This window comes from Virgibacillus sp. LDC-1 (assembly GCF_030137545.1).
Taxonomy (GTDB): Bacteria; Bacillota; Bacilli; order Bacillales; family Amphibacillaceae; genus LDC-1.
The window spans coordinates 1-57,671 of record NZ_JARUVL010000015.1 but is presented as its reverse complement, the minus strand read 5'-3'; the positions used below and the strand labels follow the sequence as shown (position 1 = coordinate 57,671).

Annotated in this window: 48 protein-coding genes and 3 riboswitches (1 of these 51 running past the window's edge); of the genes, 10 read left to right on the top strand and 38 right to left on the bottom strand. The window is 40.2% G+C overall.

The window, feature by feature from the left end:
* The 17 genes from ligA to QBK89_RS12295 all read right to left on the bottom strand — a co-directional run.
* Positions 1–455 carry the beginning of an NAD-dependent DNA ligase LigA gene (gene ligA / locus QBK89_RS12375; protein ID WP_284141369.1) on the bottom strand. 1,564 nt of this gene lie to the left of the window's left edge, so 455 of the gene's 2,019 nt are visible here — the first part of the coding sequence; the start codon lies at positions 453–455; its stop codon lies beyond the left edge, outside the window.
* A 14-nt stretch (positions 456–469) separates the two neighbouring features.
* Positions 470–2,695 (bottom strand): DNA helicase PcrA, encoded by a 2,226-nt coding sequence (gene pcrA, locus QBK89_RS12370; protein ID WP_284141368.1) that lies wholly within the window; start codon positions 2,693–2,695, stop codon positions 470–472.
* Between the two features lie 59 nt (positions 2,696–2,754).
* Positions 2,755–3,438, bottom strand: a complete 684-nt coding sequence (gene pcrB / locus QBK89_RS12365) for a heptaprenylglyceryl phosphate synthase (protein WP_443089780.1) — start codon at positions 3,436–3,438, stop codon at positions 2,755–2,757.
* 197 nt (positions 3,439–3,635) lie between these two features.
* Complete coding sequence (locus QBK89_RS12360) at positions 3,636–3,938, bottom strand: YerC/YecD family TrpR-related protein (RefSeq protein ID WP_284141367.1); 303 nt, start codon at positions 3,936–3,938, stop codon at positions 3,636–3,638.
* Positions 3,939–3,955: 17 nt separating this feature from the next.
* Positions 3,956–5,005 carry a DUF3048 domain-containing protein gene (locus tag QBK89_RS12355; protein WP_284141366.1) on the bottom strand — a complete coding sequence of 350 codons (1,050 nt, stop codon included), beginning with the start codon at positions 5,003–5,005 and terminating at the stop codon, positions 3,956–3,958.
* A 306-nt stretch (positions 5,006–5,311) separates the two neighbouring features.
* Positions 5,312–7,051, bottom strand: coding sequence for an adenine deaminase C-terminal domain-containing protein (locus QBK89_RS12350; protein WP_284141365.1), 1,740 nt, complete (start codon positions 7,049–7,051; stop codon positions 5,312–5,314).
* Positions 7,052–7,291: 240 nt separating this feature from the next.
* Positions 7,292–8,545: a phosphoribosylamine--glycine ligase gene (purD, locus tag QBK89_RS12345; protein WP_284141364.1), complete on the bottom strand. Its 1,254-nt coding sequence runs from the start codon at positions 8,543–8,545 to the stop codon at positions 7,292–7,294.
* Positions 8,546–8,775: 230 nt separating this feature from the next.
* Positions 8,776–10,308 (bottom strand): bifunctional phosphoribosylaminoimidazolecarboxamide formyltransferase/IMP cyclohydrolase, encoded by a 1,533-nt coding sequence (gene purH, locus QBK89_RS12340; protein WP_284141363.1) that lies wholly within the window; start codon positions 10,306–10,308, stop codon positions 8,776–8,778.
* A 163-nt stretch (positions 10,309–10,471) separates the two neighbouring features.
* Positions 10,472–11,047, bottom strand: coding sequence for a phosphoribosylglycinamide formyltransferase (purN, locus tag QBK89_RS12335; protein WP_284141362.1), 576 nt, complete (start codon positions 11,045–11,047; stop codon positions 10,472–10,474).
* Entirely contained in the window at positions 11,041–12,060 is a 1,020-nt protein-coding gene (gene purM, locus QBK89_RS12330) for a phosphoribosylformylglycinamidine cyclo-ligase (protein ID WP_284141361.1), read from the bottom strand. The genes purN and purM overlap by 7 nt, the downstream gene beginning before the upstream one ends.
* 24 nt (positions 12,061–12,084) lie before the next feature.
* Positions 12,085–13,452, bottom strand: coding sequence for an amidophosphoribosyltransferase (gene purF / locus QBK89_RS12325; RefSeq protein WP_284141360.1), 1,368 nt, complete (start codon positions 13,450–13,452; stop codon positions 12,085–12,087).
* A 21-nt stretch (positions 13,453–13,473) separates the two neighbouring features.
* The gene (gene purL, locus QBK89_RS12320; protein ID WP_284141359.1) at positions 13,474–15,693 is read right to left on the bottom strand and encodes a phosphoribosylformylglycinamidine synthase subunit PurL; all 2,220 of its coding nucleotides are present in this window, start codon (positions 15,691–15,693) and stop codon (positions 13,474–13,476) included.
* 63 nt (positions 15,694–15,756) lie between these two features.
* A complete protein-coding gene (purC, locus tag QBK89_RS12315) occupies positions 15,757–16,476 on the bottom strand; it encodes a phosphoribosylaminoimidazolesuccinocarboxamide synthase (protein WP_284141358.1) in 720 nt (239 codons plus the stop codon).
* A 39-nt stretch (positions 16,477–16,515) separates the two neighbouring features.
* Positions 16,516–17,808, bottom strand: coding sequence for an adenylosuccinate lyase (purB, locus tag QBK89_RS12310; RefSeq protein ID WP_284141357.1), 1,293 nt, complete (start codon positions 17,806–17,808; stop codon positions 16,516–16,518).
* On the bottom strand, positions 17,805–18,935 hold the full coding sequence (gene purK, locus QBK89_RS12305; RefSeq protein ID WP_284141356.1) for a 5-(carboxyamino)imidazole ribonucleotide synthase: 1,131 nt from the start codon (positions 18,933–18,935) through the stop codon (positions 17,805–17,807). The genes purB and purK overlap by 4 nt, the downstream gene beginning before the upstream one ends.
* Positions 18,922–19,413: a 5-(carboxyamino)imidazole ribonucleotide mutase gene (purE, locus tag QBK89_RS12300; protein WP_284141355.1), complete on the bottom strand. Its 492-nt coding sequence runs from the start codon at positions 19,411–19,413 to the stop codon at positions 18,922–18,924. Before purE ends, purK begins: the two co-directional genes overlap by 14 nt.
* Before the next feature lie 182 nt (positions 19,414–19,595).
* Positions 19,596–19,695, bottom strand: a riboswitch (purine riboswitch).
* A 130-nt stretch (positions 19,696–19,825) separates the two neighbouring features.
* Positions 19,826–20,461, bottom strand: coding sequence for a DUF2179 domain-containing protein (locus tag QBK89_RS12295; protein ID WP_284141385.1), 636 nt, complete (start codon positions 20,459–20,461; stop codon positions 19,826–19,828).
* Between the two features lie 149 nt (positions 20,462–20,610).
* Here QBK89_RS12295 and QBK89_RS12290 point away from each other — a divergent pair, with 149 nt between their 5' ends.
* Complete coding sequence (locus QBK89_RS12290) at positions 20,611–21,045, top strand: Hsp20/alpha crystallin family protein (RefSeq protein ID WP_284141354.1); 435 nt, start codon at positions 20,611–20,613, stop codon at positions 21,043–21,045.
* A 123-nt stretch (positions 21,046–21,168) separates the two neighbouring features.
* On the opposite strand, the gene QBK89_RS12285 is transcribed toward QBK89_RS12290, so the two are convergent.
* Complete coding sequence (locus QBK89_RS12285; protein WP_284141353.1) at positions 21,169–21,897, bottom strand: MOSC domain-containing protein; 729 nt, start codon at positions 21,895–21,897, stop codon at positions 21,169–21,171.
* A gap of 106 nt (positions 21,898–22,003) precedes the next feature.
* Between QBK89_RS12285 and msrA the strand changes: the two genes are divergently transcribed.
* On the top strand, positions 22,004–22,558 hold the full coding sequence (gene msrA / locus QBK89_RS12280; RefSeq protein ID WP_284141352.1) for a peptide-methionine (S)-S-oxide reductase MsrA: 555 nt from the start codon (positions 22,004–22,006) through the stop codon (positions 22,556–22,558).
* Between the two features lie 112 nt (positions 22,559–22,670).
* Positions 22,671–23,834: an MFS transporter gene (locus QBK89_RS12275; RefSeq protein ID WP_284141351.1), complete on the top strand. Its 1,164-nt coding sequence runs from the start codon at positions 22,671–22,673 to the stop codon at positions 23,832–23,834.
* A gap of 46 nt (positions 23,835–23,880) precedes the next feature.
* Here QBK89_RS12275 and QBK89_RS12270 read toward each other — a convergent pair whose 3' ends face one another.
* The 11 genes from QBK89_RS12270 to QBK89_RS12220 form a co-directional block, all read right to left on the bottom strand.
* A complete protein-coding gene (locus QBK89_RS12270; protein ID WP_284141350.1) occupies positions 23,881–25,212 on the bottom strand; it encodes an NCS2 family permease in 1,332 nt (443 codons plus the stop codon).
* Positions 25,213–25,346: 134 nt separating this feature from the next.
* A riboswitch (purine riboswitch) is annotated at positions 25,347–25,448 on the bottom strand.
* A gap of 197 nt (positions 25,449–25,645) precedes the next feature.
* Positions 25,646–26,521, bottom strand: a complete 876-nt coding sequence (locus QBK89_RS12265) for an RNA polymerase sigma-70 factor (RefSeq protein ID WP_284141349.1) — start codon at positions 26,519–26,521, stop codon at positions 25,646–25,648.
* 13 nt (positions 26,522–26,534) lie between these two features.
* Positions 26,535–27,734, bottom strand: a complete 1,200-nt coding sequence (locus tag QBK89_RS12260; protein WP_284141348.1) for an NAD(P)/FAD-dependent oxidoreductase — start codon at positions 27,732–27,734, stop codon at positions 26,535–26,537.
* A 276-nt stretch (positions 27,735–28,010) separates the two neighbouring features.
* On the bottom strand, positions 28,011–29,729 hold the full coding sequence (locus QBK89_RS12255) for an ABC transporter ATP-binding protein (protein WP_284141347.1): 1,719 nt from the start codon (positions 29,727–29,729) through the stop codon (positions 28,011–28,013).
* A complete protein-coding gene (locus QBK89_RS12250) occupies positions 29,722–30,462 on the bottom strand; it encodes a MerR family transcriptional regulator (RefSeq protein ID WP_284141346.1) in 741 nt (246 codons plus the stop codon). Before QBK89_RS12250 ends, QBK89_RS12255 begins: the two co-directional genes overlap by 8 nt.
* A 279-nt stretch (positions 30,463–30,741) precedes the next feature.
* A complete protein-coding gene (locus QBK89_RS12245; protein ID WP_284141345.1) occupies positions 30,742–31,011 on the bottom strand; it encodes an ATP-binding cassette domain-containing protein in 270 nt (89 codons plus the stop codon).
* A 627-nt stretch (positions 31,012–31,638) separates the two neighbouring features.
* Positions 31,639–33,174, bottom strand: coding sequence for a glutamine-hydrolyzing GMP synthase (gene guaA, locus QBK89_RS12240; RefSeq protein WP_284141344.1), 1,536 nt, complete (start codon positions 33,172–33,174; stop codon positions 31,639–31,641).
* Between the two features lie 730 nt (positions 33,175–33,904).
* Positions 33,905–34,006, bottom strand: a riboswitch (purine riboswitch).
* Positions 34,007–34,049: 43 nt separating this feature from the next.
* A complete protein-coding gene (locus QBK89_RS12235) occupies positions 34,050–36,251 on the bottom strand; it encodes a transglutaminase TgpA family protein (RefSeq protein ID WP_284141343.1) in 2,202 nt (733 codons plus the stop codon).
* Entirely contained in the window at positions 36,245–37,513 is a 1,269-nt protein-coding gene (locus QBK89_RS12230; RefSeq protein ID WP_284141342.1) for a DUF58 domain-containing protein, read from the bottom strand. Before QBK89_RS12230 ends, QBK89_RS12235 begins: the two co-directional genes overlap by 7 nt.
* Complete coding sequence (locus QBK89_RS12225; protein ID WP_284141341.1) at positions 37,513–38,472, bottom strand: AAA family ATPase; 960 nt, start codon at positions 38,470–38,472, stop codon at positions 37,513–37,515. The genes QBK89_RS12230 and QBK89_RS12225 overlap by 1 nt, the downstream gene beginning before the upstream one ends.
* 578 nt (positions 38,473–39,050) lie before the next feature.
* Complete coding sequence (locus tag QBK89_RS12220; protein ID WP_284141340.1) at positions 39,051–40,571, bottom strand: amidase; 1,521 nt, start codon at positions 40,569–40,571, stop codon at positions 39,051–39,053.
* 225 nt (positions 40,572–40,796) lie between these two features.
* Between QBK89_RS12220 and QBK89_RS12215 the strand changes: the two genes are divergently transcribed.
* The 5 genes from QBK89_RS12215 (at position 40,797) to opp4C (ending at position 47,130) form a co-directional block, all read left to right on the top strand.
* Positions 40,797–41,789 carry an ABC transporter ATP-binding protein gene (locus QBK89_RS12215; RefSeq protein WP_284141339.1) on the top strand — a complete coding sequence of 331 codons (993 nt, stop codon included), beginning with the start codon at positions 40,797–40,799 and terminating at the stop codon, positions 41,787–41,789.
* Positions 41,767–42,804, top strand: coding sequence for an ABC transporter ATP-binding protein (locus QBK89_RS12210; RefSeq protein ID WP_284141384.1), 1,038 nt, complete (start codon positions 41,767–41,769; stop codon positions 42,802–42,804). Before QBK89_RS12215 ends, QBK89_RS12210 begins: the two co-directional genes overlap by 23 nt.
* 119 nt (positions 42,805–42,923) lie before the next feature.
* Positions 42,924–44,726 (top strand): peptide-binding protein, encoded by a 1,803-nt coding sequence (locus QBK89_RS12205; RefSeq protein ID WP_284141338.1) that lies wholly within the window; start codon positions 42,924–42,926, stop codon positions 44,724–44,726.
* 518 nt (positions 44,727–45,244) lie between these two features.
* Positions 45,245–46,210 (top strand): ABC transporter permease, encoded by a 966-nt coding sequence (locus QBK89_RS12200; RefSeq protein WP_284141337.1) that lies wholly within the window; start codon positions 45,245–45,247, stop codon positions 46,208–46,210.
* A gap of 11 nt (positions 46,211–46,221) precedes the next feature.
* Complete coding sequence (opp4C, locus tag QBK89_RS12195) at positions 46,222–47,130, top strand: oligopeptide ABC transporter permease (protein WP_284141336.1); 909 nt, start codon at positions 46,222–46,224, stop codon at positions 47,128–47,130.
* 88 nt (positions 47,131–47,218) lie between these two features.
* Here the strand turns inward: opp4C and QBK89_RS12190 are convergent, their stop codons facing one another.
* From QBK89_RS12190 to QBK89_RS12155, 8 genes are all read right to left on the bottom strand, one after another.
* On the bottom strand, positions 47,219–48,358 hold the full coding sequence (locus QBK89_RS12190) for a Ger(x)C family spore germination protein (protein ID WP_284141335.1): 1,140 nt from the start codon (positions 48,356–48,358) through the stop codon (positions 47,219–47,221).
* A 1-nt stretch (position 48,359) separates the two neighbouring features.
* The gene (locus QBK89_RS12185) at positions 48,360–49,826 is read right to left on the bottom strand and encodes a spore germination protein (protein ID WP_284141334.1); all 1,467 of its coding nucleotides are present in this window, start codon (positions 49,824–49,826) and stop codon (positions 48,360–48,362) included.
* On the bottom strand, positions 49,816–50,904 hold the full coding sequence (locus QBK89_RS12180) for a GerAB/ArcD/ProY family transporter (protein WP_284141333.1): 1,089 nt from the start codon (positions 50,902–50,904) through the stop codon (positions 49,816–49,818). Before QBK89_RS12180 ends, QBK89_RS12185 begins: the two co-directional genes overlap by 11 nt.
* Before the next feature lie 176 nt (positions 50,905–51,080).
* Positions 51,081–52,406: a type I glutamate--ammonia ligase gene (glnA, locus tag QBK89_RS12175; RefSeq protein ID WP_284141332.1), complete on the bottom strand. Its 1,326-nt coding sequence runs from the start codon at positions 52,404–52,406 to the stop codon at positions 51,081–51,083.
* Positions 52,407–52,437: 31 nt separating this feature from the next.
* Positions 52,438–53,676: an LL-diaminopimelate aminotransferase gene (locus QBK89_RS12170; protein WP_284141331.1), complete on the bottom strand. Its 1,239-nt coding sequence runs from the start codon at positions 53,674–53,676 to the stop codon at positions 52,438–52,440.
* 189 nt (positions 53,677–53,865) lie between these two features.
* On the bottom strand, positions 53,866–54,666 hold the full coding sequence (locus tag QBK89_RS12165) for an AraC family transcriptional regulator (protein ID WP_284141330.1): 801 nt from the start codon (positions 54,664–54,666) through the stop codon (positions 53,866–53,868).
* Positions 54,667–54,759: 93 nt separating this feature from the next.
* Positions 54,760–54,966: a hypothetical protein gene (locus QBK89_RS12160; RefSeq protein WP_284141329.1), complete on the bottom strand. Its 207-nt coding sequence runs from the start codon at positions 54,964–54,966 to the stop codon at positions 54,760–54,762.
* Between the two features lie 141 nt (positions 54,967–55,107).
* Positions 55,108–55,536: a pyridoxamine 5'-phosphate oxidase family protein gene (locus QBK89_RS12155; protein ID WP_284141328.1), complete on the bottom strand. Its 429-nt coding sequence runs from the start codon at positions 55,534–55,536 to the stop codon at positions 55,108–55,110.
* A gap of 178 nt (positions 55,537–55,714) precedes the next feature.
* Between QBK89_RS12155 and QBK89_RS12150 the strand changes: the two genes are divergently transcribed.
* Positions 55,715–56,083 carry a carboxymuconolactone decarboxylase family protein gene (locus tag QBK89_RS12150; RefSeq protein ID WP_443089785.1) on the top strand — a complete coding sequence of 123 codons (369 nt, stop codon included), beginning with the start codon at positions 55,715–55,717 and terminating at the stop codon, positions 56,081–56,083.
* A gap of 42 nt (positions 56,084–56,125) precedes the next feature.
* Here QBK89_RS12150 and QBK89_RS12145 read toward each other — a convergent pair whose 3' ends face one another.
* Positions 56,126–56,668, bottom strand: coding sequence for a CotY/CotZ family spore coat protein (locus QBK89_RS12145; protein ID WP_284141326.1), 543 nt, complete (start codon positions 56,666–56,668; stop codon positions 56,126–56,128).
* A gap of 182 nt (positions 56,669–56,850) precedes the next feature.
* Here QBK89_RS12145 and QBK89_RS12140 point away from each other — a divergent pair, with 182 nt between their 5' ends.
* Positions 56,851–57,498 carry a collagen-like triple helix repeat-containing protein gene (locus QBK89_RS12140; RefSeq protein WP_284141325.1) on the top strand — a complete coding sequence of 216 codons (648 nt, stop codon included), beginning with the start codon at positions 56,851–56,853 and terminating at the stop codon, positions 57,496–57,498.
* Positions 57,499–57,671: the final 173 nt, after the last annotated feature.

Genomic DNA, 57,671 nt, shown 5'->3' with positions numbered 1-57,671 from the left:
ATTGTACGTAAATTGCTCGTAATATCTTCACCGACTGTCCCGTCCCCACGGGTAGAACCTTGAACAAATTGCCCATTTTCATAACGTAAGGATACCGCTAAGCCATCAATTTTCAATTCACAAACATACGTAGGAGGCGTATCGGTTCCTTGACTAGCTCGACGCGCAAAATCGTGCAAATCCTGTTCGTTAAATGCATTACCAAGACTAAGCATTGGGATCGAATGCTCTACTTTTGTAAATCCTTCTAACGGCTTATCCCCTACTCGCTGTGTAGGTGAATCAGCTGTTATTAGTTCTGGAAAAGCTTCCTCCAGCTGCCGCAGCTCCTGTAGCTTTTCATCATATTCTGCATCAGGAACAGTTGGCTTATCGAGCACATGGTACTCGTAGCTATATTGATTTAATACCTCTCGTAATGCTTGGATTTTTTCCTGTGCTTGTTGTTTGTCCACCAGCAAGCACCTCCCTACTGTTTCGTTATTGGAGCAAATTTAGCAAGCAAACGCTTGATTCCTGTTGGGGCAGGAAAAGCTACATCAAGCTCCATTCCTTCGCCTTCTCCCTGTACCTTCACAACCGTTCCGACACCCCACTTTTTATGTGCTGCTTTATCACCGGGCTGCCATGTTTCGCTTTCTGCACCTGTTGTTGTTTGGAGTTTTTGCGCTTTTCGCTTTAATGAAGCAGGCTGTCCCTGCGTTCTTCGATTTGCAAAAGCATTTCCAAACATTGTTGTTCGTGCTTGTTCGATTCCATCCATGAGCTCTTCAGGGATTTCATTAATGAATCGACTAATTGGATTCATATTTGTTCTTCCATATAAGGTACGCATTTTTGCGTGTGTAAGAAATAACTTTTGTTCTGCTCTTGTTATTCCAACATAAGCAAGTCGGCGTTCTTCCTCCATCTCGTCGTCATCAAATAACGAACGACTATGTGGGAATACATTTTCCTCCATCCCAATTAAGAATACGACTGGGAATTCCAATCCTTTCGCTGCGTGTAATGTCATCAATGTTATTTTTTCGTTATTATCAGGATCTGCTTCGTCGACCCGATCAATATCCGCAATTAAAGCAAGGTCTGTTAAAAAGGCAATTAATGTTTTGTCGGCCGCGTTTTTTTCGAAATCCTGAGTAACCGTCATAAATTCCTCAAGGTTTTCTAAACGACTTTGTGCTTCAATTGTCCGTTCGTTTTTCAGCATTTCTTCATAGCCAGAGCGGGTTAATACAGCTTCTACCATGTCGGTTGCTGTTAAAAATTCTTGTTGCTCATGGAGTGTTCGAATAAGGTCACCAAACGCTGCGAGCGCATTTGCCGCCTTTTTCGATACACCGGTAAAATCAACTTCCTTTACTGCATCATAAAACGAAATCCCGTGTTCCATTGCATAAACCCGCAAACGATCGATAGAGGTTTTTCCAACCCCGCGCTTTGGCTCGTTCACTACTCGTTCAAAGCTAATGTCATCATCTGGATTCGTAATTAATCGTAAATACGCAATCATGTCTTTAATCTCTTTACGATCGTAGAATTTCGTGCCACCAACCATTTGATAGCTTACACCTGATTTAACAAACGTATCCTCAATTGCACGTGATTGCGCGTTTGTTCGATATAATATCGCGATATCGCTCGGCTTATAGCCTTCTTCTCGAACTAATGCTTGGATTTTATCTGTTACGTAAAGCGCTTCTTCCTGTTCCGTTGCGCCTTGGAAATACGTAATTTTTTGTCCATCCGGGTTTTCTGTCCACAGATTTTTCGGCTTGCGACTAGAATTATTGCTGATTACTTTATTTGCCGCCTGTAATATAGACTTCGTCGAGCGATAATTTTGCTCGAGAAAAATCGATTGTGCAGCTGGATAGTCTTTTTCAAAGGTAAGAATGTTCGTAATATCGGCTCCTCGCCAACGATAAATAGACTGGTCAGAGTCCCCAACCACACAAATGTTTTGAAAACGACTGGCAAGCTGTTTTACTAAATAATATTGTGCATGGTTCGTATCTTGATACTCATCCACATGAATGTATTGAAAGCGTCGCTGATAATATTCCAAAACCTCTGGCACACGTTGAAACAAGTGAATCGTCTGCATGATTAAATCATCAAAATCCAGTGACTGGTTTTTTCGTAATATTTTTTGATAAGCAGTGTACACGTTGGAAACCTGCCGATTATAAAAATCGCCAACCTGTTCTGCAAATTTTTCTGGTGTTACTAGCTCATTTTTAGCCGCACTAATTTGTCCGAGCATTGCACGCGGATCAAATTTTTTCGGATCAATATTCAAATTCTTTAATACTTGCTTTACAACAGAAAGCTGATCACCACTATCCAAAATTGTAAAGTTACGATTATAACCGATGCGATCGATATCTCTTCGCAGTATCCGTACACACATCGAGTGAAAGGTTGATACCCACATATATTCACTTTCAGGGCCTACTAATCTCCCGACCCTGTCTTTCATTTCACGCGCTGCTTTGTTCGTAAAGGTAATCGCCAAAATATTCCGAGGCGCGACACCCTTCTCTTCCATCAAATAAGCAATGCGGTGTGTTAGAACTCGCGTTTTTCCACTTCCTGCACCTGCCATAATTAAGAGCGGTCCATCTGTATGCTTTACCGCTTCAAGTTGTTGTTTATTTAGTCCTTTTAATAAATCATTTGTTGCTGGACTCATTATTGCTCACCACCCAAAAAATTGTTCAATCTCTATCTAACTGTATGCAACTATTTAATCTATTTCACTGCATCTACTGTTCGGATTGCTTCCTCAAAGTTCGTGTACAGGCTATTTCCTACAATAATCACATCCGCATGCTGCTTCATTTCTTTCGCCTGTTCCACACTTTCGATCCCACCACCATAAAATAGCAATGTCTCCTCAAGCTGACCTTTTACTTTTTCAACGAGCTGCGGATCACCATATGTACCGCTATATTCCATATAAAATATCGGTAAATGAAATACATTCTCTACCATATAAGCATACGCTTCTACATCCATTTCATTAGGGAGCGTACAATTTGTTGTCGTAAAGGCTTTCGCCGATTCATTTAGAATACAATAGCCTTCGACAAATATTTCATTCCAATCCATGATATCCTTATATTGCTTAATGGCTTCATGCTGGATATCCATCATCCATTTTTTCTCTGTGCTATTCAATACCATCGGGATAAAATAATGATCAAACCCCGGGGTAATCATTTCCATATTCGAAACCTCTAATATACACGGAACCGTATAGCGTCGGATGCTTGATAATAAATCGAGCACATTGTCCAATGTAACATCATCTGTTCCACCGACAATAATCGCATCTGTACCTGACTCACATACCCGCTCCAGCTGTTCATCAGAAATTTCCTTTGCTGGATCTAGCTTAAACATATGCTTCCATTCATTTTTAATTGTATACAAAGGACTAAACCTCCATTATCATAATCCATTAGTTTATTATAGCAAAAATCGGTAGGGGAAAATAAGGAGAACCAAAAGTTTTTTCGAATACCTCTTCTAGATTACGATTTAGCGAGGTCTATCTATTGGCTTTTATTCAGAACCAAACGATAAGGGGCAGCTCATAAGCCTTGCATGACTTATGGGTTGCCCCTCCATTATTTTTCTTTCTTTTTTTTCATACGATCGAGAACCATTTTATACCCGTCACTACCATAATTAATACATCTGCGCACCCGGGATATCGTAGCAGTGGATGCTTTTGTTTCTTTTTCGATGACACTATATGTTTGTCCTTCGGTTAGCATTTTGGCAACCTGAAGCCGCTGAGAAATCGAATGGATTTCACTCATCGTCGCAATATCATCAAAAAAGCGATAGCATTCTTCTCGATCCTTTAATGAGAGAATCGCATCAAAAAGCTGATCTAGCTGTTCCCCTCGTAACTTATCAATTTGCATATAAGACGCCTCCTGCACTACTCATTTGAAACATGTACAGACTGTTCCAATCCAGGGCTTGACGGAATAACATTAATCCATGTTTTTCCTGGTACGAATCCGACAGGCTGTCCATCCTTTATTGGTAGAATTCGGCCATTTCGATTTTCCCATTGCAGCTTCTGAAGCTTTCCTTTTTGTAGTAAGTATGCTTCTCCACCTGATTCGATGTCAACTGCTCGTCTACCATCATCATCAATGATTTCATGATGCGTTTGGATAATAAATACGTTGTCTGCTTGAATGGCTTCCTTTGTTTCTAATTCTACGGTTTGTTCACGATCATTCGAGCGATTATATTTCCCACTTGCTTCATCATAATCATATTCTACAATTTCCATTGGATTTGTTGAATAGACAATTTCAACATGTGCTGCTTGCTCACCCTCAAGCGCACTTATTCCATCCTTCGTTAAAAACGGCAATGACTCATAATTCCGTTTCATATCGTAACCCTTTTCTTCTGCAACATCGACTACTGCATCAAACTGTAAATAGGAATTATGCGGTGCTTTTCGGAAGCTTTCGCGCTTAAAAAGATGTCCGTCATTATCATAATACGCACCATTTAAATGCTCAATTCCGCGTGTCTTAATCATGTCATCCACAAATCGAGCAGCACCATGATAAATATAAAGTGCATCATAGCCATTTGCCAACTCAAAATAGTATTCTCTTGCGCTTCGAACTGGCCCCACAACCTCTGGCTGCTCACTTTGGAATAATGCTAAAAAACGTGTGATTTTTCCTTCTGCTAATATTTCAAAAACGATATCCGCTTTTGATAATCCCGTTTGTGGTCTTGCATTGGAATGATTGTTTACCATCACACCAACAATTCGTTGATCCACTTTTTCATTTGTTCCAATCCCAGTTAACGGATACACATCCTTAGGTGCTTGAGACTTTTCCGAAACCTTATTCTCTCTGTCTTCATTGTCTTCTGCTTTTTGATCGTCCTTGGAGCATGCTGTCAATGCAAATACCGTAATAGCAACTACGAATAAAATTGATACCCATTTTTTCATTTCCCCAACACCTTCTACTAAAGTTGATTTTTTAATTCTATGTTATTTTTTTATCAAATAAGCCTCGCTTGATTGTCGTTTAATTTTCAGGGATAAATGCACACACGCTTCCTAAAAAAATCTATCGTATCTACAAGAGCTTATTTAAATCAGTAGGGAGTTTTAACGGACGCTATTTCAAGGATTCTCACCCTTTTTCAACCGCTTGATCATAAAAAAACTGTTTCCCCAGCTTCGCTTCTGCAAATGAAGTAAAAGCAAATAACAGAAGCTAGACTAATTGAATAGCTCAGCTTCTATTATATGCTATCGCATCGTAGCTGGGAAGAGGACAGCTTTTTTCTTTATATCCATAATCCCTTGCTGGGTAATACGAATATAAGGCAAATGCGTAGAGGATAAAAATAAGATACTATATATCGGATCAGCAAATGGATAACCAAATGCTTCTAAATGCTGCTTCAACTCTTTTTCCTTGGCAATTAATGCTTCCATTCCCCCATCAAACATAACCCCACCTAGTGTAAGTGGAATTTCGATAAGCACCTCTCCTTGATGCACAACAACAATTCCTCCACCAATCGCTTTCATTCTTTTCCAAGCGAGAAGGAGATCTGGCTTACTCTTGCCAATAAAGACAATATCACCTGTTGTAGAATACGAGCTAGCAATTGCTCCTAGACGGTTTGTAAATCCTTTTATTGTCGTATTAACGCGCCACTTTCCTTCCCTGTCCAAAAGAAGTAAAAAAGCATCTTGTCGGTTATCTGGCAGAATATCTGGCGTGAGATCTGTTTGAATCACATATGGCTTCATAATAACGTCATTCACCATCTCTAATCCAAGTGGTAATGAGAATTGTAAATCATGTATTGTAAGATCCCAATCCACGGCAAATGAATCGATCCCATAATCTTGCCAATCTATCGTTAGTGCACGCTCCACTTCTTCGCCATTTCGAACAAGCCATTTTCCTTTTGCGATGACATCTACCGGGTGTGGATTATCCTTCGCCGCTAACATATTTATATGTGCGACGCGTCCAGGAGCGATGCTGCCGAGCTGTTCTTCCATTCGTAAATGCTTTGCCGCGTTAAAGGAAGCCATTCGATACGCTTCTTCAACTGGCAGCCCATTTTCAATTGCAATTTCAATACAAACATTTAATAATCCACGTTCATAAAAAGCAGGTGTTGCCCCATCTGTTGTCATTGTCAGATGGTCAAAGGTCGTCAGCTGCTCTTGTAGCATTTCAGAAATAAGCTTTGGCAGGTCAGGTCGAATAGAAGAATAGCGTAAGCCAACCTCATAACCGAGCTGCAGTCTTTTGACAATATCCTTTCCAGAGATAGACTCATGATCCCCACTCGCCCCTAAAAGCTTTAGCTTTGTTAATGTTTCTTCTGATGCCCCTGGAAAATGGCCTTCAACTGGTTTGCCAAGTCGCTTTGTTTCTTGAATCCAATACAGTAACCGATCATCACCATTTAAGAGATTTGGCCATGAAGTAAGCTCTCCTCCTTGCAGTACAGCAGGATGTGCTAACCAATCAAGGACAGTTCTCGTATTAAACAGCTTTTCCTCATCCTGTAAAGCAGTTTGCGAATCATATCGCGCCCACCAATACATCGATATTGGTAGCTTTTGAAACGCATCCAATAAAGAAAACGCTTTCTTGTCATCCATTAAAAAATGCCACATTAAGCTATCACTAACAAGGGTTGTGGTACCAAATTTAGCGGCATGATATGCAAGTTCTTCTGGATTATATAATTGGAAGGGATGTGCATGTGGTTCAATATACCCTGGAACAAGATACTTACCTGTACAATCCACGATTTCTGTTCCTTGTTGCTGAGATGGCATTGCATCACCTACGTATACAATCCGTTCATCATAAATCCAAATATTAGCCTCTAGCCATGCTTTCGTATACATATTTAAATAAACAGCATTTGTGAGAACTAATGTCGGAGATGTGATCCCATCTAAAACGCTAACATGCTTTCGTAATTCTCGATTTCTCCAATTCCAATTCTCCATCATAAAACAACTCTCCAGTGATTTTTGTGATTTTTTCTAGTTTAACACACTTTATGCTTTTACACTGTAAAGTTTTGAAGAATGAAAGTAAACTTTTTGTGACAAATTGCGGAATCTCTTTTCTTTCCTAAAAAAGGTAGGATTCTCCTTTGATAGCGTCAAGCTTGTTCGTACGAGAATAAAAGAAAGTGCCGCATATATATAACGACACATCAAGGTAATCTTATGTAGCTTTTCTGTTTCTTATAGCTCCTGCCCAATATCTTGACGGTAAAAAAACGAGTTTTGGTCTGAGCAAAGCGCTAATGTGCGATATACATTTTTTCTTGCTTCTTGTATATTCGCATGCTTTGCTCCAACAAGGAGGACCCGACCACCATCAGAAGTCAAACGGGCATCAGCTTTTGTCTGCTTCACTCCTGCATAAACAATAAAGGACCCATCCTCGAGAAGTTCTGGAACAGGCGCATCCTTTTTATATTGCTCTGGATAGCCTTCTGCTGCTAATACGACTCCTATACACGTTTCTTGTGCCCACGATAAATGCGGATTATTGCCTGCGAGAACATCTGTCAGCACTTGCAGCAAATCATTTTCTAGTAAAGGTAAAACAACCTGCGTTTCTGGATCACCAAAGCGCGTATTAAATTCAATCACCTTTGTACCTTCCGCTGTTTGAATTAACCCCGCATACAGAATCCCTGTAAATGGGCGGTTTTCTGCCCTCAGACCATCGACCGTTTTCTGTAAAACGGCTGTAGTTGCGTACGCTAGCATTTGTTGATCAACATCCTGAACAGGCGCATAAGCACCCATTCCACCTGTATTTGGTCCTTTGTCACCATCAAACGCACGCTTATGGTCACGAGCAGGCACCATTGGATACACCTTGTCATGATGAACAAATGCCATTAAAGAGAATTCTTTTCCCTCTAAAAACTCCTCGATTACAATCTTATTTCCTGCTTCCGCATATGCTTTAGCAACGAGCATATCATCAATGGCTTCATCGGCTGCCTCGATTGTTTCTGCGACAACAACGCCTTTCCCTGCTGCAAGACCATCCGCTTTAATGACGATTGGGACTCCTTTTTCTTTTACAAATTGCTTCGCTTTCGCTGCATCTGTAAATGCTTCATACTGTGCAGTAGGAATGGCATGTCTCATCATAAATGCTTTAGCAAAGCTTTTACTTCCTTCTACTATCGCCGCTTCTTTTGTAGGTGCAAAAATTGGTAGCCGTTCTTGCTGAAAGCGATTGGCGATTCCTGCCATGAGTGGGTTTTCTGGTCCGACAATCGTTAGGTCAATCTGATTTTCTTTGGCAAACGTGAGCAGTCCCTCGATATTCGTTTCTTTAATTGGTATACATTCTGCTATTTTTTCCATTCCGGCATTGCCTGGTGCAACATAGAGTTTATCAAGCTGGACACTCTTTGACAGCTTCATTGCAATACTATGCTCTCTTCCCCCACGTCCTACAACTAACACCTTCATGCATATGCCTCCTTGTATATGATGTTTAAACACTATTTTCCGCTTAGTACGTCTTACTCTATAAATTATTACACGTTACTTGCACTACAAGCGGACGTTTTCCACAGGTCTCTTTGATGCAGATATATAGCTTGCTTTTTTCTACCTTCAAAGCTTTTTCTATTCTCTGAGAATGAATAGGTTTGCCCCTGTTTTTTATCGCTTGCTTCGAACATTATCATCGACCACGATTAATGTTTAAAATGACGAATCTTTGTAAACACCATCGCGATACCATTTTCGTTGCAAACATCAATCGAATCCTGGTCACGCTTTGATCCACCTGGTTGAATAATGGCAGTAATTCCAGCCTTTGCAGCTGCTTCTACTGTATCAGGCATTGGAAAGAATGCATCTGATGCAAGCACTGCACCAATTGCCTGCTCTTCAGCTTGGTTAATCGCGATAGTTGCAGCTCCGACACGGTTCATCTGTCCTGCCCCTATGCCAACCGTTTGTTGTTTTTTTGCCAGTACAATTGCATTGGACTTCACATGCTTTACTGCTTTCCAAGCAAACAGTAAATCACAGAGCTCTGCTTCTGTTGGCTTTCGTCTCGTTACAAACTCTAGGTCAGCTTCCTTCACACGTGCATGATCCATACTTTGGACGAGCAAGCCTCCATTTACACTTGTAAGCTTATGGCTCATTGAAGGAAGTTCGTCCATCGATAGGGTCAATAAACGGATGTTTTTCTTTGTTGTTAACAAAGCAAGTGCTTCCTCTGTAAAGCTTGGTGCGATGATAATCTCAAGGAAAATATTGCTTAATTGCTCAGCAATTGATTGGTCGATTTCCTTGTTTGCCGCAACAATCCCTCCAAAAATAGAGATTGGATCTGCTGCATATGCTTTTTGAAAAGCAGCGTACAAGGAATCAGCTACTCCAATGCCACACGGGTTCATATGCTTTACCGCAACAACTGCAGGTTCCTTATATTCGCTAATAATTTCCAAGCAAGCATTTGCATCCTGAATGTTATTATAGGAAAGTGCTTTTCCATGAAGCTGCTTGGCTGCCGCGATACTTAATACTTCTTGCCGTGGATCACGATAAAATGCTGCACGCTGATGTGGATTTTCTCCATAGCGCAACGTTTGTACCTTTTCATAGGTAGCCGTGTATGTTTCCGGGAATTCATCATTGGTTATTTCGTTAAAAAAGCCAGAAATCATGGCATCATAATTTGCGGTATGACGAAACACTTTAGCTGCAAGCTGTTTCCGGAGCTCGTCATGTACTTTATTATTCTTCAGTGCTTCTAAGACGCGGGAATAATCTGCTGGATCGACAACAACAGTAATATTCTCATAGTTTTTGGCAGCTGCACGGAGCATTGTAGGCCCACCAATATCAATATTTTCTATTTTATCTGCTCGAGTAGCTTCCTTGTTTAGGAGTGTCTGTTTAAATGGGTATAAATTAACGATGACGATATCAATTCGTTCAATAGAATGTGCTTTTAACTGGCTTACATGCTCAGGATTTGCTTGCTTCGCTAAGATACCACCATGAATAAATGGGTGTAGCGTCTTCACTCTTCCATCTAGTATTTCTGGAAAACCAGTAATATCTTCTACAGAAATCGCCGGTATACCAGCTTTTTGGAGCGCTGTTAACGTTCCACCTGTTGAAATTATCTCATAGCCGAATTCTACTAACTGCTTAGCAAAATCAGTGATGCCTTGTTTGTCTGAGACACTAATTAGTGCACGTTTTTTCATTGTCTTTGCTCCTCATATAATAGTTATAATTCCGTTACATTTCACGAAAGCAGGACGCATACACAGCAGGCATACGCCTGTATCTGTCCTAGCTTCTCCTGGCTTGCTTCTTCAAGTAATAGTAGCCATACAGTTGAATAAATCCGGCCAATTAATTGCATTGCTATTTATTCGTACACGAATGGAGTAACAGATTAATTGTTTTCGGATACAAGCGATGCTCGACTTGATGTATTTTTTGTGCGAGTAAATCGAGCGTATCCTCTGGTGAAATAGCGACCGATTCCTGTGCAATAATCGCTCCCGTATCGATTCCTTCGTCAACGAAGTGAATGGTCACACCTGTTGTTCTCACTTTTCTATCCCATGCCTGACGAATTGCATCCTTACCCGGAAACGCCGGAAGCAGGGATGGATGAATATTAATAATCTTACCTTCATATGCTTCAAGTAGAATATGACCTATTATTCGCATATAGCCCGCCAGAAAGATCCATTCTATTTTTTCTTCGTGTAGCTTCTCTACGAGCATCTGCTCATAGTCTTGCTTTGATAAAAAACGTGTTGGATCAAATTGGATTGTTCTTAGCTGGAAATGACGTGCTTTCTGAACAACCTCGGCCTCCGCACGATCGCAAACGAGCATACAAATGTCACAGGCAAGCGTTGATTCCATCAAGGCTTGAAAATTACTGCCTGTTCCAGAAGCAAACACAGCAGCTTTCGGTTGCTTTACCACTGTATTTGAACCCCCTCTTTTTCGATCACTTCGCCGATAATAGCTGCAATTTCACCTTCTGTCTGTAAGCATTCTACTACGTTTTGCGCTACCGACTTATCGACAACAACTGCCATACCGATTCCCATATTAAAGACCCCAGCCATTTCCTCTAAAGAAAGATTTCCTCTTTGTTGAATATATGTAAATATGTCTGGCAGCTGCCAAGAGGAAGCATCTAGCTTTACTCCTAAGCCTTGTGGCAGCATACGAGGGATATTTTCATAAAATCCGCCACCAGTAATGTGTGAAATCCCTTTTATCGTAGTTATTTTTGCAATAGCTGCAATTTGCTTTGCATAAATTTTTGTTGGGGTAAGCAAAATCTCGCCTAACGTTTTTTCAAAGCCTTGTGGAATTGCTTGAAGATTACTTTCTGCCAATACTTTGCGTACAAGAGAAAATCCATTCGAATGAAGCCCGCTCGATGGTAAGCCAATTACTAGATCACCGATAGTGATGGCATCTCCTGTAATCAGCTTTGATTTTTCAGCAATACCTACCGTAAACCCTGCAAGATCATATTCATCCGCTTCATACATTCCCGGCATTTCTGCTGTTTCACCACCAATAAGGGCAGCACCTGCTTGTATACAACCATCCGCAATTCCAGCAACAAGCTGCTCTATTTTTTCGGGATTATTTTTCCCACACGCTATGTAATCAAGAAAGAATAAAGGCTGTGCTCCTTGTGCGATAATATCGTTTACACACATTGCTACAAGGTCAATGCCAACGGTGTGATGAATATTCATTTCCATTGCAAGCTTTAATTTTGTTCCTACGCCATCTGTTCCAGTTACAAGTACTGGCTCACGGTAGGAAAAACCACTTAAATCAAACAACCCAGCAAAGGCACCAATTCCCCCGAGAACCTCTGGTCTTGTTGTTTTTGCAATATGCTTTTTCATTCGCTCAACCGCTTCATAGCCCTTTTCTACATCAACGCCCGCATCTTTATATATATTCGACATTCTCTTCACACCTCAGCCCTTTTATTATTGTTGCTTCCACGTTGTTTGCAGCTGTTTTTCCACCACTGGATAATTCCCAGTAAAGCACGCTGTACAAACGCCTTGATGAATTGTCCGATCCTTTACAATTGCGCGTTCTAAGCATTCTGGACTTAAATAAGCTAGGCTGTCAGCACCTATTTTTTTGCAAACTCCCTCTAGTGAATAGTTAGCGGCAATTAATTCCTGCTTCGTGGACATATCAATCCCATAGTAACAAGGGTTTTTTACTGCTGGAGAAGCAATTCGTACATGCACCTCTAGCGCACCTGCTTCCTTAAGCATGCGGACAATTCTCATACTCGTCGTTCCTCTAACAATGGAATCATCGATCATAACGATGCGTTTTCCTTCCACAATGCTGTGCAGTGGTGATAGCTTCATTTTGACCCCTTGCTCCCGCAGTGTCTGCGAGGGTTTGATAAATGTTCGCCCTACATACCGATTCTTAATAAGACCCATTTCATATGGAAGACCACTTTGCTCCGCATAACCAATTGCAGCAGAAATACTTGAATCAGGTACACCTGTTACGACATCAGCATTTACTGGCGCTTCCTTTGCCAGTTCCATTCCCATGCGCTTCCTAGAAGCGTGAACATTCACATAATTCAAGTTGCTATCTGGTCGTGAAAAATAAACATATTCCATCCCACATAGCTTGCGTTGCTCACGAATCGCAAAGCGGTTCGATTCGATACCCTCATCACTTATCGTTAAAATTTCTCCTGGTAATACTTCACGTTCAAAAGTTGCACCAATAATATCAAACGCACATGTCTCAGATGCAACAACATAGCCTTCACCAAGCCTACCTATCGACAATGGCCGAATACCATGTGGATCAAGGGCAACGTAGAGCCTTTCTTCAGATAAGACGATAAAAGCATAAGCTCCAATCATTTTCTCTAACGCATCAGCAAGAGATGCAACAGTAATTGCATTGCCATTCCGTTTAATCAGATGTGCAAGAAGCTCTGTATCTGCCTTTGTTTGAAAAATACTGCCTTCGTTTTCTAGTTCGCCACGAAGCTGATGTGCATTCATGACATTACCGATATGCGCGAACGCCATACTCCCAGACTGAGAATGAAAGAGATGGGGCTGAACATTATCTAGCCCGCCATCTCCGTTTACAATATAATGAACATGACCAACTGCTGCGCGTCCGCTAAGCCGCTCAAATTGGGCACGACTAAATACATCATTTACTAATCCAACTTCTTTATGCAGCTTTAGCTGTTGCCCATCACTCGTTACGATGCCAGCCCCATCTTGCCCACGATGCTGCAGGGCATGAAGCCCGTAATACGTAATTTCTGCCGCATTTTCATGTCCCCAAATCGCAAACATTATCCATGCCCCACTTTTGTTTTATTTCAGCTTTGCTGGAATAGCTTCTCGCCATAGCTTGCTGAGCGTTTTAACCTCTTCTTCAATGACTGTCTTACCATTCACCTTTACAATCATTCTTGAATCATCCGTTACATACCCAATATGCTGTCCATTCTCAAGCAATGTCTCAAACTGTTCCTTATGCTCGCGTTTTACTGTTACAACAAAGCGTGACTGGCTTTCACTAAATAATTGTGTTGTACTATCACCTACTAGCTCTACCTCGAGTCCGAGCTCTTTTTTAGAAAACACGCTTTCTGCTAGAGCAACAGCTAGCCCTCCTTCTGACAGATCATGTGCAGAAGAGACAATTCCTGCTGCAATGGCTTGTAAAAGCTGTTCTTGACGTTTTCGCTCTACTTCCAAATCTAGTATTGGAGCTCTCCCAGCATATTTTCCTTCCAACACAAATTGAAGCTCACTACCACCAAACTCAGGTTTCGTTTCACCAATTACGTAAATAAGATCGCCTGCCGTCTGAAAATGACTCGGAGTAATATGATCTAATGAGGTATATAGACCAACCATGCCAATAATCGGTGTTGGAAAAATTGCTTTTCCTTTTGATTGATTATATAAAGAAACATTTCCACTAATAACTGGCGTACCAAGCATGTCACATGCCTTACTAATACCAGCTACACTTTTTTCCATTTGCCAAAATACTTCTGGATTCGTTGGGTTTCCGTAGTTCAGCCCATCGGTTAGTGCGAGTGGCTTCGCTCCTGAAGCTACAAGATTCCTTGCTGCCTCTGCTACCGCAATACTTCCCCCTACCTCTGGATCAAGGTAAATATACCGTGAATTACAATCGGTTGTTATTGCAATTGCTTTTTCACTATCAGCTATTTTCACTACTGCTGCATCTGATCCCGGCCCAACCATTGTTTGCTGCTGTGCTTCTGAATCAAATTGTGAATACGCCCATTCCTTCGATGCGATCGTCGGTTGCTGCAAAAGCGTACGCAGCATTTCTGCAGGGTTATCAACCTTAGGAAGAAAAGCAGGCATTGCTTGAAACTCCTGATAATAAGTCGCTTCCTTTGCAGGTAATTCATAAACAGGTGCATCCTCCGCTAAGGCGTCAACTGGGATATCCGCCATCATTTCTCCGTGTTGGATAATGCGAAATGCTTTTTCCGCGATTACTTTACCAACTACGACTGCAGACACATCATGCTTAGAGAAAATATCGATAATCTCTTGCTCTCTCCCTTTTTTCACTACAAGCAGCATACGCTCCTGCGATTCAGAGAGCATGAGCTCATATGCGGTCATATTCTTTTCACGCTGCGGAACGAGGTCCAAATTCATTTCAATTCCGGTACCTGCCTTACTTGCCATTTCACTTGCTGACGAAGTAAGTCCTGCTGCCCCCATATCTTGCATTCCAATTAATGCGTCCGAATGAATCGATTCCAAACAGGCAGAAATTAACCGCTTCTCTAGTTCTGGATTACCAATAGCAACGGCAGCCTGATTGGTCTCTGCTTCTTCTCCTAAATCATCGGAAGCAAATGTAGCCCCATGGATACCATCTCGGCCCGTGTCTCCTCCGGCATATATGACAAGGTTGCCAACTCCTGCTGCAATTCCTTTTTGCACTTCATCATGCTGAAGTAAGCCGACCACCATCGCATTCACTAATGGATTTTCCTCATAGCACGTATCAAATTGAATTTCACCACCAACAGTTGGAACCTCAATTGTATTTCCATAATGGGCAATCCCACGTACTACTTCTTGAAAAAGCTCTCTGGTTCGCGTGGAATCTAAACTGCCAAAGCGTAAGGAATTCAAGGCTGCAATTGGCTTTGCTCCCATTGAAAATACATCACGAACAATGCCGCCTACTCCAGTCGCAGCGGCTTCAAATGGCTCCACAGCGGATGGATGATTATGACTCTCCACTTTAAATACAACTGCTTGGTTATCTCCAATATCAACGACTCCAGCTCCTTCACCTGGACCTTGTAAAACGTGTGGCGCTTTTGTCGGGAACTTGCGCAGCAAAGGCTTTGATGTTTTATAGCTACAATGCTCTGACCACATGACTGAAAAAATTCCTACTTCCGTATAATTGGGTTGTCGCTTTAGAATCTCTTTTATCCGATGGAACTCTTCATCACTTAAGCCCATCTCACGATACAAGCCTTCTTTTTCAACTTCCTCTGCACTCGGTACATGCATTGTTTTCATCGTCGTCCCCTCCAATATTCGTTGTAATTTCCTAGAAAAAAACCTACAAGCTGTTGCCCACCTTTACACACTGACATAATTGGTTAGTCGTTCAAGCACTTGCTCATATACCTGGATTAGATCTCCTGTTCCTTGTCTAAATACGTCCTTATCTAGCTTTGCCTCTGTATCTTTATCCCAAAGGCGACACGTGTCTGGCGAAATTTCATCCGAAAGAATAATACGTCCATTTGCCAACCGCCCAAACTCTAGCTTAAAATCTACTAACGTTAGATTAATAGATTGAAATAACAAACGAAGTGAAGTATTAATCTCAAATGCTTTCACTTTGATTTCATGAAGCTCAACAGAAGTAAGATCTGTTAAAAACTTTGCATGTTCATCATTGATTAGCGGATCGTTCAAGTCATCATTTTTGTAATATAGTTCTACTAATGGCGGAGAAAATACTTCTTTTTCTCTTAACCCAAGTCGTTTTACAATACTCCCTGCCGCTATATTGCGCACAACAACCTCAAGTGGAACAATCTCCGTTTTATGAACAAGCTGCTCTGTCTCATTTAATTTTTTAATAAAGTGACTTTCTATTTCTTGCTCCGCTAAGTAGGAAAAAATCGTTGCAGCAATTTCGTTATTTAAACGTCCCTTCCCTGGAAATACGTCTTTTTTCTTCCCATTAAAAGCGGTCGCATCATTTTTATATGATAATACGAGCTGTGCTTCATTACCTGAAGCTTGGTAAACCTTTTTTGCTTTTCCTTCATAAAGAAGCGCTGCTTTCACTTCACATCACCTCATTCACTTTATCGATAACTAAGCTCATTACAGTCCAATCTCTTCAAAAATCGCATCCACATTTTTCAAATGGTATGTGTAGTCAAAGCATGCATCAATTTCTGCTTGAGAAAGCAATTCGGTTATTTCCTTATCCTGTTCTACTAGCTCTTTAAAATGTGTTTCGGACTCCCAAGCTTGCATTGCTTTCGGCTGGACAATATCATATGCCGTTTCTCGTACCATTCCTTTGTCAATAAGCGCTAAGAGCACACGCTGCGAAAAAATAACCCCGTGCGTTTTATCAATATTACGCTTCATATTTTCTGGAAACACGGTTAAATTTTCTAAAATATTACCAAATCGATTTAACATATAATTTAAAGCAATCGTTGCATCTGGTAAAATTACGCGCTCTGCAGAGGAATGTGAAATATCCCGCTCATGCCATAGAGCGACATTTTCATAGGCAGTAACCATATAGCCACGAAGCACACGAGCCATTCCAGTCATGTTTTCAGACCCGATTGGATTTCGTTTGTGCGGCATTGCCGAGGATCCTTTTTGACCTTTTCGGAATTGCTCCTCAACCTCACGTGTTTCTGTTTTTTGCAGGCCGCGTATTTCAGTCGCAAATTTCTCGATGGAGGTCGCAATTAATGCAAGCGTTGATACATATGCTGCATGACGGTCACGCTGCAACGTTTGTGTTGAAACAGGTGCAGGCGATAATCCTAGCTTTGAACAAACATACTTTTCCACAAATGGATCGATGTTTGCATAGGTTCCAACTGCTCCAGAAAGCTTTCCAAATTCAATATTTTTTGCGGCTAATTCAAAGCGTTCCAGGTTACGCTGCATTTCCTCATACCATAGCGCCAGCTTTAGCCCAAATGTGGTTGGCTCTGCGTGTACGCCATGGGTTCTTCCCATCATGACAGTATGCTTATGCTCCATTGCTCGCTGCTTTAATATGTCAATGAAACGATGTAAGTCTTTACGAATAATGGCATTTGCCTGCTTTAAGATAAAGGATAGTGCGGTATCCACTACATCCGTTGATGTTAAACCGTAATGCACCCATTTTCTTTCTTCACCTAACGTTTCAGAAACGGCGCGCGTGAATGCCACAACATCATGTCTTGTTTCCTGTTCAATTTCATAAATTCGTTCCATCTGAAAGGAGGCATTCGCTCGTAGCTTTTTAACATCATCACTTGGAATGACCCCGAGCTCACTCCATGCTTCACAGGCAAGGACTTCTACCTCAAGCCATGCCTTAAATTTATTCTCCTCCGTCCAAATTGCTCCCATTTCTTCTCTTGTATAACGTTCAATCATTGTATTTCCTCCTCCAACATGCTTAGCTGCTCATTTAATTGTTCCACTGTATCTGCAATAAAGGTAATATGCCCCATTTTTCGTTTTCTTTTCGCCTGTGCCTTTCCATAAAGGTGGATAAAGCCATCCGAGAGCTGTGGCATTACAGAAACAACTTTATCCATTGCTTCTCCAAGAATATTCACCATAACCGCACACTGCAAAGGCTGAACAGGAATGAGTGGCAAGCCACAAATAGCACGAACATGCTGGCTGAATTGTGAAATATTACAGCCTTCGATGGTATAATGCCCAGAATTATGTGGACGTGGTGCCATTTCGTTCAGAAAAATCGTCTCACCTTCCACAAACATTTCAATCGCAAATGTGCCAACAATATCCATTGCTTCCGCAAGCTTTCGTGTTGCTGCATATGCCTGTTCTTTTACTTTATCGCTCACATTCGCAGGAGCAATCGTCTTATGTAAAATATGTGTTCTATGCTCATTTTCAGCAAGTGGGAAAAACGTAATTTGTCCCGTAGTTCCACGAGTGAAAATAACCGAAATTTCTTTATCAAAGCGAATCCACTGTTCAACGATGCAATGCTGATGCTTTTCAGCAAATGCCGCCGCTTTTTCTTTATCAGCAAGTTCTTCCACAAGGAGCTGCCCCTTGCCATCATACCCTCCATGACAAGTTTTAATAACAGCAGGGAGTGGAACATGCTCAAAAGCGTTTTGGCATTCTTCCGCATTCGTAACAATCGCAAAGCGCGGTACAGGTAGTCCTAGCTGTTTCATAAATTGCTTTTCCTTTTCCCTGTTTTGCGTGATTTCTAAAGGGTACGCGCCTTGTGGGAGCTTTCCTTTCTTCACCATATAAGTAGCTGCATGAAGATCAACATTTTCAAATTCATACGTGATAACATCACTCTGTCTTGTTAGCGCGCTGATTGCATCCATATCATCATAAGCTGCCTCTATTTGTTGATCAGCAATTTGTGCTGCAGGACAATTTGGCGTCGGATCTAATACAACAATGCGATAGCCCATTTGTTTTGCTGCAATAGCCATCATTCTGCCAAGCTGTCCCCCACCTACGATTCCGATTGTTTGTGGTGGTAGAATATGCTTAATTTGTTGCAAGCTGCTCCCTCATTTCCGTTACCTTTTCTTCCATGCGCTTTCGTTGCGATAACAGACGCGCTGCAATTGCTTCATCATAGGTCCCAAGAATCTGTGCTGCGAGAATTGCCGCATTTATTGCCCCTGGTTTCCCAATCGCTACCGTAGCAGTTGGCACACCACCAGGCATTTGCACAATGGAAAGCAAGGAATCAAGTCCTTGAAGTGATGTACTTTGCACAGGCACACCGATTACAGGAAGTGTCGTTTGTGCCGCCACCATTCCAGGAAGATGTGCAGCACCTCCTGCGCCAGCGATAATTACCTTTAACCCCTGTTCTCGAGCAGAGGTAGCATAAGAAAACATATCATTCGGCGTCCGATGTGCGGAAATGATTTCTTTCTCATATGAAATGTCGAGCTCATCCAAGACCTGGCACGTATGCTTCATCGTTTCCCAATCTGAAATACTCCCCATGATCACACCAACTAAAGCCATAAGATCCCCTCTTTCATGTATTAACGCATATCAACATGTTAATGTTATGAAATTCTGATTCACTCCATTAAAAAAGCCTATTCGTCTCCCCAACTTACATGAGAGAAGACGAATAGGCGTAACGCCATAACGAAAAACATGCCGTCAGCAAAACAGGCTACATAACATTGTATAAGAGCCAGATTTCCTTCATCTTCCCTCATAGTCCAGCATTTACGGTGCTAGGTAGAGACTATCGGGCCATATCCCCGAAATTATATGAGGTACCGTATTCTTTTATCGGGTTAAGCATAACAAAGAGCAACATCGAGTGTCAACAGAAAACGAACATTTTTACAATAAAATTTTATAACGTTCGGATTTTGAGCTCTACGATAAAAAAATCTTCTTTTTACACATTTTTAAATTCCGATCATTTGGGATTGCTTTCACTTTGATTAGCATGAATCGTCTGTGCTTCAGTTGCTGCGCCAGAAGCGTTTCCTTTCTCTGCTTCCCGCCGTTTCACTTGAAAAAGTTTTCCTTTGCGAACCTGCTTCACCCAAAATCCACCATGTATTTGCTTTGGCTCATAAGCAATAATAAATGCCTTTGCATCGATTTGCTTTATCGTTTCATATAGCTTTAGCTCATATTTTCTTGGAGTTAAAATTTGCATGGCGAGTCGATCCCCATCCATACCATAGGCAAACCAGCTCGTGACACCATAGCCCTTATCCCGTAATTTCCGAGTAAAGTCAATGTCTGGGTTGGATGAAATAACGTTCACCGTAATATATCCAAGGGCAAGCTTTTCTTCAATTTTGGAACCAGCAATAACACCGAGACCATAACCAAGCGCGTATGCGACTAAATTTTGAATTTGATTTAAATTGTCTAATACGAGCCCTAATCCTAGCACATAAATGACGACTTCAAACATACTTATAAAGGCAGCAATATACCGCCGGCCCTTCATTGTTAAAATCATACGAATGGTAAAAAATGAAACGTAGACGATGTTAATGATCAAAATTATCGCGACCATCACATATGCATTACTTAGCAACATGTGCACCTCCTTATGCTCGTATTCTATTAGAATAACGTATTTTTTCATTTGGCGAAACGAAAATTTATCCGTTTTAGGCAATCACCTATTCCCGAAAGAAAGCATACACTATAGTAAACCTAATATGGAATCAGCGAGGTGATGGAATGGATCCTTTTCAACAAATGAATGATTGGAAAAAGAGCATGGATCATTTTTTTAGTGATTCATTTTGGAATCAGTTTGAAGGAATTGTTAAGCCTACTATACCCCAATTTAATATGTATCAATCTGATCACGAGCTATATTGCATTGTAAGTATTCCTGGTTTAGAATCAATCGATCATATTGATATTTATGTAGACTATGCAACATTAGAACTGAGAGGAGCGATTGAGATTAGCCCTCACGGTGAAAAAGCAGTAAAAGAAGAAATTATGCAAGGTGTGTTTGAACGAAGTATACAGCTTCCATTTCCTGTGCGCGCTGACAAGATTTCAGCAACCTATCGAGACGGATTAGTTCATATTAAGCTACACCGCTTGATATCTGATTCAAGTAGGCGAAACAAAGTCAATGTTCGCTTGTTAGACGATGAATAATATAGTTATTCCTATAAAGTAAAACTCTATCTGCGGAAGGTACTGCAAGTTACAAGTTACATGTAGAATAAAAATACAACCACACCGAAATGGAATGGTTGTATTTTTTTATTTCCTTATTCTTTAATCAGGGCGATTGGCATCTTGTCCATTTGGACCGTACACACGTTTTTTTGTCGATGATTCCTTCCCATTCAAACGTTTGTTTAAGGACGTTCGCCAATTTTCTGCGAGCAGCTCACAATGCGATAATTCATATGCTAAGTGAAGCTCCTCTTTCCTTACATACATAATTTCATTGCAGGCGGCGATCGTCCACTCTGGATAAGGCCTATCAATCAATTCTAGATCAATTCCTGAGATTACATGGCCTTCTTCTAGCACACGAAAATACCAGCCGGTTCGACCACTATTTTGAATGCGCAAGGCCAGGTCAATCAGCTTAAACCTTCTTGCCGGCTTCCAGCAGGGGCGACGGGGTTGTGATACTTGAATAATCGCATCCCCAAAACGGTACGTATCGCCAATACAAACCGTAAATTCATCCATCTCTAACACTGCAAGATTTTCACCCATTGCCCCCAAATCGATATCGGTCCTGTTTAGCTCTTGCTGCCAAGCTGCATAGTGCTTAATCGGATAAGCAAAAACAGCTTTTTCCGGGCCTCCATGATTCTTCTTATCTGCTACTTCATCGCCAGCTAATCCAGTTTTGCCTAACCAGAGCTGGTTTTCTTCTGCTTCTTTAAACATGCCCGTTTCCCAAGGACGCTCCATTCGATCCGTTGCCGCTTCGCTTCCGAGTGAGCGCACCTTTCCAGTAAAAATCTTATGTACAAACGGTTCGTTCATTCTATCACTTCCATTTTAATTTATGATAAAATTAGTTCACTATCTATCATTCTACTGTAATTAAGCCTTACTTTCATTACTTATTGGAGGAAAAGAGGAAAATACATTGAATACATTAAAAAAAGCGACATTTGCAGGCGGATGCTTTTGGTGCATGGTTAAGCCCTTTGATCAATGGGACGGTGTTCATCAAATCATTTCGGGATATACAGGTGGACATATTGAAAACCCAACCTATGAAGATGTAAAGCAAGGAAACACTGGCCATTATGAAGCAGTTGAAATTCTGTATGATGAAGCCATCATTTCCTATGAAGAAATTCTAGAAATATATTGGCGACAAATCGACCCGACAGATGACGGCGGGCAGTTTCATGATCGCGGTGATTCCTATCGGACAGCGATTTTTTATCATGATGAAACACAGAAAAAACAAGCTGCGGATTCCAGACTAGCACTAGAAAATAGCAAGCTATTTTCCAAGCCTATTGTCACGAAAATTCTTCCAGCACAGCCGTTTTATGTGGCGGAAGATTACCACCAAGATTTTTATAAAAAGAATCCAACCGAATATGAGGCCGATCGTGCAAAATCAGGACGAGATTCATTTATTGATGATACGTGGAGAACCTCTAATAAAAAGGATACGCATTCAAGTTAGCACTTGAATGCTTTTTGTTTTCAAAAATTATCGTACTTTGTTATCATCGAATTTTCCACAAACTAATAGTATAATAAGCTCTAATGACTCTAAACAGATTAGGAGCGACAACATGCCTCAAAAAGAATCATTACTTCCATTAAAAATGCTATTATTCAGCTTTCATGCTACAAATACTATCATTTTGAGCTTTCTACCATTATATTTACGCTATAAAGGACTAAATGGCACGGAAATTGGCTGGGTGCTTGCCGTAGGTCCACTCGCGTCTATTTTTTCTCAGCCGTTCTGGGGCTACATGAGTGATAAATATAAAACGGTGAAACGCATGCTGTTAATATGCGTATTCGGTCTATTAATCAGTTCGGTGCTTTTCTTTCAAATGAACAGCTTAGTAGCAATTCTAGTCATGGGAGCTATCTTCTACTTTTTCACCACACCAATTGGTGCACTCGGAGATAGCCTTGCCCAGCGTCGTGCCGATGACCTTAACGTATCCTTTGGCACGATTCGTATGTGGGGATCAATCGGATTTGCAACCTCTTCCCTTCTCATTGGCGAGCTTTTAGCAAGAGTCGGTGTCCAATATATGATTTGGCCGTATTTAGCATTTGGCCTTATGGCACTTTTCGTTGTGTTCCGTCTCCAGGATGTTAAAGTAGACGCAGACCCTGTGCAGCTAAAGGATGTCGGATTACTAGTTAAAAATAAACCCTTCGTTTTCTTTATGCTATTATTAATGCTTCTCGCGATTTCCCACCGTGCGAACGATAGCTTTATCGGGCTTTATATCGCCCAGCTCGGTGGCAGCGAAGGGCTCGTTGGCCTTGCCTGGTTTGTCGGCGTATCAAGTGAAGCAGTTGTATTCGCATTTGCTGGCTTTTGGTTTCGTAAATATCGCCCGCTCTTTTTTATCATCGTTGCTGGCGTCTTATATAGTATTAGGTGGTTTTTATATGCAGCAGCAGACGATGCAGCTTACATTATCGCGCTTCAATTCTTGCATGGATTAACCTTTGGTGTGTTTTATACAGCATCCTTGGATTATGTAACACGACTCATCCCGAAACTCTTACAGTCTACAGGGCATCTTATATTTTATGCCGTATTTTTCGGAATATCAGGTATTATCGGTTCGCTCGTAGGTGGTGCACTCATTGATTCGTTCGGTGGGACAACCCTATACATGGTCATGGGCTGGCTCACAACTGTAGGTACGATTTGTTTCTTTATCTATCATAGTGTAACCTATGGCAAAAAAGCCGCATCACATTAAGCACAAAAAAACTTCCACTACATTCGTGGAAGTTTTTTTTCATTGTCTATGATAAGAAGATAAAGTACAAAATAAAGATTACAAATAGAAAGTACATGACAGGATGAACTTCTTTCACACGTCCTTTTAGGATCATTGTGATTGGATAGAAAATAAAGCCAATCGCAATACCTGTTGCAATACTATATGTTAAAGGCATTGCAATAATTGTTAGGAAAGCTGGTACCGCAATTTCGAATTGATCCCAATCAATGTTCTTCAAGGACGAAGACATTAAGACACCTACAATGATTAATGCCGGAGCCGTTACTTGTGGTGTTACAACACTAAGCAATGGCGAGAAGAATAGCGCCAACAGGAAGAAGCCTGCTGTTACGATTGCAGTGAACCCAGTTCGTCCACCAGCACCAACACCTGCAGTTGATTCCACATAAGATGTCGTTGTAGATGTTCCAACAATCGCACCTGTTACCGTTGCTGCTGAATCAGCAAATAGTGCTTTACCAGCACGTGGAAGCTTATTATCCTTCATTAATCCAGCTTGTGTTGCAACTGCAACAAGCGTACCTGCCGTATCAAAAAAGTCAACGAATAAAAACGTTAAAATAACAACAAGCATTTGTAAAGTAAACACTTCACCAAAATGAGAGAAAGCTTGCCCAAATGTAGGCGCTAAACTCGGAACTTCACCAACAATTCCAGATATACCATTTGGTGGATCGATTAACCCAGCAAACATACCGACAATAGCGGTTAAGATCATTCCGTAGAAAATACCGCCTTTAATTCCTAGTGCTAATAAAATAACCGATACTACAATTCCAAAGATAGCAAGCAATGTTGTCGACTGAGATAAATCACCAATCGCTACTAATGTAGCTTCATTTCCAACAATGATACCCGCATTCTGAAAGCCGATAAAAGCAATGAACAAACCAATTCCAGCCCCAACTGCCATTTTCAAATTAGATGGGATGGCATTAATAATTTTTTCTCGCAAGCCGGTTAACGTTAAAACAATAAAAATAAGACCTGAAACAAGCACACCAGCTAAAGCAGTTTCCCACGGAATTCCGTAGCCTAGCACAACCGTATATGCGAAAAAGGCATTCAAACCCATCCCAGGTGCAAGTGCAACTGGATACTTCGCAATAATCCCCATGAACAATGTACCAACAGCAGCTGCAATCGCAGTAGCGGTAAACACTGCTCCCTGATCCATCCGCGTCATTCCCTCAGGAAGATCGATCCCAGCAAGCGACAACGTGGATGGATTGACGAACAAAATATATGCCATAGCAAGGAAGGTTGTCATTCCCGCCATAAACTCTGTTCGATAATTGGTGCCAAACTTTTCAAACTCAAAATACTTTTTCATGATGATATCCTCCTCGTTTTTTAGGAAAAAGTAAAAAAGCACACCAGACCTTTTGTGGCCAAGTGCGCTACCGATAAACAAAGCAGGAAAAAGAATCAAAAGCAAATCGCAGCATAGGCAATATGTGCGATGCTTTATCCTTATTTACACTGCGTAGTCGGACCATTTACGGTGGTTCGGTAGAGACTTATGGGCCATATTCCCCAAATTATACGCAAACATATTCAATTGAACTAACGTATGCTGTTATTCTACTATCGATTTCACTTTCCGTCAACAAAAACCGAACTATTTTTACATTATTTTATTTAATGTTCGATTATTAGTGATATTAGGTAGCAATTTCATCTATTAAACTCTTTTTTTTTAAGCGTTTATATTTTCCTATCTCTAACGAAATATCTGTATCGTGGTTGTAAAAAGTAATCATTATTTACTGGGTATTCATTTTTTTAATGCCATTTAACTTATCCGGATTCCGTACTAAATAGATATTGGAGATAGCATTATTCTTGATGTGAAACAACACGACACTATCAATATATTTATTTATTCGTATTATAAGCCCATACTGCCCATTTATATTTGTTCTTTCAATGTGCAAAGCTTCATCACTTTTAGATACTTTACGATATAGGCCAATAAGAAAGCTGGCAACGTTTTTGCTGGATTTGATAGGCTGAACAGCGGCAGTAACCTTTCCGCCTCCATCGGCGATCAGCACAACATCTTCTGCTAGCATAGATATAATTTCATCTACATTATCCTGTTCTATTACCCTAAGGAATCTATTAATCCATTGTCTACTAGCTGTTTCCGATTGAATGTTTAACTCAGTGGGTACTCCTAATTTTTCTCGCGCACGACTGTTTATTTTTCGGCAATTCACTTCACTTTTATTAACAATACTGGCAATTTCATTATACTTAAACCCGATTGCCTCATGTAGTACGAACACGGCTCTTTCTTCAGGAGATAATCTTTCTAACATTACGAGTACAGCGTAAGCTAACTGCTGATCACGAATAACCGCTTCAGAGGTTTGATCTTCCAAGGTAACAATCGGTTCAGGAAGCCATTCACCAACGTACTGCTCTTTCCGATGTCGCGCACTTTTCAGTAAATCCTTACAGCGATTTGTTACCATTTTACATAGATATGCCCTGGGTTCATCCAGTCGGTCTCGATCCAAATCATTTAATTTCAGAAAAGTATCTTGCACAACATCTTCTGCATCTATTGCTGAACCTGTCATTTGATAAGCAAGTGAAAAGAGCAATCCTTTATATTCCTTATATAGTTCTTTCACCTCACCACCCCATTCAATTCTCATTACTTTCTTTAATTAGACTAGCGGAATTCCATGTCCACTTTCTTATTTGCCACCCAAGCTTCCCTGTTAATATAATGTCTAATCCCCATTTACGTACCCATGCCATCCCATCCCGTGGTCCTAACCCAAAACAGAAAAATTCAACAAAGCTTTTATGACTAGGTGCCCGCCCTCCTTCAAGATCAGCCAATAAAATTTTTGCGAGTCTTTCAGCTTGGGCAATCGCTTCCTTACATGTCTTCCCATCTTCCAAGCCAGTTAAAGGGTCCACAATCCTGGCACAATCACCAATACTATACACATATTGAGTACCTTGAACACGATAGCATTCATCTACCATAACGTGACCTTCTGAATTAGTTGGTAGACCTAAGTTGTTCACATGGGAATTAGGTATCTGTCCCAGAGTCCATATACAAAGTCCTGCTGATAGCTGCTCTCCGTTTGATAATGTCAGTATACCATTTTTCTCCTTCATTACTTTTGTTCCGTGTATGACCGTAATTCCAAGATTCAAAAGTTTATTTTCTAGCTTCTCGCTCACTTTTTCTGGTCCGTTTGGAAATAATCTATCTTTCGAATTGAATAGATATATGCTTACTAGGCTAGGATCAAACCCTGACTGTTTAACTAATTCTTGAACGGAATACGCCAGTTCAGCTGAAGTTTCTATTCCGCTTAAACCAGCTCCAGCCACAGCAATTGTACATAGCCTTTGACGTTCTATTGCATTCGTTTCTGTTAATGCTTTTTTGACATTCGTTTGCCATATGTGCCGGATTTTCACGGCATCGTCAACACAAGATAAAGCTATTCCACCTTTTGAAGAATCTGGTTTTTTTACAACACTCCCGACTGCCGACACAAGAAGATCGTATTTCATTTCATCTTCATTTCCATTGGAATCTATATATAGGATACTTTTTACATTTGAATTTATTTTAGTTACAGTTGCCTGAACAATCTCAATTCCATTAGGAAACAATCTGGTCAGTGGGACAGTAATTTCATTTTTGTTTACTGCGGGTTTAAAAAGTAATACCTTTCGCAAGTGGTAAGAATTCTTGTCAATTAATACAAGCCTTAATCGCCGTCCACCGATTACTTCCTTACATAATTTTTGAATGCTTTTAATTGCATTAATACCAGCGTAGCCTCCACCAATTACGATACATGTCAATTCCTTCATACTCATCTCTCCCTATTTTCTTTACAGATATAACGAAATAGGAAGTGATATTGTGACACCAATCATATAGAAAAGTAATCTAACTTATGTGCTACTGGAGATTCATCCCTTAAATGTGAACTAATTACCTTCTAAAATAAAAAACCCCTAACACTCTTTCAAGCGTTCAAGGGGATATACTTTATTATCTATTTATTACTCTGTAATACGGTGCCCGCGATATGAGTAAATACGATTTTATATAGTAACTTTTAATTCAAATTACATGATCATGCATTATATAGCATCTGTCGTCATTAGTTTAATTAACTGTTTATAGTAAAGGTGATTTTCCTGAAGCTCCTCATGTTTTCCACAACCGCTTATGCGCCCATCCTCAAACACTAGAATTTGATCAGCATGGGTAATTGTTGATAATCGGTGTGCAATAATAATTGTTGTACGACCTTTCATTACTTGATCAATTGCCTTTTGCACTTCTCTCTCTGAATCATTATCAAGGTTAGATGTTGCTTCATCTAATAGTAATATCGCGGGATCTCGAAATAGTGCACGTGCTATCGCAATCCGCTGCCTTTGCCCGCCTGATAACTTCATTCCTCCTTCGCCCACCTCTGTATCTATCCCTTTTTCAAATTGTTGGACAAAATCCCATGCATAAGCATTTTTTAATGCTCGTATTATATCCGATTCTAATATTTCACTTTCTCCATAAGCTACATTGTCTCGAATTGTTCCATTCATAAGAGGCGCTTCTTGGGATACGTAGCCAAATAAGCTGCGCCACTGTTTTAAATCAATACTTTCAATAGGCTGTTTTCCAAATCGAATCGTACCATTTGCTACATCATAAAATCGTTCTATTAATGAAAATATTGTAGTCTTCCCTCCTCCACTGGAGCTAACCAATGCAGTCGTTTTTCCTGCTGGAATTGTAAAGGAAATATCTTTTAAAAGAGGTGTCTCATTGTATTGAAATGCAACATTTTCAAAAACAATCGATTCATCAGATGAGGAAATGGCAGTCTTTCCTTGTCCTTCAATTGGTTCGTTCAAAATATCCTGTAATCGTTCTGTTGCCCCCATCGCTTTTTGAAGTGCAGTAAAAAATGTTGCCATTTGCGTAAATGGAACTATAATTTGCACGAGGTAAATCATAATCGCGACCAATTCACCTGCTGAAATTGCACCTGTCGCTACCTTTGCACCGCCATATCCAAACAATAAAATGAGTACAACCATCATGATGAACGTCATAATTGGTGATAGAACAGCTAAAATTTTTGCTTCCTTCAATCCAAATTGATACAAATGATGAATTTTTTCTTCTCCATTTTTCTTCTCAAAACATTCTGTTTGCGAGGTTTTCACTAATCGAATATTCGTTAACACACGCCCCAACTGACCAGAAAAGCTAGCAAGCTCATCTTGATTTGCTGACGCAATCTTATGCATACGTTGTCCAAGAGGTAGTATCAATAAAATCGCTACCGGAACTGCAATTAGCATGAGCAGTGTCATTTTCCAATCAATGATGATTAATATGATTACTGCTCCCACAATAGCAAACATGCCAGAAATAAAACTAATCAGATGGTCTGTAATAAGCTCCTTAATTACATTGGTGTCTTGGGTAATTCTACTCATTGTTTCTCCAGACTCATGTGCATCAAAGTATGGAACACGTAATTGTAAAACATGTGCCCATACCTTTCCTCGCAAGTTAGCCACTATTCTTTCCCCAAGCTTACGCATCATATAAAACGTTACTCCACTCATTAAAGCTTGGGAAATTAAAAATACACCTACTAATAAAATGGACTGCAATGAAAAGCCAATCGTTGAGAAATTATTAATCATTCTCATCGTCACTAAAGGAACAGCCAATCCAATAAGTGTTTCAAAAATGCTTAGTAAAAAAGTGCCTATCGTAAGCTTTTTCGATAATCGATGGCTATTAACAAGCTTCCATATTCCTCTTACAGAATTATTCATCCTCTGTACCTCCCAGTCCGAACCTTTCAGCCTGCGAAATTAACCACTCTTCCTCTTCTTTTGTAAAGGGCGACGGAAACAACCATTCATCCATTTTAATATCCTCATATTCTTTTAATGCATCTACCAATTCAACTAAAATATCCTGTGGAATTAGTGAAAAAAACTGCTCGATTAACGACTTCAAATACTCATCTTTTACCGGTTGAATGTAAGCTTTCTTCAGTTGATTTGCTAAGTGTATGTATTGTTGATTTGATTCAATAATATTCATTTCAAAAAAATCATATATGCGCTGGACTAACTCTTCAGGTAAGATACTTTTTAAATATTCCCTCTGCTCATCCTCTTTTAGCAAATTAAAAATTACCGATAAATAAAGTGACGTATCAATTACTTCACTGCGTTTCCCTATTTCAATCGCCTGGTCCAGGCTCGCAATGACACGTTCAATTTGGTTTCGCTTTTTCTCTAGTTGGAGCTTTTGAAACATAAATGATTCTATTAACTGCTGATGCTCCTCATTACTTAATATCTCCTCAATGTCCTCAAGTGAGTAATCTAGATATTTTAGTGTCACTATTTTTTGAATGGTTTCAATGCTATCGTCATTATAATAACGATGACCTGCATCTGAAATAAAACAGGGTTTTACTAATCCCTTTTCACTATAAAATCGCAATGCTCGTACAGTTAGCCCTGTCTTTTTTGCAAAGTCTCCAATTGTATACATATTTTCACCCTCCTTTTCTTAAGTATAATATCTACCGTTACGTCAGATGCAACTACTTTCATAAGGTTTTTAAAATTAAAAGCCTTCTTTACTTATGATAAGGTTCACCTCACTTCACTCCAACACTTGACATAGATCCAATATTTTAGGGCCTAAAAAAATGGTGCCCAATACCTGGCACCATTTTTTAATTGGTTATGCATAATAAACTTTAAAGGTTATCACTCTTCCGACGCCTTTTCAGCACTATCACGCTCAAACCACACTAGTGACCCATTTTCAAAATTGGAAGCGAAAATCTGCTAATTTACTTTTACTTTTACTCTTCTTTAAAATTTCTTCATCGTCGTATGTGATTACACCCTCACTTGGCTTGTCTAAAGTACCGATAAGACTTAACAAGGTAGATTTTCCCGAACCCGATGGACCAATAACAGCGGTGAATTCCCCTTTTTCAAATCCCAAATCAACATGTTGTAATGCTATCGTTTTTGTTCCGTCCCCTTCATAGTGTCTCTTAAGACTAGTACATTTTATATGTTTAATCACTACTATTCCCCCTTATACTAGAATTGATTTTCTCACGTTTTTCTCGTTTAGCAGCGTATTATTCAAAACATTAATATGCTTTATATAATTGCTGAATATAATATTGCCATTCTCATCAATAAGTACACCGCGAGGTACATTTCTTATAATATATAAAGAAGTAATCTGATTGGACCTAATATAAATAGTATTATTATCATCAATCAATAAATTTAAGTATATTAATTAAACCCTAAAACCCTATTTAAAATTAGCTAAGTATTTCGAATTTTTATTATACCATTTTTGAAGCGTCTATATCAGGCTGTATAAAAACTCCTAGTGTGTCTTTCATGGTTGGTGAATTATATTGTATCTTGCATAAGTTTAGTCAATTCACCGTGGACAAAGTTAATATTCAGCTGCTCATTTTGACTTACTTTAGTTCCAATAGGAATAAATAACGCATCAAATAAAGTACCTAAAGATCCCATTTCCTGTCAATGCTTCTTTTCCCGTATCATAAATGTCCACACTGCGAATTATTTCAATCGCATTCAACTACTATTCGTCAACGATCAAATCTATTTAGTAGCGCAAAAAAGAGCTTGAAAACCCATTAAATAAAGGTTTTCAGCTCTTCTTCTATTATTCCCACTCAATCGTCGCAGGCGGCTTCGACGTTACGTCATACACCACCCGATTAATATGAGCTACATCGTTGACGAGACGGGTTGAAATTCTTTCTAGTACATCCCATGGGATTCGAGCCCAGTCAGATGTCATGCCGTCAATCGATGTTACCGCACGAATGCCAATTGTGTAATCATACGTTCTTGCATCACCCATCACACCAACGCTTCGAATATTCGGAAGCACCGTAAAGTACTGCCAAATATCGCGGTCAAGACCTGCAGCGGCAATTTCCTCACGAAGAATTGCATCTGATTCACGAACAATCTCCAGTTTTTCTTCTGTTACCTCACCAAGCACTCGAATCGCAAGACCTGGACCTGGGAACGGCTGACGCCATACAATATGATCTGGAATTCCAAGCTGACTTCCAAGCTCTCTTACTTCATCCTTGAATAAAGTGTTTAGTGGCTCGATTAATTGGAATTGCATATCCTCTGGTAATCCACCAACATTATGATGGGACTTGATTGTTTGCGCAGTTTCCGTTCCACTTTCAATAATATCCGTATAAAGTGTTCCTTGTGCTAGGAAGTCAATATCCTTTAACTTCGCTGCCTCATCATCAAACACATAAATAAATTCGTTGCCGATTATTTTACGTTTTTTCTCTGGATCGTCTACGCCTTTTAGCTTTGAAAGGAAGCGATCTTTTGCATCTACCTTAATAACACGCATATGGAAATCATCACCGAATACTTTCATCACTTCGTCCGCTTCATTTTTGCGTAGTAAACCATGATCAACAAAAATACATGTAAGCTGATCGCCAATTGCTTTATGGATAAGTACCGCAACAACAGATGAATCAACACCACCACTTAATGCACATAATACTTTGCGGTCGCCGACTTGTTCTTGAATTTTCTTGATTTCCATGTCGATGAAGTTTTCCATTGTCCAGTCGCCAGCGCATTGGCATACATCAAATACAAATTGGCGGAGCAAGTGATTGCCGTATTCTGAATGACGAACCTCTGGATGGAATTGTACTCCATACAATTGTTTTTCCGTATTGCTCATTGCCGCAATTGGTGTAGAAGGACTCGTTGCATCGACACGGAAAGTCGCAGGCGCTTCTACAACTTTATCACCATGGCTCATCCATACCGTTTGCTGCTTTGGAGTGTTATCAAATAAAATTACATCTTCTTTTACATCAATTAGTGCTTTTCCATATTCGCGGTTTTTCGCTTTTTCTACTTTTCCACCATGATGCAGCGCCATTAGTTGCATCCCGTAGCAAATTCCTAACACTGGAATGCCTAGGTCAAAAATAGCTTCATCTGGACGAAAGCTATTTTCATCGTAAACACTGTACGGGCCACCAGATAGAATGATTCCTGTTGGATTGATTTTCTTTATTTCTTCCGCTGTTAGCTTGTGGGAATGAAGCTCACTATACACACCAAACTCACGAATCCTTCTTGTAATTAATTGATTATATTGGCTGCCAAAATCGAGAACTAAAATCATTTCGTTGTTGTCCATTGTATTGCTCCTAACTGAATGTATTTATAAAATAAATGAAACTATGTTAGCCATTTGTACCTCTTTCATAATGTGTAAATCACGCTGTTTCCGATAATTTCCGAAGCGCTTCAGCGTCATCTTGATTGAGACTAAAGCGAATTTGCCGATCAACTTTGGGGATTTCTTGATCGAGTTTAGGCTGTTCTCGATCGTTTGAGCGCTATTCTTGATCGAGTTCGGCCATTTCTTGATCGTTTCAGCCCATTTCTTGATCGAATTCGGCCATTTCTCGATCGTTTGAGCCCGATTCTTGATCGAATTCGGCCATTTCTTGATCGTTTCAACCCAATTCCTGATCGAATTCAGCCATTTCTTGATCGTTTCAGCCCATTTCTTGATCGAATTCGGCCATTTCTCGATCGTTTGAGCCCGATTCTTGATCGAATTCGGCCATTTCTTGATCGTTTCAACCCAATTCTTGATCGTTTCCGCGTTTCACGCCTATATTCGAAGCGTTATCCTTCGCTGGGTCTCGCCGCTTCCGTATCTTGAACATGGACTCCCGCTATCATCCAACCTGCTTCTCCACAGTTTTACACAAAACGCTGTGGAACATACTACTCACTAATTCGCGGGTCGCTCACATCGCATGCTTACATGAAAAAACCTGCATTTCTCTCTCTTTGCAGCTCTACCATACGGAAAAGTACAAAAAGGCAGAAATCCAGGTTTACTAAATCTAGTTATACCTAAATAAATCTGCCTTCATAGTCAGGGCATTTACGGCGCCCCGGTAGAGACTCTTGAACCTTATTATCAAGGATATACGAACGGCAACATATATTTTTTATAGCTTTTAATGCTACTTATTTTACTAACCAATGCAGGCTTGGTCAACCCATAATTCGTTTAATTAAATTTTTCCATAATTGTGTGATTTCTGTTGTGCTTTTATTTTTTTCATTATTATAAAGCATTCGTTCATATACATTCGTTAATTGCCCCATTGAATCTGTGTCATAGCGTATGTCAATTCGTTTTGCATATTCTCTTAGCGTCTGATCACTATCGCGTGGGATACCATTTCGTTTTAACAGCTTTAACAAATGATGATATGCTTCTTGGTAGGTTTGTGCGTCTGGATTTTGCATAAGCTTTCGTTCGATAAAAGCGGTCTGCAGCTGGAAACGGTGACGATATAACATAAATGTTACTCCGAGCAGCATAACAATCCCGGCATAAACAAACAGATTCATCGAGAATGGATTCTTTTCCTTCGTTGCACTGCTTGATGCTTCTACTGCTTTTTCTTCTTCTTTTTTCTTGATATTTTCTTGTTGTTCCTGAGGATTTGTTTCTGTTTCTGGTGCATCTAACGTATCATCTGTTGAACTTGTACCTGTACTAACATCAAATTCTGCTAAGTTAGAAAAGCCTTGTGTCGGTTCAAATGGTACCCAGCCAACCTTTGGAAAATAAACCTCTACCCAAGAATGGGCATTTTTGTTGGTGACCTCATACACGTCAAATTCCTTCCCGGTAGAGGCTCCCCTCTCGATGCGCTCCCCGCTTGTAAATCCTTTTACCCATCTTGCAGGAATTCCGAGTGTACGCAGCATTACTACCATGGAGGTGGAATAGTTATCACAATACCCGAGTTGCGAATCGAATAAAAACTGATCAACATAATCTTGATCCTTACTAGGAACTGGTACATCGCTAATTTGATAGACAAATCCATTCCTACTAAAATACTTTTCCACTGATCGTACTTTATCATAGCGATTATAGTCGTCACTTGTAATGTCCGCTGCTAGCTCATACACGCGATCTGGAAGCGTTTCTGGCAATTGCAGATAACGTTTTCGCATCTCTGCATCGCCCGAATCATTCGGAAAAGACTCCTTCATTAATTCTATTGGAAAAGAAGGGTGATTGTATTGCAGCTTGTAGCCTTTTAAGCTTATATCTTTACCATTTATTTGCGTTCGTGCTTCACCGAGCTCTTCATCTACTAGCAAACGTACATTAGTATCTACTTCCACCTTTTCCGTTCCATAAGGATAGAGCAGCTTTTTGATTTTTAATGGTTCTGCAAATTCAACTTCCCCTTCTAATGCTTCTGTTTCTACCTGCTGTGAAAAGGAGTTGTAAGAAAGGCTATTCGTTTGTTCCATGTAAGCAAGCTCCTCTGACCTTTCCCAGCCTTTTCCGGTATAAATATCCTTTGATTCGATTCGCCAATAATGCTTTTCATTCACTTTCGCTTGGAAGACAACGGTATCATCCTGTACAAATGATCCACCTAAGCGTGAATCGTCCTCACCATAACCAACCTTTTGTACCGTTCCTCCACTTCCATTCCCATATCCTGTTACCGCTTGGATATACGGGACCGGGTCAGACCATTGTGGGCCAAATTTTGGTGCGGAAACACCGATAATGGAAGCAGCTAAAACCGTTACAATTATCGGTATGATCCAGCGCGGATTTTTTCGCGCCCATGCATAGCGAATGCCTTCATCATAAAGTACACGAAAAAAGTTGGATAAGCCTAATGCAATAAATGCAAGGACAAATGGTCGAATAATCGATAATCCTACTTTATACGCTGTAAACGTATCTAGCACTGCCAAATAGATAAATGTCAATATTACAAAAAGTAGAATCCGTTTTACGACAACAAACCAATAATGAATTAAATAACTCATTAACCAAATAAGCACTAGAAATAGCGCGCTTCGAAACAGTGGCGTCAATTCATACCAGCGTTGCGAAAACAATGCTTCCACATTCCATTGAAAATCATCTACCATATAAAGCATCCAGTCCATGCTAAAAAAAGAAGACTCAAAAAACAGCGCCTGAATGATAAATAGCATTCCAAATCCTTTTAATAAAAAAGAGAGCCACCATCTCGTTTGCAGCAAGGATATAACAAAGCAAAACAACGCATAAACTAGGAACAAATTCATATTACTCGTGTCTGTAATTTGTCCAATCGGGTATAACCACTCTAAGAAAAGGAGCAGCCCTAAAACATACATTATGAAGGCATATAAAAATGGGATCTCGTTTTGATCTTGCTTCACCATGTATTCACCTCAATCGGACTTTGCAAAAGCTCTTTTTCCGTCAATATGTGGATATGGATATCCTGCAATTGGAGCTGTTGCACTGCGTTATATTGTTCATCTCGAATATTCACTTCCGCATCAATAAAGAAAACATGGACCTTTCGTTTTCGTTGCTTTATTTTTTGAAGAAAGCTTGATAATGCATGATCGAGATTGGTAGTAACAATTACAAGCGAATTGGTTCCCGGGATACGGACAAGCTCTTGTTTTAATTGCTCCGCAAAATGACGCTCTCCATTTGCTTCAATCCGAGTTAAATGCTGCTGAATGCCTTCGCGCTTTGTTGGATCGTGCTGCACGGGAAAGAAAACTGTTTCACTCGTAATGGATAGAAGCCCTACTTGAGAGGATTTTTGTTGAATCGCTCCGATTAAAGAAATCGTTAATTCGATTGCCGCTTCAAAAGCTAATGCATTGAATCGTTCATGATAACAGCCATCCAGCACAATTAACGTGTCTTCACTTTTTTCTTGCTCAAACTCCTTCGTCATTACCACATTTTTCTTCGCCGTTTGCTTCCAATCGATCCAAGAAAAACGATCCCCTGGAATATATTCACGAATTCCCGAGGCAACATTTGTATTCTTTAAATTAAATGCGAGTGAGGATGCTGTGCCTTGCTGAAAGCTTGTTAGTTTTTCTGCTAATTGCAGTGGTCGTTCATTTGGAAAAGCGATCAGCTCATCCTCCAATAAAAAAACATGCTCTTTTTTAACAAAGCCAAACACATCGCCAATCGATATCCGAATTGCTTGGAGCTGATGCACCCCTCGCGGAATATGCTGCAGTTCATACGAGAGACGAATCTGTCGACGGAACCACGGAAATATCATTTTTTTGATTCTGCGTCTTACTTGTAGTTTTTGTGGTTGATGCAAATACACATATTTTTCTTTGCGGGTATCCAGTTTATTTAACGTTGGAGGTAACAGTTCTTCACAAACACAATAAAATAGTGGAAAAGGAAGCTTTCGGGAGATCTGCACATGTATAGGTACATGACCTCCAGCTCTTACCATATGCTGCAATTGCTTTCTTTCCACCCGCCACCTTTTAATTGGATAAAAAAGTAATGCAAGATGATAGATGGATATAGGGAGAAAGCTATAAAATAAAAACCAGCTTGTAAATCCTCCTTGAAACATTGCAAACGAAAACAAAGCGATGATTAAAACGATATGAAGCACTAAACTCCCAACAAAGCGAAAATGGTCTTTCATTAACTAAATTCCTTTCGCACTGGGATATAAGTGTTTTTTACAATGCTTTGAATAACATCCTCGTTTGTTTTTCCTTCATACCGTGCATCTGATTGGACAATAATTCGATGTGATAGCACGAATGGAGCAAGATATTTTACATCATCCGGAATAACGAAATCGCGTCCGTTAATGTAAGCATATGCCTTTGCTGCTTTCATTAAGGCTATGGATCCACGGGGGCTAACACCTAGAAAGATAGATTCATGTGATCGTGTGCCTCGTACAAGCTGAACAATATACTGCTGTACATTTTGTTCCACATAAACACGCTGTACTTCCTCCTGCATCGCGACGAGCTCTTCCTTCGTAATCACAGCTTCAATTGTATGAATAGGGTGTTCTCTTGACATTCGCTCTAACATTTCAAGCTCTTCAGTCATGGATGGATAGCCCATATTCATTTTCAGCAAAAAACGATCTAACTGCGCTTCTGGTAGCGGATATGTACCTTCATATTCAATCGGATTTTGCGTCGCCATAACAAAAAACGGCTTATTCAGCTGCATCGTGTTCCCGTCCACCGTAATACTCCGTTCCTCCATTCCCTCTAATAAAGAGGATTGTGTTTTTGGAGAGGTACGATTAATTTCATCAGCTAACACGATGTTTCCTAATAATGGACCACCGCGAAATTCAAATTCCATTTCCTTTGGATTATAAATAGAGATGCCAGTAACGTCTGATGGGAGTAGGTCTGGGGTGAATTGAATACGTTTAAAATCACAATCAAGCGATTTCGCCAATGTACGGACAAGCATCGTTTTTCCAACACCTGGAACATCCTCCAGTAAAACATGCCCTTCTGCGAGGAGTGCAGTTAAGCTTAAGATGGCAATGTCTTCCTTGCCAATCATCACTTTATTTATATTTTTAATCACTTTATCTACTTTTTCATTATAAATCATGGTATCCTGCATCTTTATATCGGCCCCTTTAGTTTTCTATGAATCCCCGTTTCAAACATTCAAACAATTCTACTTTAACTATACTAAAAACCGTAAATGAATGAAAGAACTATCAAAAACTAGTATGCACCGTTCCGTAGATTTATATACTTCTACCGCAAGCAAGATTGATAGGTATTTAGAAAAGTGTGGGAAACTAGAATGAGGACTACCTGCACTTTGTTGGGTGGAGCTGGTTGAATCCGAGCGAGGGTGATCTCTTTTCGAGCGAGAACTACCCGAATTCGAGCGAGAATCCACTCCAAACGATCGAGAAACTACCCTAAACGATCAAGAATCCAACCCAAACGATCGAGAGCCAACCTAAACGATCAAGAGCCAACCTAAACGATCAAGAAACTACCTCAAATGATCAAGAATCCACTCTAAACGATCAAGAATCCACTCTAAACGATCGAGACTCCAACCCAAACGACCAAAAACTCCCCAAATTCGAGCGAGAACTATCCCCCAACAAAAAAAGGATTGATTCTCCTTTTCCAATCTCGAAAAGAAGAATCGATCCATTCGATAAAAACTCAGACTATCCCCTATCCCTGATGATAGGTTTGTTGTTTTTCAAAGTACGGATTTCCTTTCATCCCTACCCATATATCACTTTGCTCCATTTGGTAAGCAAGCTGCAGCAGTTGGTGCTCCATTCCTTTTGGTGCCATGAATTGCACACCAAGTGGGAGTCCTTCCTCTGATGTATACACTGGAACGGACATTGCTGGTTGCCCGGTTAAATTGGCAAGCTGTGTATACGGGGTATACGTCAAGCTTGGTAAAAACATATCCCAAATCACTTCCTGCTTTTTCACCGTATCTGATGTGGCGATTTCTTTCTGCAGTAGTGCTTCTGATTCTGGACTGTGCGTTAATTCACCAATCTTCGGTGCGGTATAAGCGGTTGCAGGTGTTACATAAAAGTCATACGTTTCATGAAAAGCAGCCATGTTTGCGGCCGCTACGTCCCATGAAGCTAGACTCGCTGAAAAGGCTGCCGCAGAAACGGATTTTCCTGCTTCGTTAAGCACCCATGTTTCGATTTCCACATCTTCTGCGGTAATACTTCGACCAAGTGATCGCTCTAAGCCTTCCACTAACGTAGCTATTTCTCCACTATTCATTAAATAATAGTCTTTCATAAGCTGGATGCCATCCACTCCGTTGTCCACTTCTTCCACAAGATGACCTTGTCCTTCTAACCAATGCAGCACTTTTTTAACCGCTCGTTTGGCATCCTCGGAAACAGGCGTCCCGACTGGCGAAGCTGTCGTATAACCAATGCGCAATTTTTTTGGCAATGGCTGCTCCAATGTTTGCTTATAGCCTGCGCGATATAAAGGCGTTTGAAAAGCTGCTGCAGGCTGAATAACTTGAAGCACATCAAGCAAGGCTGCGCTATCGCGAACTGTTCGACTAAGAACGAAATCGATTGATGCCCCGTGCCACTGTCTTCCTGTGCCAGGTCCTACTGGTGTTCTACCTCGTGTTGGCTTTAGTCCAAACAATCCAGAAAAAGATGCAGGGATACGAATCGAGCCTCCGCCATCACTTGCTCCGGCTAATGGTACAACACCAGCGGCAATCGCTGCGGCTGCTCCACCGCTTGACCCTCCTGGTGAATACGCTAAATTCCACGGATTCCTTGTTGGTCCATAGAGCTTTGGTTCGGTAATATTTTTCAAGCCAAATTCCGGGGTATTTGTATGTCCAAGCATAGAAAAACCCGCCTCTCTTATTTTCCGTACAAAATGAGAATCCTGCTCTGCGATTGAATGTTGAAAAAGCTTAGAGCCTGATGTAAGCAATTCCCCTTCGATCGCCTGCGAAATATTTTTCAGTAAAATTGGCACACCTGAAAATGGCGCATATGTAGGATCGATATTCGCTATCGCCTTCATCACCTGTTCCATCCGTTGATGTGTTACAGCATGAATGGAATCATTCACCTTGTCCAATTGCGCATATGCAAGTAATGCTAATTCCTTCGGCGTCGTTTCCTTTTGCTTAATAAGCTGTGCCATTGCTGTCGCATCTAATGATAAATATGTATTCTCATTCATTCTTGCTTCCTCCTCATCACACTGGCTTTAAATTAAGGGTTCTAGTCCAACACGTTCTCTCTATATTCCTAGTAGTCATCGTTATTTACGAATAAATTAACGTTACCCATCATAGGATATACGAATAATTCGATTTATGATACAAGTCTATTCTCCTACACGTAAATTTCTCTTAACAGACTTATCATAGCATTCAATTTTGACTAAGCAAAATGGGGTGGATACATGAATACGGAACCAGTGTTATCAGTGAAAGCATTAAAGACATATTTTTACTTAGAAAAAAAGCAAGTCGCTAAGGCGGTTGATGACGTTTCTTTAACGATACACCCTGGGGAAACTGTTGCCCTTGTTGGCGAATCCGGCAGTGGAAAAAGCATTACAGCATTATCTATTATGCAGCTGATTCAAAAGCCAGGAAAAATCGTGGACGGCTCCATTTACATGAACGGAAAAGCAATTCATAAATTAAGTCAAAAAAAGATGACTGCGATACGAGGGAATGAAGTAGGAATGATATTTCAGGAGCCAATGACGGCATTAAACCCTGTCTTTACAATAGGAAATCAAATAGCAGAAGTGCTACGGAAGCATCAAAAAATGGAAAAGCAAGAAGCACAAGCAAAAGCTATCAATCTATTAGAAACCGTAGGGATCCCACGAGCGGATAAGCTTATTAAATCCTATCCCCATCAGCTATCTGGTGGGATGCGTCAACGCGTTATGATTGCGATGGCGATCGCTTGTAATCCGAAGCTATTAATAGCAGATGAGCCAACAACTGCACTCGATGTCACGATTCAAGCGCAAATTCTAGATCTAATGGTTCGTATGAAAGAGAAGTTTAATATGGCATTGCTCCTCATTACGCATGACCTTGGTGTCGTATCTGAATATGCTGATCGCGTGCTTGTGATGTATGGCGGGCAGATTGTCGAGCAGGCACCTACATCGGAAATATTAAAGCATCATCGTCACCCATATACGAAAGGACTATTAAATAGTTTACCAAAGATCGAAGAAGAGGTTGACCGCCTCCACACCATTAAAGGAACCGTTCCGCCAGCATATGATTTCCCACAGGGGTGTCGTTTCTCGACCCGCTGCCCGTTTGTAATGGAGCGATGTAAGCAAGCAAATCCAGAACTCATAGACCTTGATAGAGACTATAGTGTCAGGTGCTTTTTATATGAGAATGGAGGAAATGATGATGCATGAGCTACAGAAAAATAAAACCGAAGCACGTTCCGATATTCTCTTAGATGTGCAAGCACTGAAAAAGTATTTCCCTATCAAAGAAGGGATTTTCAAGCGTACAACAGGATATGTAAAAGCCGTTGATGATGTGTCTTTTTTTATCCGCAATGGGGAAACCCTTGGGATTGTTGGTGAATCAGGATCAGGAAAATCAACGCTTGGCCGGGTTATCCTCCGCCTACTTGATCCAACAGCAGGAAAAATTTACTTTAATGGAAATGAGCTTGCCGCTTTAAAGCAACGAGCGGTTCGCAGTTATCGACGCGACATGCAAATTGTGTTTCAAGATCCGTTCGCCTCCTTGAATTCAAAAATGAGTATTGCTGAGCTAGTTGAAGAACCATTACTCATTCAAACCTCCTTTTCGAAAAAAGAAAGAAAAGAAAAAGCAATTGAGATGATCGAAAAAGTCGGACTACGTGCCGACGATCGCCTAAAATACCCCCATGAATTTTCCGGGGGTCAACGGCAGCGTATCAGTATTGCCCGTGCCCTAATTATGGAACCGCAATTTGTTATCTGTGATGAACCAGTTTCTGCATTAGATGTTTCTATCCAAGCACAAGTATTGAATTTAATGAAGGATTTACAGGATGATTTGGGACTTACGTATCTTTTCATTGCCCACGATCTAAGCGTTGTAAAGCATATTAGTGATCGTGTTGCAGTCATGTACTTAGGAAGAATCGTTGAAATAGCTACAAAGCATGACCTTTATAAGCAGCCCCTTCATCCATATACAAAAGCGTTGCTCGCTTCTATTCCAAAAGTCGAGCATCAACAGCCCATCCAACAAAAACGGGAAAAAATTATTTTGTCAGGGGATATGCCTAGTCCTGCAAACCCACCTTCTGGGTGTGCATTTCGCACAAGATGCCCAAGTGCCTTTGAACGCTGTGCTAAGGAGCGCCCTGTTTTACAGGATGTAGGAAATGGCCAGTTTGTTGCATGTCATTTATATACAAGCACAACTTAACTATTTGGTAATCAGCGATGGGAATATAAAGGCTCCAGTTACACTGCTTAAAGGAGGTGATCGTTGGATTCCATTCCTGGAGGCTTGATGTTCACCAATAAGATAAAGGGGGAATTTTATTGTTTCGTATAAGCAAGCAGCGATTATTACTCGTGTTTTTGTTTTTAGCACTCTTTATTACACTTATTGCCTGTAATGAGGAGACGAAAGAACCCGAAAATGAAAAGGATAAACAATCTGAAGCAACAGGCGAAAAGGATGCGAAGGAAAAGGATGAACCGCAAAAGGGTGGCACCATTGTTGGAGCGATGTACTCGGCACCAGCAGGTATGTTTAATCCTATTTTCTATGAAGAAGCATATGAAGCCAATGTCATTGATTTCGTGTATGAAGGATTAGTTACACAAAATGAAAGCTTGGAATTCACGTCAAATCTAGCAAAAGAATGGAAAACAAATGATGACCAAACTGAAATCACCTTTACATTAGAAGAAGGTGTCAAGTGGCATGATGGAGAGGAATTTACCGCAGAGGATGTTGTTTTCACATATAAGGCAATGGCTGATCCAGATTATGTGGCCTCTGGCGGAATTCGTACTGCCTATGTCATGCCACTACTTGGATATGAGGATTATGTAGAAGGAAAATCAAAGGAATTTAATGCCGTTGTCGCAGAGGATGATTATACGGTTACGTTTAAATTCGAAGAGCCGAATGTCAATCCGTTATATACGGCAAGCTTCTCCATTATTCCGGAACATATCTTCAAAGATATTCCTGTTGCTGACATGCCAAAGGCACCAGAATCCTTAGAAGCAGGTAAGATAATCGGAACAGGACCTTTTAAATTCACCGAAATGGTTGAACGTGAGCAATATATTCTAGAACGCCACGATGATTATTGGCAAGGCGCTCCTTATCTTGACAAAATCGTTTGGAAGGTTGTCGCACAATCTGTCATGACTGGTTTACTGCAATCTGGCGAATTAGACTTTATTGCTGATCCAAACGGAATTGCACCAGCTGATTATGATACCGTAAATGATTTTGGAAACATAAAAATTATTGAACAGGCTGACTTTGGATATCAGCTACTCGGCTTTAAACATAATCACCGTTCTGCTGAAGATGTAGAGAACGGCTTACTTGAGCCGGATAATTGGGTTCCTAATGAAAAGTTAAAGGATCCTAAAGTTCGTCAAGCGATTGCGTATGCTGTCAATCGTGAAGGATTGATTGAAGGTTTATTACATGGTCGCGGGCAAGTTATTAATTCCCCAATTGCCAAGCAATTTTGGGCATATGATGAGAACGCAGCCGTTAACTATACGTATGATCCAGACAAAGCAAAACAAATCCTCGATGAGCTAGGGTATGTTGATAAAAATGATGACGGCTTCCGTGAAGATCCAGATGGCAATGAGTGGGTATTAAATATGGATTATCCAACAGGAAATGAGCTTCGCGAAAAATCCGCGCCACTTATTGAACAAATGCTAGAAGAAGTCGGCATTAATATTAATCTTCGCCAGCCAAAGGAAATGACTGCCTATGTAGAAAGCCTGACAAATGATAATACAGACTGGGATCTATATTTACTCGGCTGGAGTCTAGGAAGTGCTGATCCAGATCCTACTGGTCTATGGTCACGGAGAGCACCGTATAATTTCTCACGCTGGAACAATGAAAAATCAGATGAACTGATTAAGAAAGCATTAAAAGCACCAGAAGCATTTGAGCAAGATTTTCGTACAGAAGTGTATGCGGAATGGCAAAAAACATTTTCGGAAGACCTTCCTGCAATGCTGCTTTATGCACAAAATAGCTTATGGGCATATAATGAGCGCTTAAACGGCATTGATCCACTACCATATTCGATGTACAATAATGCGCATTTATGGTGGGTCAAGGATGCAAAATAGCTTTTTCTAATTCACTAAGCTATCTTCCCGTTCTAACTTGAACGAAAATTACAGTGGGAGGCTGGGACAAAACAATTTTACATCTAAAAAATCCAAACGAAATATTGACTACAGTATTTAATTCAATTTAATGAATTTATCGGCAGTTGAAAGGGGTGAGACTCCTTGAAAAAGAAAAGCACTTTTTCTGCGTGCGAAGCGTCGCTGCCGAAGCATTCCTTGTCCTGTGGGAACAGCAACAGGGGAGCGCAGACTAAAACCGCTACATCCAATAGCAACGTCTGCGCTAGTACGTCCTGTACGTCGAAAAATCCACACGGAAAAGCGTATTTTCTTTTCCGTGTTAGTTGAGGCCGTGCCGCGGCAAAGAAGACACTGCGAAGTCTTTTTGAGCAGATGTCGCGCTTGTGCCTGTGGTGAAAGCGAACCCATTTTCAAACTAAAACGGATTTGTTCGGATTTTGATACCAATGCTTTTGTTTTGTCTCATCCTCTCCTCCTTACTAGGAGGCACTATTATGTACAAGTACATTATAAGAAGAATATTAATCTTTATTCCCATGCTTATCTTATTGACAATCATTGTTTTTGGATTAGCAAAGGCTGCCCCTGGTGATCCGTTTACTGGAAAAATCTTAGACCCTACTGTCGATCCGGCTGTTTTCGAAAAGCAACGCGAGGAATTAGGCCTGAATGATCCTATCCCAGTGCAATATGCAGCATGGGTGAGCGAAGTAGCAAAGGGAAATTTCGGTGAATCGATGTATTACAATGGACGGTCAGTACAAAGCCTGATTTCCGAGCGTGTCGTAAAAACTTTAAACCTCGGGCTTTTCGCCCTCGCGATCACATTAATTGTTGCGATTCCAATTGGAATGTATTCAGCACGTAATCCGTATTCCCTGCTTGATTACGGTGCAACGACTTTTGGGTTTCTTGGATTAGCGATCCCGAACTTCTTTTTTGGTCTTATTGCCATCTATGTTCTTTCCATCAATTTAGGCTGGTTTCCAGCTCAAGGAAGTATTACAAGTACAGAAGTAACTGGAATAAGTGCATTTTTTAATCGCATTCATCACATGGTATTACCCGGAATCACACTTGGACTAGCCGGAACTGCTAGCTACATGCGCTATATGCGCTCTGAGGTGCTTGATGTACTCGGAAGTGATTATATTCGAACTGCTAAAGCAAAAGGAATGACAGAGCGTAACGTGCTTTATAAGCATACATTACGAAATGCCATTATCCCCATTATTACGTTAATGGGCTTTGAATTTGGAGCGCTGTTAAGTGGAGCAATCATTACGGAACAAGTGTTTAGCTACCCAGGGCTAGGGACATTGTTTATTAATTCGATTACAAATCGGGACTATCCAGTCATTATGGCCATTAACCTCTTATTAGGGGTGACGATTTTAATTGGTAACCTGCTCGCAGATATATTTTACAGTATTGTCGATCCGAGAATTCGCTATGATTGAGGTGAATAAAGATGCAAGCTAATCATGGTCGACCAACTCCTTCTGTATCTTCACAAATTAAAAAGCCAAAAAGTCCATTCCAGCTCGCCTTACAACGTTTTTTAAAGAATAAGCTCGCTATTCTTGGGGTCATTGCAATGGTGCTCATTGTTCTCGCTGCTGTTTTTGCACCACAGCTTACTAGCCACGATCCTACGAAAGGAGACTTACTTATGGTGGAAAAGCCACCATCCTCTGAGCACATTCTTGGAACTGACAGCTCTGGCAGAGATAACTTTGCGCGCATCCTTTATGGTGCTAGAATCTCCTTAACGGTCGGCTTTAGTGCGATGCTTTTCACACTCGTTATTGGCGTTATATTAGGAGCAATTAGTGGTTACTATGGTGGAACGGTTGATAACATCATCATGCGTTTAGCTGATTTAGTATTGGCGCTTCCCTTTCTCGTCCTTGCCCTTACAATTATAGCCCTGTTAGAAAAAATAACGATCTCGATATTTGTCTTTGTTATTGCGATTACAACCTGGCCTACCTTAACGCGCATTGTTCGTGGCACATTTTTATCGCTTCGCGAGCAGGAATTTGTACTTGGCGCAAGAGCTATAGGTGCAAGTGATTTTCGCATTATCTTTAAGCACTTTATTCCGAATGCGATTGGCCCTATTATTGTTAATGCAACTTTAATGATGGCAACCATGATCATTATCGAATCTGGCTTAAGCTTTATCGGAATGGGGATTCCACAACCAACTCCCACGTGGGGCAATATGATATCAGAGGCGCAGAACATTCGTATTTTACGCGATCATCCAGAAGCTTGGATTCCCCCAGGTGTTGGTATACTCGTCACAGTACTTGCTATTAATTTCATCGGGGACGGACTACGTGATGCATTTGATCCAAAAAGCAATCGCCGATAATGGGGTTATGACTGGCATTGTTTAAAAAAATTGAAACTTCAACAACAACCCTTGACTGCCTATTGTAGTCAAAGGTTGTTGTTGCTTTTCACTCATATATCCCCATACTTTCTAGTGTAAAATAAACCTTTACCTTCCCTAAGCTTTCCTTTGTTAAGTGAACATCCTTTAGCTTTCTTGGCGACATTCCATTACGGAATAGTTCATTTTTAAAATTATAAATATCCACCTGCTTTTCAACCGCTGTTTCATAAGTTTTTCTTATTTCTTTTTCAATCTCCTCTTTGGCTTGTTTCACAATTTCTCGCTCTGACAAACTTGTGATTAAATCTTCCACTGAACCTTCTGCTTTAATTTCTATCTCAAAGATTGGAGCTGTTCCACCCCTTATTTGTTTTATCTTTGACTTTGGGCGTTCTACTTCTACACTACCAATTTTTTTGCCATCTTTTTCAAGCTTTAACGGACTCTTTTGAATATCTGCACCTACCCACTTTAATCCTGGTATTTCGTCTTTATCCAACCAATCCGTGTATTTACCGTCATATTCAATGGGAAATACTCCATTGATTTTTAGCGTCTTCTTCGTTTCATTTTGAACGACTGCTTCCGTCCAATCATCTCGATCGATAGATAAAGATGGAAGCAATGACGTACCACCTGGATCCTTGTAGATGGAGACAAAATTATACATCCGATTCGGTTTAATATAAGAGTATTCTTTATAAAAATCCTTTGGCTTATAAAGAATCGTATACAATGGCGGTGTATTAAAAAAACCTGGTATACTTAATAGCTCTTCAATCGGCTCCTTCGTTCCATACATCCATGCAGAATTACGAAATTCCCCACTTCTTCGCATCGATTGTTCGATCTTCTCAAGCCCGTTTTTTAACGCTGCTTCCGAATAGACGACTGCACCAACATGCCCCCAATTTAAAACCTGTTGCGACGTTTCAACTAGTTGATTAATTGCCTCATTCAACGTCGAACCACTACTTTTTCCAATATATATTGGTGCTGGCTGTGTTTGCTTTACGCCTTCCTGCTTGGCGACATTCGCAAAATCGAGAAGCTGAACATAAAGCTTATATTGATCATCCTTATAATCAATACCCATTACTGTTGCATAATCTACTTCCCCAATTTCCTTTTCATCCCAACAGCCTGCTAGCAGAAAAAATACACAAGCAACGATAAGGAGCTTTATCCATTGTATGATGCGCATTCTATTTCCTCCGCTTCGGTTTTCTAGTTGCGTCCTTAACCTTCAACATTTCTGCACGAGTCGTATCAGTTTCCACTGGCACTTTTACGAATCCTTTGAGTAGCCCTTTGATACTTAATGGAGCCAATGGACTTAAATAGGATATTCCAAAGGACTCCAGCTTGGCCAAGTATGCAATAATTAAAAACAAGCTTAAGAAAAATCCATACATGCCAAGTACTGCCGAAAATAGGATAACACCAAAGCGAAGCACCGTTGCTGTTCCAAAGAGCGACTGATTACCAAGTGTAAATGTTGCAACAGCAGTAATCGAGGAAATAACGAGCATCGTTGGCGACGTTAGTCCAGCTCGAATTGCCGCATCCCCAACAATTAATCCGCCTACAACAGCTACAGTTTGCCCAACCGCTTTTGGTAAACGGACACCTGCTTCTCTAAATATTTCAAACAAACTAAGCATGAGAATAAGTTCCACCGTTGTATTAAACGGGATACCAATTCTTGATGCAGCAATCGTTGCCAACAAAGGTAAAGGAATTTGATCAACATTATAAGCAGAAAGGGCCACCCAGAATGCAGGAAGAAAAATAGCAACAAACAATCCGGCTAAGCGCAGCAGCATTTCAAAGGTAGCATAGTAATATGGTGTATGTGCATCCTCTGATGTGCTTAAAAGCAACCCTAAATTTGCCGGTCCAATCAGAACACTCGGCAAATTATCCATAAAAATAGCAAATCTTCCTCTTGCCAGGCAGCTAATAACGCCGTCTGGTCGAGAGATGCTCTCCATTAATGGAAACAAGGAAATTTTCTTGTCCCCTAATAATTCGATAAGCTGGTTATCAGTAATTAAAAAATCAATATCAATTGCTTCAAGTCTGCGAGCTGCTTCATCGACAATTGCTTGATTTTGTATATCAGTCATATAAACGAGACTCACCTTTGTTTGGCTTCTACGACCAATAATAAAGGACTTCGTAACTAACGTATCTGTTTTGGCGCGTTTCCGAATCAAAGCGATATTCGAATCTAAGTCTTCAATAAACGCATCTCTCGGTCCGCGAACAGATACTTCAGTAATGGACTCTTCAGGTGAACGCTTTGGTGCGTCAGCTATATCATAAAAATAAATCGTATCATTAATTAAAATGGCAACATTTCCATCGAATACTTTTTGCTGCACTTTTTGCTCAATTTGTGGATTTTTATGCTTTTTACACTCTAATCGATTGGAACTATTTTGTTTTTTTAATCCTGCTTCACCATCATCACTATATAGCTTTTGTATATTCGGTAAAATACTTTTCAGTAAGGTGCTTGTGCTAATAAGCCCTTGTCCAAAAACAATAATCATCTGGACTGACTCTTGTTTACGATAAAGTGTCTGCTCTTCCACGCGGATATCTGTTGAGTGATTAAAAAATGATTGAAAATCCTCCACTCCGAGCGCCGTCCGTCTACCCTTCATAGGCTTTCCCCCTTTTATACTTCTTTACAAGGATTGCTAAAAACGCAGTAATTACAAATGCAATAATGGTACCTCCAGAATAAAAATATTTTTTTAGAAAAGATAAAAACATATCATCTGAGATAGGAACGAAAACCAGGAGAATAAAAGCGAAACAAACCAAGGCTTGCACAACGATTCGTTTCTTTTGTTTTTGGATTAGAAAAATATCGGTCATTAAATAAAGAAACAAGCTTAAGCGAATAAAACTACCAGCCAACCATTGGTATATCGAAAGAAAATCCAAATGATTAAAATACACACCAATGTGCAAGATTCGCCATTGCATAAAAGCTGGATATCTAATCTTCCCTGCCTCTAATGGTCCAAAAATTACTAAGCTACCAATCAACGGACCAACCGTTAATATGCATAACAGCGTACCTAATATAAATGCATGCTTAAAGCGAATCTTTTTTTCAATCCGATGTTGAAAGAAAATAATTAAAAAAAGCTCCGCTAATGATCCAAAAATATAAATCGTACCTATCCATACATCCTTCCATGTATTTTCCACAAGTACTGGGCGGAGGAGGAAATAGTATTTATCAGGCGTCGTTCCAAATGCTACAAAAATACCTAATAATATAACAACTGGAAGTAATACACCAGCACAAATGGCAATTACTTTCAGCTTTCCAGTCGATATATAAAGGGAAACGCCAAGCAGAAGTAGGGCGAGAACAAAGACTGGTGTTCGTGGTAAATAGGTTTGATGCGTCCACTTCACTGTGTCCATTAATGTACTCCAAGCGGAGATAAATAAATAAAAAAACACAACAAAAGCGATTACTTTGCTTAACCCTTTTGAATAGGATTTCTCTAGCCATTGAAACACCGACTCATTAGGTAAGTTTTTCGTAACATAGACGAGCATACCTAATAGAGGGATGCTTAGCAGGTACCCAATAATGACGCTAATCCATGCATCTCTTCCTGCCGCATCAATGAGCAACGGGATGACGAGCACATGATTACTTAAGCCAGCACTTAAAATGATAATGGAAAAAAACTGTGGAATTCGAATTTTGTTGGACATGTGACGCTATCCCCCAATAGATTACTTCTGCCTTAGCATGTGTGGAAAAACGTGGAGCTATGCATTCGTTTCGATTGTATAGATAGTTTTATGATGGAAGGTGAATCGAAACAAACGAATTCAGCCTAGCGCTATGAAAAAAGCTTGTAGAGAATGTACTCTCTACAAGCTTCGATTTAATACTGCTTCATATATTGTTCTCTTTCCCAAGGGTGGACGGTCGTGCGATATCCTTCCCACTCTATCTGCTTCGCCTCACAAAAGCGATTAAAAATTGTTTCTCCTAATGCATTGATGATAACCTGATTGTTTTCCAGTTTGGTTAACGCATCTGCTAGCGAGTGAGGTAATTGTCCAATCCCACGTTCCTTACGCTCTTCCTTCGACATCGCATAGATATTTTCCATGATTGGAAGAGGTGGCGTAAGCTTATTCCGGATGCCATCAAGACCAGCACCAAGCTGTACAGCCATTGCCAAATAAGGATTTGCTGCTGGATCGACACTTCTTACCTCCACACGTGTACTGTTCCCGCGGGAAGCTGGTATTCGAATCAATGGGCTTCTATTTTTCGCAGACCAGGCAACATAGCAAGGTGCTTCATATCCTGGCACAAGACGCTTATATGAATTGACCGTTGGATTCACAATTGCCGTAAAGCTTTCCACATGCTTCATCAGCCCAGCAATAAAGTATTTCGCCACATGGCTTAGACCCATCTCCTCTTCTGGAGCATAAAAAGCGTTCTTCTCATTTGCAAATAAGCTGAGGTTACAATGCATGCCTGAGCCGTTCACTCCAAACAACGGCTTCGGCATAAAGGTCGCGTGGAGTCCATGCTTCCGTGCAATTGTTTTCACGACGAGCTTAAAGGTCTGAATAGCATCACATGCCTTTAATGCATTCTGATATTTAAAATCAATTTCATGCTGTCCAGGTGCTACTTCATGATGTGAGGCCTCAATCTCAAAGCCCATTTCCTCTAGCTCTAATACAATATCCCTGCGGCAATTCTCCCCTAAATCTACTGGTGCTAAATCAAAATAACCGCCATGATCGTTTAAATCAAGGGTAGGCTCTCCGGTTGAATTTAATTTAAACAGGAAAAATTCTGGTTCAGGTCCAACGTTAAAATCGGTATATCCCATTGCTTCCATTTCCTTTAAGACCCGTTTTAAATTATTTCTAGGATCACCAGCAAACGGTTCACCACTCGGATGATAAATATCACAGATTAACCGGGCAACCTTTCCTTTTTCTGCTGTCCACGGAAAGATTACGAACGTATCTAAATCGGGATACAAATACATGTCTGATTCCTCGATTCGTACAAATCCTTCAATCGAAGAACCATCAAACATCATTTTGTTATCTAGCGCTTTATCTAGCTGGCTACTTGGAATTTCTACATTTTTTATCGTTCCAAATAGATCAGTAAATTGCAGGCGCAGAAATCGTACATTTTGTTCAGAAATTCGGCGTCTAATTTCTTCCTTCGTCATAAAATTCCTCCTCATATACTATGTTTAGACCTTAAAACAAAAATGCCTCCTTCTTCAATCGCTCTGCAATTGTCTGCATCATTCGTTGTTCTTCCTCCACACTATTCGCTTCGTAGGTTACCGAAAAACGCAAATAGCTTCCTGCATCATCCCAAGGTACTGTTGAAATGAGATGCTCTCGGATTAAGTATTCACTAACAGCTTCAGCAGTCGGGAAGCTTCTTCCATTCGCAAGCTGTTTAGGTGCATTTGTATAAAGAAAAAAGGAACCCTTTGGCTTTTGAACAGAAAAGCCAATATTATTTAATGTATCAGCAAGATATTTTTGGCGTCTTTCATATTTATCACGTATTCGTTCCGTTATTTCTGGATGAGATAACGCATATGTAGCCGCTTTTTGGATCGGAATAAATTGCCCTGAGTCACTATTATCCTTTATCGTTTGAAATGCCTTTACGATGCTTTCATTACCAGCAATAAATCCAATTCGCCAGCCCGTCATATTAAAGGACTTTGATAGCGAGTGTAACTCAACCCCCACATCCTTTGCGCCAGGAATAGATAAGAAGCTTAAAGGAGCAAGCCCATCAAAGACTAATGCACCATATGCAGCATCATGAACAACGAGAAATTGGTATTTTTTCGCATAGTAAATCACCTCTTCAAAAAATGATGCAGTTGCAACGGCTCCTGTTGGATTGTTTGGATAATTTATATACAAAAGCTTTGCTTTCTGTAGGATAGCAGGGTCGACTGTATCTAGTTTGGGTAAATAAAGATTTTCTTCTAAGAGCGGAAGATTTACTACTTCCCCACCACAATATTTTGTATGTGTAGCGATAACTGGATATCCCGGTGTTGGCATTAGGAGCACATCACCTGGATTTATAAAAGCCGTTGGTAGCATGGCAAGTGCTGACTTTGACCCAATAACATGATTTATTTCTAGAAATGGGTTTAGTTCTTTTACTCGAAATACCTCTGCCATATACTGTGCAGCCGCCTCCTGAAAAGCCTGAATTCCATTGTCAGCATAAAATCGATTTTCTGGCTTTTCCGCTTCCATTGCTAGCATACGAACAACAGCTTGATCAGCCATTTCATCTGGTTCACCTACACCTAGATCAATTAGATTCAGCTGCGGCTTTGCTTGGATTGCTTCCCGCTTCGCTCGCTTTATTTTTTCAAATTTATAAATATCCTCAGAAAGTCCAAATTGCTTGCCACCTATGCGGTCTGCAAAAAGAGTTTGAATGAACGGAGCTTGCATAATAAAACCTCCCAAACAGTCTGTCTCGTTGAAAATTATGTCACTCATCATACCATGTAGCTCAAGGGTTTTATTTGGATAAAACGGCATTCTTTTTGCATTAATCGAATAAATCCAAGCCTTGTAGTGAAATAAAAAACAGTCTTCTTTTACATCTATATGCAAAAGAAAACTGTATAAATGAAAAAATCATCGAAACTCAGAAGGATTTTTCCCAGTAACTTGTTTAAATTGTCTACTAAAAAAATGAATATCTTTATACCCTAAGGCAAAGGCTGTTTCTGTTACGGTCATTCCAGTATGATAAAGCAAATGCTCGGCACGCTTCACACGCGAACGAATAATGTGTTCTTTTACGGTACAGCCAATGAACTCCTTAAACTTTCGCGAAAAATAACGAGGCGATAATTGTGCTCGACTTGCAAGGCTATCTAAGGAATGGCTTTTACCAGGATGAAGTTGTACATAATTAGCTACCTCATAGATTGCCTGTTGAAGGCCTTTCCCTTCTTCCATCGGCAGCACTTCGTCTCCTTTTGTTTGCTCCTCACGCAACAATTGAATCATTAATTGCTTTAATATGAGCTTTGCTTCTATCTCCCAGCCATACTGCCTCAACAAAAACAAACGTACATATTTTGTGAGCATCGCCTCAAAAGCGATTCGATCATTAATCACATGATGTGCGTTAGGAATTTGACCCAGCTCTGTACGACGCAGCGTATCAAAATGAATATACGTTAAAACGAGCGGGGACTGTGGATGATGAGTGGCTGTAGGCATATCACCAGGACGAAACAAAAAACAATGCCCTGCTTGGACATTATATTCCTCGCCATGTAATTGGACAGTACCAGTTCCACTCCACACATAGAACAAATCATAATTCGCTAACGGATTAGGACGCTTCTTCCATTGCCATGTCGGCTCACAATGAATCGTTGCGACCGCTTGCTTTAACGTGAAATGCTCTGGATTAATATGTAACACCTTCAAAACTCCCGGTAGTTTGTCTTTTTCTTCGTTTGCGCTTCCCATTCACTTTAAACAAAGAAGCTATTATATCCTCTGGTGTGGATGTTGCTATTTTTTTAACCATTTTTCTGTGAGTAGATGAAAGGTTTCATTACGTGTAAATATGATATACCAAAGAATCATTCCTAATCCTACTGTCATCACGCGTGGCTGTCCATTTTCATATACTTGGATAGGAATGACACAAAGAAATACGGTTAATCCCAATGCAATTGCTAGCACTTCGATATAGAAGCGTAATTTCATTAGATCCAAATGCCTTCCACTCCTTTTTACTCATCCCATATACATCTATATTTAATTATGTGCTAAAATCCCAAAACATTCCAGTAGTAATTTGATAATTTTATGAAAAAGGGATCAGCTTTTTAGAGTGATCCCTTTTCTTTACTATCTCTATTCATGTAACTGTAAAACTTGTGGCGCTTCTCCTTTTTTATTCATGAGCTGAATTTGTTTAGGCTCTATTTCTAAGACAACAAAATTCTCATCCGTTGGACCATCAAACCAATTCTCCATATAATCATTCCATAATTTATCCTTTAATTCCTGAGATGTATTAATCGTTGCTTTTCCTTCATATTCCACATAATCATCTCCAAACCCTTCTCCTTCATAGCCAAGAAGCACATGTACATATGGATTTTCTTCTATTTCTTCTGTTTTATCTGTTGCTTTACTTGTCGCCGTGTAAAGCTTTAAGTCCTGATGCTGAAATGTCATATAACGTGTAAATGGTTTATTTTGCTTAACGGTTGCTAATGTTCCTACATAGCTCTCATCCATAATTTTTTCAATACTCGCTTTTAAACTTTGTTGATCCATGTTTTCAGCTCCTTTTTCAGTGTTTCACTAGTAGTATTCCTTTCTGCCTCTATGCTAAACATTGCCTACAATGGTTCGTGTATAGAAGAAAGGATTGGGATTTTATTCCACGTATAGGTAAAACGATATGACTCCACGCTATGAAAAGGCAGTTGAATAAGGAGGAACAACGATGGATATGTATGATGAAGAAGCAGTAAATTATTTTGATCAATCAATTTTAGACTACAAGCAAGGGAGTAATCGTCTTCATAAGCGCATGCCGGAAATGGTGCAAGGATACTTTAATTTTACAGAAGCTTGCTTTAAGGAAGGAACCATATCGAAAAAGCAAAAACAGCTCATTGCAGTTGGCATTAGCATCTATGCGCAGGATGAATATTGCATCATGTACCATACAAAAGGCGCAATCGAAAACGGTGCAACAGAGGATGAATTAATGGAAACGATTGCGATTAGTGCTGCCCTTGGCGGTGGAGCAGCATTTTCACAAGGAGTCACCTTAGCATTAGATACGTATGATCATTACAACCAAACTCCACATTAAACCAAAAACAACTACCCATCCTCTTAGAGAAGGGTAGTTGTTTTAACAATCACCTTCCACAACCAAATCAACGGACAAACACTTTACTGCCGAATAGCAGCTTAGATCAACTAAAATACACTCCTTCGTTTTTGTCACAGCGTCTACCTCACAAATTCGTGCATCCTCTACACAATCTGTTTCCTCATCAATCAGACTTATATTCGGCTTTAAAAGCTGGAGCACCGCACAATTCTTCTTGCAATCTACCTTAACCACTTTAAAAAACACGGTAACAAAACAGTCCTCACTCCCGATATTACCCCATGTATAAAACGGATTACCATAAGGCGTTTGGAGCATGATTGGAACGGTATTCTGCATCAGTCTTTTATTTACTTGTCTTAACGAACAAAGCTGCTCACCGTGCAAGCTAATTCCTCTTTGTTTATTTACAATATCAAGCAATAATTCACAAATGCATGGGTGACAATGACATTCTTTACCCTTTTCTTTTTTTTCATCTTCTTTATGATGCTCTTGTTTTTCATACTTCTCGTTTTCTAATTGACTCGACTCCAATTCATTTAGTTCTTCCTCACGCACGCTTGCTCACCCCAATCAAAAATACAGTATATAGTAGCATATTAATTCACGCATTTTCGGTATGGGTTATTACCTCTATTTATGATAAATAAGGCAGTAGTGGATTTTTCAAAAATGACTTGCGACTGCAATGAGTCCTACATAGTATAGGTATATAGATACGTAGAATGTGGGGTGAAATTATGTGTCCAAAGTGCAAATGCACAGAATGCTGCTGTGTTGGTCCACCAGGAAAACGAGGAAAAAAAGGAGCACAAGGTCCAGCTGGTCCTAAAGGACGACCTGGAAATCGTGGACCACAAGGACCGGAAGGGAAACCTGGACCACAAGGAAAACCTGGGCCACCGGGACCACCAGGACCGCCTGGACCACCTGGACCACCGGCTCCACCAAAGCCCCTTTGTTGTCGTTTATTGCTTGAGCACGCTACCCAACTCATTCCTCCTGCAATTGTTGGGAGCACAAAGGTTAAAAAAACAATAACTGCACAGATTGCAAAAGTATGTGATGAAGTGGTTGTTATTTGCGGCATATTGAAAAAAGAGATTGGTTATGAAGCACTCATTGATGGTAGCATCAAACCACACACAATCTATGACGAAGTTCCTTTTTCTTGTATTATTGATCGAGATGACATTAAAGCACACGATACCTTTAGGATTGAACAAATGGAAATCCTGTGTGAGGTTAGCAATCAGGAAGCGAACTTCTCATGGAAGGAAACAATAGAAAAAAAGGTTGCCTTTCGATTCATCGAAAAAGATGTCATCAAAATTTGCATCAAAAAGATAAACGCTAAACCGCATATCGATAAAAATGAGCCCCTTTAAATGACCTTCTACAGACTTTAACCGTAAAGTAAAACAAGTATATAAGGCAAGTAACTATCCGCCCGTAAAACGGGCGGTTTTAGTTTCGCCCTATAAGGGCACTTTACCAACGAGGCCCCTAAAGGGGCTTCGAAATTGACCGTCAACCGTTTATATTCCTATCTATTTTTTAA

Bases quoted from the DNA above. Each gene is read 5' to 3' on its own strand.
- pcrA (WP_284141368.1), bottom strand. From the start codon at position 2,695: ATGAGTCCAGCAACAAATGATTTATTAAAAGGACTAAATAAACAACAA.
- QBK89_RS12360 (WP_284141367.1), bottom strand. From the start codon at position 3,938: ATGCAAATTGATAAGTTACGAGGGGAACAGCTAGATCAGCTTTTTGAT.
- QBK89_RS12355 (WP_284141366.1), bottom strand. From the start codon at position 5,005: ATGAAAAAATGGGTATCAATTTTATTCGTAGTTGCTATTACGGTATTT.
- QBK89_RS12350 (WP_284141365.1), bottom strand. From the start codon at position 7,051: ATGATGGAGAATTGGAATTGGAGAAATCGAGAATTACGAAAGCATGTT.
- purD (WP_284141364.1), bottom strand. From the start codon at position 8,545: ATGAAGGTGTTAGTTGTAGGACGTGGGGGAAGAGAGCATAGTATTGCA.
- purH (WP_284141363.1), bottom strand. From the start codon at position 10,308: ATGAAAAAACGTGCACTAATTAGTGTCTCAGACAAACAAGGCATCACT.
- purM (WP_284141361.1), bottom strand. From the start codon at position 12,060: ATGTCGAATATATATAAAGATGCGGGCGTTGATGTAGAAAAGGGCTAT.
- purF (WP_284141360.1), bottom strand. From the start codon at position 13,452: ATGTTTGCGATTTGGGGACATGAAAATGCGGCAGAAATTACGTATTAC.
- purL (WP_284141359.1), bottom strand. From the start codon at position 15,693: ATGAAAACAATGCATGTACCGAGTGCAGAGGAAGTTGAAAAAGAAGGC.
- purB (WP_284141357.1), bottom strand. From the start codon at position 17,808: ATGATTGAACGTTATACAAGAGAAGAAATGGGAGCAATTTGGACGGAG.
- purE (WP_284141355.1), bottom strand. From the start codon at position 19,413: ATGGCTTTAGTTGGTGTGATCATGGGGAGTATTTCAGATTGGGAAACG.
- QBK89_RS12290 (WP_284141354.1), top strand. From the start codon at position 20,611: ATGGATCCTTTTCAACAAATGAATGATTGGAAAAAGAGCATGGATCAT.
- QBK89_RS12285 (WP_284141353.1), bottom strand. From the start codon at position 21,897: ATGAACGAACCGTTTGTACATAAGATTTTTACTGGAAAGGTGCGCTCA.
- QBK89_RS12275 (WP_284141351.1), top strand. From the start codon at position 22,671: ATGCCTCAAAAAGAATCATTACTTCCATTAAAAATGCTATTATTCAGC.
- QBK89_RS12270 (WP_284141350.1), bottom strand. From the start codon at position 25,212: ATGAAAAAGTATTTTGAGTTTGAAAAGTTTGGCACCAATTATCGAACA.
- QBK89_RS12260 (WP_284141348.1), bottom strand. From the start codon at position 27,734: ATGAAGGAATTGACATGTATCGTAATTGGTGGAGGCTACGCTGGTATT.
- QBK89_RS12255 (WP_284141347.1), bottom strand. From the start codon at position 29,729: ATGAATAATTCTGTAAGAGGAATATGGAAGCTTGTTAATAGCCATCGA.
- QBK89_RS12250 (WP_284141346.1), bottom strand. From the start codon at position 30,462: ATGTATACAATTGGAGACTTTGCAAAAAAGACAGGGCTAACTGTACGA.
- guaA (WP_284141344.1), bottom strand. From the start codon at position 33,174: ATGGACAACAACGAAATGATTTTAGTTCTCGATTTTGGCAGCCAATAT.
- QBK89_RS12235 (WP_284141343.1), bottom strand. From the start codon at position 36,251: ATGGTGAAGCAAGATCAAAACGAGATCCCATTTTTATATGCCTTCATA.
- QBK89_RS12230 (WP_284141342.1), bottom strand. From the start codon at position 37,513: ATGAAAGACCATTTTCGCTTTGTTGGGAGTTTAGTGCTTCATATCGTT.
- QBK89_RS12225 (WP_284141341.1), bottom strand. From the start codon at position 38,472: ATGCAGGATACCATGATTTATAATGAAAAAGTAGATAAAGTGATTAAA.
- QBK89_RS12220 (WP_284141340.1), bottom strand. From the start codon at position 40,571: ATGAATGAGAATACATATTTATCATTAGATGCGACAGCAATGGCACAG.
- QBK89_RS12215 (WP_284141339.1), top strand. From the start codon at position 40,797: ATGAATACGGAACCAGTGTTATCAGTGAAAGCATTAAAGACATATTTT.
- QBK89_RS12210 (WP_284141384.1), top strand. From the start codon at position 41,767: ATGGAGGAAATGATGATGCATGAGCTACAGAAAAATAAAACCGAAGCA.
- QBK89_RS12200 (WP_284141337.1), top strand. From the start codon at position 45,245: ATGTACAAGTACATTATAAGAAGAATATTAATCTTTATTCCCATGCTT.
- opp4C (WP_284141336.1), top strand. From the start codon at position 46,222: ATGCAAGCTAATCATGGTCGACCAACTCCTTCTGTATCTTCACAAATT.
- QBK89_RS12190 (WP_284141335.1), bottom strand. From the start codon at position 48,358: ATGCGCATCATACAATGGATAAAGCTCCTTATCGTTGCTTGTGTATTT.
- QBK89_RS12185 (WP_284141334.1), bottom strand. From the start codon at position 49,826: ATGAAGGGTAGACGGACGGCGCTCGGAGTGGAGGATTTTCAATCATTT.
- QBK89_RS12180 (WP_284141333.1), bottom strand. From the start codon at position 50,904: ATGTCCAACAAAATTCGAATTCCACAGTTTTTTTCCATTATCATTTTA.
- glnA (WP_284141332.1), bottom strand. From the start codon at position 52,406: ATGACGAAGGAAGAAATTAGACGCCGAATTTCTGAACAAAATGTACGA.
- QBK89_RS12170 (WP_284141331.1), bottom strand. From the start codon at position 53,676: ATGCAAGCTCCGTTCATTCAAACTCTTTTTGCAGACCGCATAGGTGGC.
- QBK89_RS12155 (WP_284141328.1), bottom strand. From the start codon at position 55,536: ATGGATCAACAAAGTTTAAAAGCGAGTATTGAAAAAATTATGGATGAG.
- QBK89_RS12150 (WP_443089785.1), top strand. From the start codon at position 55,715: ATGTATGATGAAGAAGCAGTAAATTATTTTGATCAATCAATTTTAGAC.
- QBK89_RS12140 (WP_284141325.1), top strand. From the start codon at position 56,851: ATGTGTCCAAAGTGCAAATGCACAGAATGCTGCTGTGTTGGTCCACCA.